The 57,671-nt window shown below is 67.2% G+C and carries 55 protein-coding genes and 1 tRNA gene (2 of these 56 running past the window's edge); 31 read left to right on the plus strand and 25 right to left on the minus strand.

Going from position 1 to position 57,671, the window contains the following annotated elements:
- The 3 genes from OVA31_RS22590 to OVA31_RS22600 form a co-directional block, all read left to right on the plus strand.
- Positions 1–92, plus strand: the 3' portion of a protein-coding gene (locus OVA31_RS22590) for a metal-sulfur cluster assembly factor (RefSeq protein ID WP_164307889.1). It extends 268 nt beyond the left edge of the window; only the last 92 of its 360 coding nucleotides appear in the window; its start codon lies off the left edge, out of view; it ends in the stop codon at positions 90–92.
- Between the two features lie 19 nt (positions 93–111).
- Positions 112–570 carry a DUF1992 domain-containing protein gene (locus OVA31_RS22595; RefSeq protein ID WP_267628766.1) on the plus strand — a complete coding sequence of 153 codons (459 nt, stop codon included), beginning with the start codon at positions 112–114 and terminating at the stop codon, positions 568–570.
- Positions 571–656: 86 nt separating this feature from the next.
- Positions 657–833, plus strand: a complete 177-nt coding sequence (locus OVA31_RS22600; protein WP_267628767.1) for a hypothetical protein — start codon at positions 657–659, stop codon at positions 831–833.
- Here OVA31_RS22600 and OVA31_RS22605 read toward each other — a convergent pair.
- Together OVA31_RS22605 and OVA31_RS22610 are read right to left on the minus strand one after the other, a co-directional pair.
- Entirely contained in the window at positions 811–1,935 is a 1,125-nt protein-coding gene (locus OVA31_RS22605; RefSeq protein ID WP_267628768.1) for a lycopene cyclase family protein, read from the minus strand. The genes OVA31_RS22600 and OVA31_RS22605 overlap by 23 nt on opposite strands.
- A gap of 66 nt (positions 1,936–2,001) precedes the next feature.
- Positions 2,002–2,769: an SDR family oxidoreductase gene (locus OVA31_RS22610; protein ID WP_267631663.1), complete on the minus strand. Its 768-nt coding sequence runs from the start codon at positions 2,767–2,769 to the stop codon at positions 2,002–2,004.
- A gap of 110 nt (positions 2,770–2,879) precedes the next feature.
- On the opposite strand from OVA31_RS22610, the gene OVA31_RS22615 reads away from it, so the two are divergent.
- Positions 2,880–4,508: an ABC-F family ATP-binding cassette domain-containing protein gene (locus OVA31_RS22615; protein WP_267628769.1), complete on the plus strand. Its 1,629-nt coding sequence runs from the start codon at positions 2,880–2,882 to the stop codon at positions 4,506–4,508.
- Between the two features lie 15 nt (positions 4,509–4,523).
- Here the strand turns inward: OVA31_RS22615 and OVA31_RS22620 are convergent, their stop codons facing one another.
- The 6 genes from OVA31_RS22620 to OVA31_RS22645 all read right to left on the minus strand — a co-directional run bounded on the left by OVA31_RS22620 (position 4,524) and on the right by OVA31_RS22645 (position 13,054).
- Positions 4,524–4,709, minus strand: a complete 186-nt coding sequence (locus tag OVA31_RS22620; RefSeq protein WP_267628770.1) for a hypothetical protein — start codon at positions 4,707–4,709, stop codon at positions 4,524–4,526.
- 56 nt (positions 4,710–4,765) lie between these two features.
- Positions 4,766–6,034, minus strand: a complete 1,269-nt coding sequence (locus tag OVA31_RS22625; protein WP_267628771.1) for an HNH endonuclease — start codon at positions 6,032–6,034, stop codon at positions 4,766–4,768.
- Positions 6,035–6,281: 247 nt separating this feature from the next.
- Complete coding sequence (locus OVA31_RS22630) at positions 6,282–7,832, minus strand: acyl-CoA synthetase (RefSeq protein WP_267628772.1); 1,551 nt, start codon at positions 7,830–7,832, stop codon at positions 6,282–6,284.
- A 113-nt stretch (positions 7,833–7,945) separates the two neighbouring features.
- Positions 7,946–9,511 carry a GMC oxidoreductase gene (locus OVA31_RS22635; RefSeq protein WP_420714228.1) on the minus strand — a complete coding sequence of 522 codons (1,566 nt, stop codon included), beginning with the start codon at positions 9,509–9,511 and terminating at the stop codon, positions 7,946–7,948.
- Between the two features lie 126 nt (positions 9,512–9,637).
- Positions 9,638–10,204 carry a TetR/AcrR family transcriptional regulator gene (locus OVA31_RS22640; RefSeq protein WP_164309620.1) on the minus strand — a complete coding sequence of 189 codons (567 nt, stop codon included), beginning with the start codon at positions 10,202–10,204 and terminating at the stop codon, positions 9,638–9,640.
- A 33-nt stretch (positions 10,205–10,237) separates the two neighbouring features.
- Positions 10,238–13,054, minus strand: a complete 2,817-nt coding sequence (locus tag OVA31_RS22645) for an aconitate hydratase (protein ID WP_267628774.1) — start codon at positions 13,052–13,054, stop codon at positions 10,238–10,240.
- Positions 13,055–13,519: 465 nt separating this feature from the next.
- Here OVA31_RS22645 and OVA31_RS22650 point away from each other — a divergent pair, with 465 nt between their 5' ends.
- The 8 genes from OVA31_RS22650 (at position 13,520) to OVA31_RS22685 (ending at position 22,077) form a co-directional block, all read left to right on the plus strand.
- Positions 13,520–14,173 carry a DUF6676 family protein gene (locus tag OVA31_RS22650; RefSeq protein ID WP_267628775.1) on the plus strand — a complete coding sequence of 218 codons (654 nt, stop codon included), beginning with the start codon at positions 13,520–13,522 and terminating at the stop codon, positions 14,171–14,173.
- Positions 14,174–14,443: 270 nt separating this feature from the next.
- Positions 14,444–16,105 carry an NlpC/P60 family protein gene (locus OVA31_RS22655; protein ID WP_267628776.1) on the plus strand — a complete coding sequence of 554 codons (1,662 nt, stop codon included), beginning with the start codon at positions 14,444–14,446 and terminating at the stop codon, positions 16,103–16,105.
- Between the two features lie 118 nt (positions 16,106–16,223).
- Positions 16,224–17,414, plus strand: a complete 1,191-nt coding sequence (locus OVA31_RS22660) for an AAA family ATPase (protein WP_420714103.1) — start codon at positions 16,224–16,226, stop codon at positions 17,412–17,414.
- Positions 17,401–18,339 carry a DUF58 domain-containing protein gene (locus tag OVA31_RS22665; protein WP_267628778.1) on the plus strand — a complete coding sequence of 313 codons (939 nt, stop codon included), beginning with the start codon at positions 17,401–17,403 and terminating at the stop codon, positions 18,337–18,339. The genes OVA31_RS22660 and OVA31_RS22665 overlap by 14 nt, the downstream gene beginning before the upstream one ends.
- Positions 18,340–18,346: 7 nt before the next feature.
- Positions 18,347–19,321, plus strand: coding sequence for a VWA domain-containing protein (locus tag OVA31_RS22670; RefSeq protein ID WP_267631664.1), 975 nt, complete (start codon positions 18,347–18,349; stop codon positions 19,319–19,321).
- A 50-nt stretch (positions 19,322–19,371) separates the two neighbouring features.
- Complete coding sequence (gene fabG1, locus OVA31_RS22675) at positions 19,372–20,103, plus strand: 3-oxoacyl-ACP reductase FabG1 (RefSeq protein ID WP_267628779.1); 732 nt, start codon at positions 19,372–19,374, stop codon at positions 20,101–20,103.
- 40 nt (positions 20,104–20,143) lie between these two features.
- Complete coding sequence (inhA, locus tag OVA31_RS22680; protein WP_267628780.1) at positions 20,144–20,977, plus strand: NADH-dependent enoyl-ACP reductase InhA; 834 nt, start codon at positions 20,144–20,146, stop codon at positions 20,975–20,977.
- Positions 20,977–22,077, plus strand: coding sequence for a ferrochelatase (locus OVA31_RS22685; protein ID WP_267628781.1), 1,101 nt, complete (start codon positions 20,977–20,979; stop codon positions 22,075–22,077). The genes inhA and OVA31_RS22685 overlap by 1 nt, the downstream gene beginning before the upstream one ends.
- 30 nt (positions 22,078–22,107) lie before the next feature.
- Here OVA31_RS22685 and OVA31_RS22690 read toward each other — a convergent pair whose 3' ends face one another.
- Entirely contained in the window at positions 22,108–22,920 is an 813-nt protein-coding gene (locus OVA31_RS22690; protein WP_267628782.1) for a hypothetical protein, read from the minus strand.
- A gap of 90 nt (positions 22,921–23,010) precedes the next feature.
- Between OVA31_RS22690 and OVA31_RS22695 the strand changes: the two genes are divergently transcribed.
- From OVA31_RS22695 to OVA31_RS22705, 3 genes are all read left to right on the plus strand, one after another.
- A complete protein-coding gene (locus tag OVA31_RS22695) occupies positions 23,011–23,841 on the plus strand; it encodes a DUF3097 domain-containing protein (protein ID WP_267628783.1) in 831 nt (276 codons plus the stop codon).
- Between the two features lie 62 nt (positions 23,842–23,903).
- On the plus strand, positions 23,904–24,332 hold the full coding sequence (locus OVA31_RS22700) for an NfeD family protein (RefSeq protein WP_267628784.1): 429 nt from the start codon (positions 23,904–23,906) through the stop codon (positions 24,330–24,332).
- A gap of 7 nt (positions 24,333–24,339) precedes the next feature.
- Positions 24,340–25,539, plus strand: coding sequence for an SPFH domain-containing protein (locus OVA31_RS22705; RefSeq protein WP_267628785.1), 1,200 nt, complete (start codon positions 24,340–24,342; stop codon positions 25,537–25,539).
- A gap of 30 nt (positions 25,540–25,569) precedes the next feature.
- Here the strand turns inward: OVA31_RS22705 and OVA31_RS22710 are convergent, their stop codons facing one another.
- The 3 genes from OVA31_RS22710 to OVA31_RS22720 form a co-directional block, all read right to left on the minus strand.
- Positions 25,570–26,163 (minus strand): hypothetical protein, encoded by a 594-nt coding sequence (locus tag OVA31_RS22710; RefSeq protein ID WP_267628786.1) that lies wholly within the window; start codon positions 26,161–26,163, stop codon positions 25,570–25,572.
- On the minus strand, positions 26,160–26,765 hold the full coding sequence (locus tag OVA31_RS22715; RefSeq protein WP_267628787.1) for a hypothetical protein: 606 nt from the start codon (positions 26,763–26,765) through the stop codon (positions 26,160–26,162). Before OVA31_RS22715 ends, OVA31_RS22710 begins: the two co-directional genes overlap by 4 nt.
- Before the next feature lie 112 nt (positions 26,766–26,877).
- On the minus strand, positions 26,878–27,648 hold the full coding sequence (locus OVA31_RS22720) for a TVP38/TMEM64 family protein (RefSeq protein ID WP_420714104.1): 771 nt from the start codon (positions 27,646–27,648) through the stop codon (positions 26,878–26,880).
- A gap of 127 nt (positions 27,649–27,775) precedes the next feature.
- Here OVA31_RS22720 and OVA31_RS22725 point away from each other — a divergent pair, with 127 nt between their 5' ends.
- The 3 genes from OVA31_RS22725 to meaB are packed head-to-tail and all read left to right on the plus strand — an operon-like array spanning position 27,776 to position 33,029.
- Positions 27,776–29,695: a methylmalonyl-CoA mutase family protein gene (locus tag OVA31_RS22725; RefSeq protein WP_267628788.1), complete on the plus strand. Its 1,920-nt coding sequence runs from the start codon at positions 27,776–27,778 to the stop codon at positions 29,693–29,695.
- A complete protein-coding gene (gene scpA, locus OVA31_RS22730; protein ID WP_267628789.1) occupies positions 29,692–31,995 on the plus strand; it encodes a methylmalonyl-CoA mutase in 2,304 nt (767 codons plus the stop codon). Before OVA31_RS22725 ends, scpA begins: the two co-directional genes overlap by 4 nt.
- Positions 31,995–33,029: a methylmalonyl Co-A mutase-associated GTPase MeaB gene (gene meaB / locus OVA31_RS22735; RefSeq protein WP_267628790.1), complete on the plus strand. Its 1,035-nt coding sequence runs from the start codon at positions 31,995–31,997 to the stop codon at positions 33,027–33,029. Before scpA ends, meaB begins: the two co-directional genes overlap by 1 nt.
- A gap of 21 nt (positions 33,030–33,050) precedes the next feature.
- On the opposite strand, the gene OVA31_RS22740 is transcribed toward meaB, so the two are convergent.
- The 4 genes from OVA31_RS22740 to OVA31_RS22755 all read right to left on the minus strand — a co-directional run bounded on the left by OVA31_RS22740 (position 33,051) and on the right by OVA31_RS22755 (position 36,445).
- Positions 33,051–33,890 carry a DUF5995 family protein gene (locus OVA31_RS22740; RefSeq protein ID WP_267628791.1) on the minus strand — a complete coding sequence of 280 codons (840 nt, stop codon included), beginning with the start codon at positions 33,888–33,890 and terminating at the stop codon, positions 33,051–33,053.
- Positions 33,891–33,984: 94 nt separating this feature from the next.
- On the minus strand, positions 33,985–34,980 hold the full coding sequence (locus OVA31_RS22745; RefSeq protein ID WP_267628792.1) for an ABC transporter substrate-binding protein: 996 nt from the start codon (positions 34,978–34,980) through the stop codon (positions 33,985–33,987).
- Positions 34,981–35,045: 65 nt separating this feature from the next.
- The gene (locus OVA31_RS22750; RefSeq protein ID WP_267628793.1) at positions 35,046–35,765 is read right to left on the minus strand and encodes an SDR family oxidoreductase; all 720 of its coding nucleotides are present in this window, start codon (positions 35,763–35,765) and stop codon (positions 35,046–35,048) included.
- The gene (locus tag OVA31_RS22755) at positions 35,762–36,445 is read right to left on the minus strand and encodes an isochorismatase family protein (RefSeq protein WP_267628794.1); all 684 of its coding nucleotides are present in this window, start codon (positions 36,443–36,445) and stop codon (positions 35,762–35,764) included. Before OVA31_RS22755 ends, OVA31_RS22750 begins: the two co-directional genes overlap by 4 nt.
- A gap of 24 nt (positions 36,446–36,469) precedes the next feature.
- Here OVA31_RS22755 and OVA31_RS22760 point away from each other — a divergent pair, with 24 nt between their 5' ends.
- Entirely contained in the window at positions 36,470–38,047 is a 1,578-nt protein-coding gene (locus tag OVA31_RS22760) for a (2,3-dihydroxybenzoyl)adenylate synthase (RefSeq protein WP_267628795.1), read from the plus strand.
- Between the two features lie 45 nt (positions 38,048–38,092).
- Here the strand turns inward: OVA31_RS22760 and entS are convergent, their stop codons facing one another.
- On the minus strand, positions 38,093–39,388 hold the full coding sequence (gene entS, locus OVA31_RS22765; protein WP_267628796.1) for an enterobactin transporter EntS: 1,296 nt from the start codon (positions 39,386–39,388) through the stop codon (positions 38,093–38,095).
- Positions 39,389–39,740: 352 nt separating this feature from the next.
- Here entS and OVA31_RS22770 point away from each other — a divergent pair, with 352 nt between their 5' ends.
- From OVA31_RS22770 to OVA31_RS22785, 4 genes are all read left to right on the plus strand, one after another.
- Positions 39,741–40,034: a phosphopantetheine-binding protein gene (locus tag OVA31_RS22770; protein ID WP_267628797.1), complete on the plus strand. Its 294-nt coding sequence runs from the start codon at positions 39,741–39,743 to the stop codon at positions 40,032–40,034.
- Entirely contained in the window at positions 40,031–41,539 is a 1,509-nt protein-coding gene (locus OVA31_RS22775) for a tryptophan 7-halogenase (RefSeq protein WP_267628798.1), read from the plus strand. Before OVA31_RS22770 ends, OVA31_RS22775 begins: the two co-directional genes overlap by 4 nt.
- A gap of 49 nt (positions 41,540–41,588) precedes the next feature.
- Positions 41,589–42,857, plus strand: a complete 1,269-nt coding sequence (locus OVA31_RS22780) for a cation:proton antiporter (RefSeq protein WP_267628799.1) — start codon at positions 41,589–41,591, stop codon at positions 42,855–42,857.
- A gap of 134 nt (positions 42,858–42,991) precedes the next feature.
- Positions 42,992–44,317, plus strand: coding sequence for a lysine N(6)-hydroxylase/L-ornithine N(5)-oxygenase family protein (locus tag OVA31_RS22785; protein WP_267628800.1), 1,326 nt, complete (start codon positions 42,992–42,994; stop codon positions 44,315–44,317).
- Here OVA31_RS22785 and OVA31_RS22790 read toward each other — a convergent pair.
- Together OVA31_RS22790 and OVA31_RS22795 are read right to left on the minus strand one after the other, a co-directional pair.
- On the minus strand, positions 44,314–45,267 hold the full coding sequence (locus OVA31_RS22790; protein ID WP_267628801.1) for an LLM class F420-dependent oxidoreductase: 954 nt from the start codon (positions 45,265–45,267) through the stop codon (positions 44,314–44,316). The two genes, OVA31_RS22785 and OVA31_RS22790, sit on opposite strands and share 4 nt — an antisense overlap.
- Before the next feature lie 39 nt (positions 45,268–45,306).
- Positions 45,307–46,365 (minus strand): nucleoside hydrolase, encoded by a 1,059-nt coding sequence (locus OVA31_RS22795; protein WP_267628802.1) that lies wholly within the window; start codon positions 46,363–46,365, stop codon positions 45,307–45,309.
- Positions 46,366–46,473: 108 nt separating this feature from the next.
- On the opposite strand from OVA31_RS22795, the gene OVA31_RS22800 reads away from it, so the two are divergent.
- Positions 46,474–47,409 (plus strand): mechanosensitive ion channel family protein, encoded by a 936-nt coding sequence (locus OVA31_RS22800; RefSeq protein ID WP_267628804.1) that lies wholly within the window; start codon positions 46,474–46,476, stop codon positions 47,407–47,409.
- Between the two features lie 22 nt (positions 47,410–47,431).
- Here OVA31_RS22800 and OVA31_RS22805 read toward each other — a convergent pair whose 3' ends face one another.
- From OVA31_RS22805 to OVA31_RS22815, 3 genes are all read right to left on the minus strand, one after another.
- Positions 47,432–48,577 carry a thiolase family protein gene (locus tag OVA31_RS22805; RefSeq protein ID WP_164309646.1) on the minus strand — a complete coding sequence of 382 codons (1,146 nt, stop codon included), beginning with the start codon at positions 48,575–48,577 and terminating at the stop codon, positions 47,432–47,434.
- 17 nt (positions 48,578–48,594) lie between these two features.
- The gene (locus OVA31_RS22810) at positions 48,595–49,008 is read right to left on the minus strand and encodes a Zn-ribbon domain-containing OB-fold protein (RefSeq protein WP_267631666.1); all 414 of its coding nucleotides are present in this window, start codon (positions 49,006–49,008) and stop codon (positions 48,595–48,597) included.
- A gap of 186 nt (positions 49,009–49,194) precedes the next feature.
- Positions 49,195–49,283 (minus strand) — tRNA-Leu (locus tag OVA31_RS22815).
- Positions 49,284–49,350: 67 nt separating this feature from the next.
- On the opposite strand from OVA31_RS22815, the gene OVA31_RS22820 reads away from it, so the two are divergent.
- Together OVA31_RS22820 and OVA31_RS22825 are read left to right on the plus strand one after the other, a co-directional pair.
- Entirely contained in the window at positions 49,351–50,697 is a 1,347-nt protein-coding gene (locus OVA31_RS22820; protein ID WP_267628805.1) for a M20/M25/M40 family metallo-hydrolase, read from the plus strand.
- A gap of 56 nt (positions 50,698–50,753) precedes the next feature.
- On the plus strand, positions 50,754–51,299 hold the full coding sequence (locus OVA31_RS22825) for a YbhB/YbcL family Raf kinase inhibitor-like protein (RefSeq protein WP_267631667.1): 546 nt from the start codon (positions 50,754–50,756) through the stop codon (positions 51,297–51,299).
- Positions 51,300–51,354: 55 nt separating this feature from the next.
- On the opposite strand, the gene OVA31_RS22830 is transcribed toward OVA31_RS22825, so the two are convergent.
- The 3 genes from OVA31_RS22830 to OVA31_RS22840 are packed head-to-tail and all read right to left on the minus strand — an operon-like array spanning position 51,355 to position 53,902.
- Positions 51,355–52,461, minus strand: a complete 1,107-nt coding sequence (locus tag OVA31_RS22830) for a quinone-dependent dihydroorotate dehydrogenase (RefSeq protein ID WP_267628807.1) — start codon at positions 52,459–52,461, stop codon at positions 51,355–51,357.
- Positions 52,455–52,787, minus strand: coding sequence for a DUF5703 family protein (locus OVA31_RS22835; RefSeq protein WP_267628809.1), 333 nt, complete (start codon positions 52,785–52,787; stop codon positions 52,455–52,457). Before OVA31_RS22835 ends, OVA31_RS22830 begins: the two co-directional genes overlap by 7 nt.
- Positions 52,788–52,789: 2 nt before the next feature.
- Positions 52,790–53,902: a YncE family protein gene (locus OVA31_RS22840; RefSeq protein WP_420714229.1), complete on the minus strand. Its 1,113-nt coding sequence runs from the start codon at positions 53,900–53,902 to the stop codon at positions 52,790–52,792.
- Positions 53,903–54,041: 139 nt separating this feature from the next.
- Here OVA31_RS22840 and OVA31_RS22845 point away from each other — a divergent pair, with 139 nt between their 5' ends.
- The 5 genes from OVA31_RS22845 to mshC form a co-directional block, all read left to right on the plus strand.
- The gene (locus tag OVA31_RS22845; RefSeq protein WP_164309651.1) at positions 54,042–54,884 is read left to right on the plus strand and encodes an undecaprenyl-diphosphate phosphatase; all 843 of its coding nucleotides are present in this window, start codon (positions 54,042–54,044) and stop codon (positions 54,882–54,884) included.
- A gap of 71 nt (positions 54,885–54,955) precedes the next feature.
- Complete coding sequence (locus OVA31_RS22850; protein WP_267628811.1) at positions 54,956–55,738, plus strand: MSMEG_4193 family putative phosphomutase; 783 nt, start codon at positions 54,956–54,958, stop codon at positions 55,736–55,738.
- A gap of 25 nt (positions 55,739–55,763) precedes the next feature.
- A complete protein-coding gene (locus OVA31_RS22855) occupies positions 55,764–56,456 on the plus strand; it encodes a DUF3090 domain-containing protein (RefSeq protein ID WP_267628812.1) in 693 nt (230 codons plus the stop codon).
- Between the two features lies 1 nt (position 56,457).
- Positions 56,458–57,366, plus strand: coding sequence for an SCO1664 family protein (locus tag OVA31_RS22860; protein ID WP_267628813.1), 909 nt, complete (start codon positions 56,458–56,460; stop codon positions 57,364–57,366).
- Between the two features lie 76 nt (positions 57,367–57,442).
- Positions 57,443–57,671 carry the start of a cysteine--1-D-myo-inosityl 2-amino-2-deoxy-alpha-D-glucopyranoside ligase gene (gene mshC, locus OVA31_RS22865; protein ID WP_267628814.1) on the plus strand. 1,013 nt of this gene lie beyond the right edge of the window, so the window shows 229 of its 1,242 coding nt (coding positions 1–229); it begins with the start codon at positions 57,443–57,445; its stop codon lies off the right edge, out of view.

Here is a 57,671-nt window from a genome sequence, read left to right on the forward strand (position 1 = left end):
AGATCAACTGGGTCTGGATCCCGCCGTGGGGACCGGACAAGATCACCGACGACGGGCGCGAGCAGCTGCGGGCCCTGGGCTTCACGGTCTAGATCGGGCGTCTCGCGTCTGATGCCGGCGACCGACGACGAGCGGTCCTCGACCGAGGGCGGGTTCCGGCGCGTCCGCCGATGGCAGCCGCCTCGATACGAGTCGCGGGTGGAGAAGATGATCCGCGAGGCCACCGAGCGCGGGGAGTTCGACAACCTGCCCGGCATGGGCAGGCCTCTCGACCTGAGTGACGCCGACGACCCGGATTGGTGGGTCAAGCGCAAGATCCGCGACGAGAATCTCGATTCGTCGGCGCTGCTGCCGATGCCGTTGCAGCTCCGTAAGGAAGCCCAGGGCTTCCCCGAGTCGCTGCGCGAAATCGCCGACGAGAACGCGGTGCGCGAGATCCTCACGGACTTCAACCGGCGGGTACGCGAGGCCCACCTGGGATCACGTGCCGGGCTGCCCACGCTGATCACCGCCCACACCGTCGACGTCGCCGAGCTCGTGCGGCAATGGCGAGCTCTGCGGGCCGGATAGGCCAGATGCGAGGCGGTTCGACAGCGCCGGAGACGTTGTTAGGCTGGAGATGCACGGACCAACGCGAGTTTCGAAAGAGGTGCGCGATGACCGTCAATGATGCGATCCCGTCGGCCGATGACGCCGACTTGATCGAACAGTCCATCGAGGTCGAACCCGATGGGGCAGAGGACGATTCCGACGAGTATCCGGTCACCAGCCGCGACACCGTCGAGGATGAGGCGGACGCGTTCGCGCCCGTCACCCGCGAGCAGCGTCGCTGACCGGTCGGCGGCCCGCCACTGCGCGCACGAGTGAGCGTCGTGTCGCGGGGTCGGCGTGCGCGAACATCACTGCCATTGCCGACAGCGTTCCGGTCAGGTCATCACGACCCGTCAGATAAGCACGCTGACGCTCGACGGACAGCCGTGCGAACGTCGCGAAGAAGCGACGAGTCTGCTCCGCCTCGAGCCCCAGCACAGCGCGCAGGCCGGCGGACCTGAGGCGGTAGACCGCGCGGGCCTGTATCGGCCACAGGGCAGTCTGTGGGTCCCGATCGGCGGCCACGGCATCCGCGACCACGTCGGCGGCCCTCAGCGAGGCGCCGATGCTGTAGCCCGTGGCGGGGTGCAACAGACCGCCACGAGAGCCGAACGGCTGCGGCCGGGTCTGCCACGGGGTCGGTGTGCCGTGCAGGGCGAAGGACACCGATTCCGTCTCCAACGCCGCCGCGACGACCGTGCGGCCCAGTCGCCGCTCGAGTCGGGAGCGCAGCTGCCCCATCGACAGCGGCGGGTCTCCCGCGAGGCAGGTCTCCTCCAGAAGGAACCGCTCGTCATCGAGGGGTACGGCATAGAGGAACGACGCGATGCCGAGTCCGTCGTCCGGTGTGACGGGGTTCCAGTCCATCAGGACGGCATCGGCATCGCGAAGGATCGATCGTGCCCGCTCGTGTGACACCACCACCCCCCACGCCGTCTGGCGCGGTCCGCGGCCGGTCGTGCCCCGGGCATCGACGACCCGTCCGGTTCGGATCGTCCCCGACCCGGTGATCACATGGTCATCCGCCACCGCTTGTGCCGTCCCGGTGACGATCCGCGCACCGTCGACGTCCAGGGCCCGACGCAGGCCCGGGTTGTCGAAGACGGCATAACCACGCTCGATGCGGACGGCGTCGGGCGCCCGGATCTCCACCGAATCAGTCTGGGCGGACACGGCATCGCGGGGGATCCATGCGGGAATCTCGTCGGCCCAGCACGCGTAGGTCGGCCGCCATGGCCTGCTCGGGTGGGGATCGACGAGCGTGACCTCGACGCCGCGTTGCAGCAGACGGTGAGTCAGCGCGCGACCTGCTGGTCCCGCGCCGACCACCACGACATCGGTCATCGCGGCCGTCATCACACGTGCGTCTGTGTCACAAGAAGCGTCTGTGTCACAGTCACAAGAACCGCGTCACATCGATCCGGTGGACAACATGCCGCCGTCCACGTTGAGCGTCTCGCCGGTGATCCACGCCGCCTCGTCGGAGGCCAGGAAAGCGGCCGCGCGGGCGATGTCCTCTGGCTCGCCGAGCCGGCCGAGGGGGTAGCCCTTGAGCGCGCGCGCCTCGTTCTCACCCGCGATCAGATCGGTCGCGAACCGGGTCTTCACGATCGCCGGCGCGATGGCGTTGACCCGGATGTTGTTCGACCCGAGTTCCCAGGCGAGTTCCGAGGTCAGCCGAATCAATGCGGCCTTGGATGCCCCGTATGCGGCGATCACACCGGTCGAGCGGATACCCGCGACCGACGAGATGTTCACCACCGCGCCGCCGTTGTCGCGCATCCCGGCCCGAAATGCCTCCTGGATGAAGCCGAGGGCCGCGACCACGTTGGTGTCGAAGATCTTCCGGAACGCGGCCAGGTCGGCGTCCATCAGGGGGCCGAAGATCGGATTGATCCCGGTGTTGTTGACCAAGATGTCGATGCCGCCCTGCGCGACCGCCGCGGCCACCGCTTCGGCGCGGTGAGTTTCGTCACCGGTGTTGCCGGGCGTCGCGGTGACCTTCGCGCCGGACACCGCGGTGCGGATCTGGTCGGCCGCCTCCTCCAGCGGCTCGGGCTTGCGGCCGGTGATGACCACCGCTGCGCCACGTCGCGCCAGTTCGGTGGCGATGGCGAGGCCGATTCCACGGCTCGCCCCGGTCACCAGTGCGGACTTGCCGGTCAGGTCAGAGGACATGTGTGTCGGTGTGGGTTCGCTCACGATCCTCACCGTAATGGTCGCCTCGGGTGACGGTGGAGCGGTCGGGCGGAAAAACAGATGGTCCTGCGCAGGTAGACTTGACCGCCGTGATCACCGCAACCGACCTCGAAGTCCGAGCGGGCGCTCGGACCTTGTTGTCGGCGCCCGGTCCTGCACTGCGTATTCAGCCCGGCGACCGGATCGGCCTCGTCGGCCGGAACGGCGCGGGCAAGACCACAACCCTGCGAATCCTCTCCGGCGAGACCGAACCATATGCCGGCACGGTGATGCGCAGCGGCGAACTCGGTTATCTGCCGCAGGACCCCAAAGAAGGCGATCTGGACGTCCTCGCCAAGGATCGGGTGCTGTCCGCACGCGGCCTCGACGCGATCCTCCATCAGATGGAGAAGCAGCAGGCGTTGATGGCCGAGGCAGCCGACGACCGGGTCCGTGACCGGGCGGTCGCCAAGTACGGCCAACTCGAAGAGCGGTTCTCCGCACTCGGCGGCTACGTGGCCGAATCGGAAGCCGCGCGCATCTGTCACAGCCTCGGTTTGCCCGATCGGGTCCTCGGCCAGGCCCTGCGGACCTTGTCCGGCGGGCAGCGACGTCGAATCGAGCTGGCGCGCATCCTCTTTGCGGCCTCCGACGGTGCCGGCAAGTCCGACACAACGCTCCTGCTCGATGAACCGACGAACCACCTCGACGCCGACTCCATCACCTGGTTGCGCGGATTCCTGCAGAACCATGAGGGCGGTCTCGTGGTGATCAGCCACGACGTGGAATTGCTGGCCGACGTGGTGAACCGGGTGTGGTTCCTCGATGCCGTCCGCGGCGAGGCCGACATCTACAACATGGGCTGGCAGCGCTACCTCGACGCCCGCGCCACCGACGAGCAGCGACGCAAGCGCGAACGCGCCAACGCCGAGAAGAAGGCGGGTGCACTGCGGGCGCAGGCAGCCAAACTGGGCGCAAAGGCGACCAAGGCCACCGCCGCGCAGAACATGCTGAAGCGTGCGGACCGGATGATCGACGCTCTTGACGAGGAGCGGGTGGCCGATCGGACCGCTCGAATCCGCTTCCCTGAGCCTGCGACCTGCGGCAAGACGCCTCTGATGGCGAGCGGCCTCACCAAGATGTACGGCTCTCTCGAGATCTTCACCGGAGTCGACCTGGCGATCGACAAGGGCAGTCGCGTCGTCGTGCTCGGACTCAACGGCGCAGGCAAGACCACGTTGCTGAAGCTTCTCGCAGGCGTCGAGTCACCCGATCTCGGTTCACTCGATCCCGGCTACGGCCTGAAGATCGGCTATTTCGCTCAGGAACACGACACTCTCGACGACATGGCCACGGTGTGGGAGAACATCCGCCACGCCGCGCCTGACGCGGGGGAGCAGGATCTGCGCGGTCTGCTGGGCGCATTCATGTTCAGCGGAGCTCAATTGGACCAGCCTGCGGGCACATTGTCGGGCGGCGAGAAGACCCGCCTGACGCTGGCGGGCCTGGTGTCGTCGGCGGCAAATGTCCTGCTGCTCGACGAGCCGACCAACAACCTTGACCCGATCTCGCGTGAGCAGGTCCTTGACGCGCTGCGCAGCTACACCGGCGCCGTGGTCCTCGTGACCCACGACCCGGGAGCTGCTGCCGCCCTCGATCCGCAGCGCGTGATCCTGCTGCCGGACGGCACCGAGGATCACTGGTCCGACGAGTATCAGGAACTCATCGAACTCGCCTGACCGCCCGGGCCCAGGTCATCGCGGGTAGGTGATGATCTCCTCTCCGGTGGTCGGGTTGTGCCAGGTGATGGTGCGGTCGGTGTGGATGGTGGGGAGCCATGGTCCGAGGTGTTTGCGGTGGTGGTCGGGTGTGCACAGCGGCGCGAGATTGAATGCCACGGTCCAGCCGCCGGCCTGTGGGTCGGCATGGTTGAACTTCACGAGATGGTCGAGCTGACAGTCGTGAGATGGCCTGGTGCAGTACGGGTATCGACATGTCAGATCCCACAACAGGATCTGACTTCGTAACCGTGGCGAGGGTGCGTAAGACAGGGCCCCGGTGGTGGATGCTGATGGCCGCCGTGCCCGGTGGGGTCGACCGGTGGTGCGGGGCCGCGGTCGCCGACGACGATCAGCCCCGACGGTCGGCGGTGCGCCTCCTCGGGAACGGCGATCAGCGTGGAGTTCTCGGCGAGGGTTGCCGCCAGTGCGGGGTCGATGGCGCCGTAGCCGCGTAGTCGGGGTACGGCGATGCTGGTGGGATCGGACACGAGTGTCCAGGTGGGCGGGTTCGGCGGTGGTTCGCTGCCTGATTCGGCCTCGGGCACGTCGGCGTCCGTCGAAACACCTTCGGTGCCATACCCGCTCGGATCGACCGGATCTGGCAGGTCCGGGTCAGGTGTGGGGGTGTTCGGGCAGTCGTCGCGTCCGCACCGGCAGGTCAGGGTTTTACCGGGTACGCCGGTGATCTCGGCGAAGGCCATCACTCGCTGCTGCCCGAGCCGACGCCGATCGCGGCGGCACAGGCGGGCGGCGATCAACGCGGCGATCCGCTGTGAGAGGTGCACTCCGTCCTCGGCAGGTACACACGCATCGACGTTCATGTGCCCCGACGAATCAGCCTTCACAGTCAGGTTCTGCCACGCCTCGCCAAACCCTTCACGAGCCTGGGCGGCGGCTTCGGGATCGAGGCTGATCACCGCCTCGGCCAACTGATCCCGCAACACCGTGTCCGTGGTGGGTCGCGCCCCCAACTCCAACGCCACATCCTCGAAATCCCAGGTGGGCTCGAGATCGGCGTCGGGGGTGGCGGTGTCGGGCGTATCCGAGTGGTCGGCCGGCGACTCGGGTACCGGGTCGATGACCACTCCCTCCGGTGCGGCCTGAACCGCATACACCATCCTCGACATGCGGTGGGTGCTGAAGTCGCCGGCCAGATAGGCCATCCGGATCTTGGGTAGTCGTTGCAGGGCGTCGCCGAGGTTGAACCAGGTGCCGGCTTTGGTTCGGGAGAATCCCAGCTGCAGGGAGATCTCGCCGACGGCGGCTTTGTCGGCGGCGCCCCGCACCGTCATCTGTTGCGTGGTGCTCAACGACACCACCATGTCGTCATGCACCGATTGGCCGAGCTGAAAGGCGCTCAGTAGTGCGCGGGCTTCGTGTTGGCGGCTCGCACGCAGATGTTCGCGTGCGGCAGCGCCGACGGCGGTCGAGGATGCCGACGCGATCGCCGTATCGGCGGCATCGGGATCAGTGCACGAGAACACGACAGCGGGGGCCTTCGCAGATCGAAACCGACAGGACACCAACAACATCTGCCCGTCATAGGAAACGACAACCCGCATCACCATCAACTGATAACAGCGTATCCGGACCCACCGACAGGAGCGGCTGGCAAGCGGCTACTCGGCAGGCGGAGGGATTCGCGGCTACTCGACCAGCGGAGAGTGGGCACGCTCGTTACCTGCCAGACCGGTTACGAGCGCGCCCGTCTGCGTGCGACCTCGGACCGGGTCAGCTCACCGTCTTCGGCCAATACCGCTTGCGCAGTTCTCCTTTCACGAGCTTCCCGGTCGGCGTCCGGGGAAGGTCATCGACGAAGTCGACGGTCCGCGGGGCCTTGTACGATGCGAGCGCCTCTTTGGTGAAGTCGATGAGCTCGGCGGCCAGTTCGGGCGACGGAGCAAAGGCCGGGTCGAGTTGGACGCAGGCCTTCGCCACCTCACCGAGGTCGTCGTCGGGGACTCCGATCACCGCCACGTCGTAGATCGCGGGGTGCCCGACCAGGACGTTCTCCGCCTCCTGCGGGTAGATGTTCACTCCGCCGGAGATGATCATGAAGGCCTTGCGGTCTGTCAGGTAGAGGTAGCCCTCGTCGTCGACGTAGCCCACATCGCCTGTCGTCGACCAGTTCCGATGCTCCGGGTGCTGTGCCTTGCGGGTCTTGTCGGGGTCGTTGTGATATTCGAACGCGACATCGTCACGCTCGAAGTACACCGTGCCGACCTCTCCGGTCGGCATCTCGGTGCCGTCCTCGTCGCAGATGTGGACGACGCCGAGCAGAGGCTTGCCCACGGACCCGGGATGGTCCAGGGCCTCCTGCGGGCCGATGAAGGTGGCGCCCGCCGCCTCGGTGGATGCGTAGTACTCGTGGATCACCGGGCCCCACCAGTCGATCATGGCTCGTTTGACCTCGACCGGGCACGGCGCCGCCGCATGGACCGCGATTCGCATGCTGCTGACGTCGTACTTCGCCCGGACGTCGTCGGGGAGCTTGAGCATCCTGATGAACATCGTCGGTACCCACTGACTGTGGGTGACGTGGAATTGTTCGATGGCTCCCAGCGCGGTCTCGGGCTCGAACCGGTCCAGAAAGACGACCGTCCCGCCGACCGAATTCGTGACGCCGCAATACCGCAGTGGCGCAGCGTGATACAGCGGAGCAGGGGAGAGGTACACCGTGTCGGCGTCGAATCCGTACATCGGTGCGAAGATCGCCGTGTAGGCATCCGGGATCTCGTCGACCTGACCTTGCGGCAAGGGGGTCTTGATGCCCTTGGGCCGGCCGGTGGTACCTGACGAGTAGAGCATGTCGGTGCCCCGAGGTTGGTCGGCACGCGGCGTGGCGGACGCCCCGGCGAGGATGGTGTCGTATGAGTCGAATCCGGGTATCTTTCCGCCCCAGGCGATTCGCCGACCCGAAGCGCTCAGGGCCGGGATCGCCTCGGCCTCGGCAACCGCGTCGGCGACCGAGGCGTCGGCGAAGACCGCCTGCGCGTTGCAGTCCGTGAGGATGTAGGCGGTCTCCGCGGCAGTGAGGTGGTGGTTGATAGCGGTGACATAGAGTCCGCTTCGAAGCGCAGCCCAGTAGACCTCGAACATGTGCAGGTCGTTCTGCGAGATCATGGCGATGGTGTCCCCTGGACGTAGGCCGATGGTGTCCAGATGGTTGGCGAGCCGAGTCGAGTTCTCGTCCAATTGCCGGTAGGTCAACTGCTCTCCGGTGGCGGCACGGATGATCGCGGGCTTGTCCGGTGTGGACTTCGCGAATACTCCAGGGAACAAGGGGCACTCCTCTGACTGACAGTGGGAACAGTCACCCCGACCGGGCTCTACCGAGCGATCGATCGGGGTGCTGTGGGTCACATTACCTTATGCCTGCGGCGTCGCGGCGGTCGCTAATGCGTTGCGAGGAACCTGTCCATCGTTCGTTCGGCCAGGGCCGTGATCGTCAGGGATGGGTTGACCAATCCGACGGCGCCGGGCACGAACGAACCGTCGACGACGTAGAGGTCGTCGTAGCCCTTGACCGCGCCGTTCATCGACGCGGCCTTTCCCATGACGACGCCGCCGAGGCCGTGATACGTGCTTGCCGAGCCGAACCCGATGAGTCGCGAGGAGAGCGGAATCCCGTTGGCGGGGTAGCCGTACCGTGTCTCGGTTCGGTAGTGGAACCGCTCGACGAACGCGTTGGCGCGCCGATCGAGTTCACTGGAACCTTCCGGGTACGGATAGGTGAGGACCGCTCTGCGGGTGGCGTGGTCGAAGTCGATGCTGCCGCGCTCATCGGTGTGCACCTGGACGAGGTTGGTGGTCAGCGCCTTGCCGAGCGGCGACGGCAGGGGTGTCGCCTGGTACACCATCGATGCGGGCCCACCCGGAAGGTCGTCGTCGTAGATCCGCGCGTAACCGGGGCCGCCCTGGACGGCACCGAAGTCTTCGCGGGGGTTGGACCGGGTGGTCAGAAAGTCGCCGTTGCCGCCGAATCCCTCACCGATGCGTGGTGAGAGCCGCGGCAGGATGCCGAGTGCCCGCGCGCGCACGAGGAGCTCGGTGGTGTGGAAGGAGCCGGCGGCCAAGAAGACGTGATCGGCCTCGGCCCGGACGGTCCGCACCGTCCGGCCACTCTCGTCGAGAACTCGTGCCGTCACGGCAAATCCCCTGCGGCGTGGTCGTTGCCGGATGTCGAAGACCTCGTGCATCGGCAGGATGCGCACGTTGCCGGTCTGTTCCGCGGCGGGCAGATATGTGTGGTCGAGGGATTTCTTGGCGCCGCTGTTGACGCCGTAGGTCAGGTCTCCGATCGAGACGCCGCGGGGTCGTGTACCGCGGAGCTCCGCGCGAACGAGATCCCAGTCGACCGCGAAATCGAAGAAATGGGGGTCGGCGCCATAACGGTCGACGACCTTCAACCACGATCGGGCGCCGACGTAGTCGGGATGGGTCAGGATGTCCGACGGCAACGGTGAGACGCCGAGCATTCGTTTCGCGCGTGGGTAATACGAGCGCTCGAGTTCCGGATAATCGGCCGCCGCAGGGAAGATGAGTTCGAAATCGCGACGCCTCGGGACCGGCGTGAACGAACCGAACACCAACGATCCGCCACCCACGCCCGCGCCGTACACCGCCTCGATCCCGTTGCCCATCACATGGTCGAGCACCCCGGGGTACGGCTCGGCCGGTATCGCGGTCGCGAGGTTCGCACCTGCGGGACTGCCGAACCAGGCGGCTCGCTTGTCCGGGCTGATGAAGGTGGCAAACGTGTCGCCGTCGCGTCGGATCGGCCAACGGCGCCCACGTTCGAACACGGTCGTCCGGATGCCGGCCCGGCCAAGACGCAGCGCCGCGACAGATCCACCGAACCCGGTACCGATGACGATGGCGGTGCTCTCCGTGGCCGGGTTGGCCATGCCTGCACCGCCGGCGGCCGCAAGTCCTCCGGCAGCGAGGGCTCCCGTTCCGATCGCGCCGCGGAGAAACGAGCGACGGGTGAGATGTCCCCGGGGCGGGTCATGCGGCGAGGGAGCCTTGGCGTCCACCCACTGACCGTATCGGTCGAAACCTGAAGACGACCTGAAACGCCAGGATCTCTAGTGCTCGGGTCGAACCGACTCCTCCACGAGGTCGAGAACCGCGGTGAGGTCACCCGTGGGCTGTCCCGTCGCGAGGCGGGTGATGAGGCCGTCGAGAACGAGGTCGAGGTACTTGACCAGCACCTCGGTCGGAACGTCGTCGCGCAGTCGACCGGCCTCGCGTCGGTGCTCGAGCCGTCTCAGCGTGGCCTGTTCGACATCTGCCGAATGAGACAACCAGGCGGCCCGGAAGGAAGCGTCGGTACGCAGCTTGCGGGCGATCTCCAGTCGAGTCCCCAGCCAGTCGAAATCCTGTGGCCGAGCGAGCATGTCGCGCATGACCTGGACCAGGCCCTGCTCGGCGGCCACGTCGGCCATCCGCTCGGCATCCTCCTGCGCGAGCGCGAGGAAGAGGGCTTCCTTGTCGCGGAAGTGATGGAAGATGGCGCCGCGTGACAATCCGGTCGACTCTTCGATGCGTTTGACGGTCGCCCCGTCGTATCCGTAGTCGGCGAAGCAATGCCGCGCGCCGTCGAGAATCTCTCGACGGCGCGCGGCGAGCCGGTCATCACTGACCTTGGGCACTTCTCGTGCTCCCTGAATTCCTGATCAACGCCGTCAGCTCTCGATCATGTTGCGCAGCACGAACTGCAGGATTCCTCCGTTGCGGTAGTAATCGGCCTCGCCGGGCGTGTCGATCCGCACCTTGGCGTCGAACTCGATGGCCGAGCCGTCCTCCTTGGTGGCGGTGACATGCACCGTCTGCGGCGTCTCACCGGAGTTGAGTTCCTCGATGCCGGTGATGTCGAAGGTCTCGGTGCCGTCCAGGCCGAGCGACTTGTGTGACTCGCCATCCGGGAACTGCAGCGGGATCACGCCCATGCCGATCAGGTTCGACCGGTGGATGCGCTCGAAGCTCTCGGTGATGACAGCCTTCACACCCAGCAGGCTGGTGCCCTTGGCGGCCCAGTCACGCGACGACCCGGTGCCGTACTCCTTGCCGCCGAGCACGACGAGCGGGGTGTCCTGCGCGGCGTAGTTCTGCGCGGCGTCGTAGATGAACGACTGCGGGGCGCCGTCCTGAGTGAAGTCGCGGGTGTATCCGCCGGACACGCCGTCGAGCAGCTGATTCTGCAGGCGGATGTTGCCGAAGGTCGACCGGATCATCACCTCGTGGTTGCCGCGACGGGCACCCAGCGAGTTGTAATCCTTGCGCGCAACACCATTCGCGTCGAGGTACTGCGCCGCAGGCGTACCGGGCTTGATCGTCGAGGCCGGTGAGATGTGGTCGGTCGTGACCGAGTCACCGAGCTTCGCGAGGACCCGTGCGCCCTTGATGTCGGAGACGGGCGACGGCTCGAGCTGCATGCCCTCGAAGTACGGAGGCTTACGGACATAGGTCGACTTGTCGTCCCACTCGAAGGTCTTGCCCGCAGGGGTGGGCAGACCCTGCCAGCGCTCGTCGCCCTTGAAGACGTCGGCGTAGTCGGAGGCGTACTGCTCGGACGAGATCGACTCCTCGATCGTCGTGGCGATCTCCTCGCCCGACGGCCAGATGTCCTTGAGGAACACGTCGTTGCCGTCGGTGTCCTGACCGAGCGGATCGGCCTCGAAGTCGAAGTCCATCGTCCCGGCGAGGGCGTAGGCGATCACGAGCGGCGGCGACGCGAGGTAGTTCATCTTGACGTCGGGGTTGATACGACCCTCGAAGTTGCGGTTACCCGACAGCACCGCGGTGGCGGTCAGATCATGGTCGTTGATCGCCTTGCTGATCTCCTCGGGCAGCGGGCCCGAGTTGCCGATGCAGGTGGTGCAGCCGTAGCCGACGAGGAAGAAGCCGAGCTTCTCGAGATAGGGCCACAGGCCGGCCTTCTCGTAGTAGCCGGTGACGACCTGCGAGCCCGGGGCCATCGAGGTCTTCACCCACGGTTTGGCGGTCAGGCCCTTCTCGACGGCCTTCTTGGCCAGCAGGCCTGCACCGAGCATGACCGACGGGTTCGAAGTGTTGGTGCAGCTGGTGATCGACGCGATGGTCACGATGCCGTGGTCGAGGATCATGTCGCCGCGCTCGGCCGACGAGACCTTGATGGGCTTGGACGGACGACCCTCGGCGCCCTTCGACGCGTTGTGGGCAGGCTCCTCGTCATCGGAGAAGGAGAGGGTGGCGGCCCCGGGGCTGACAGACGGCGCGTCGGAAGCCGGGAAGCTCTCCTCGTTCGCCTCGTCGACACCGTTGTGGGCGGGGGCGTTCCCCTCTTCGACGTAGTTGTGGATGTCCTTGCGGAAGGCGTTCTTCGCGTCCCACAGCTCGATTCGGTCCTGCGGACGCTTGGGGCCGGCGATCGACGGCACCACCTCGGCGAGGTCGAGCTCGAGGTACTCCGAGTAGACCGGTTCCTTGTCGCCGTCGTGCCACATGCCCTGTTCCTTGGCGTAGGCCTCGACCAGGGCGAGGGTCTCCTCGCTGCGACCGGTCAGCTTCAGGTACTTGACGGTCTCCTCGTCGATCGGGAACATCGCGCAGGTCGAGCCGAATTCGGGGCTCATGTTGCCGATGGTGGCGCGGTTGGCCAGCGGGACCTCGGCGACGCCCTTCCCGTAGAACTCGACGAACTTGCCGACCACACCGTGCTTGCGCAGCATCTCGGTGATGGTGAGGACCACGTCGGTGGCGGTCACGCCGGGCTTGGTGGCGCCGGTCAGCTTGAAGCCGACCACGCGGGGGATGAGCATGGAGACGGGCTGGCCGAGCATCGCGGCCTCGGCCTCGATACCGCCGACGCCCCAGCCCAGCACGCCCAGGCCGTTCTCCATCGTGGTGTGCGAGTCGGTGCCGATGCACGTGTCGGGGTAGGCCGCGCCGTCGCGAACCATGATCGAACGTGCCAGGTGCTCGATGTTGACCTGGTGGACGATGCCGGTGCCCGGCGGGACGACGCGGAAGTCGTCGAATGCGCCCTGACCCCAGCGGAGGAACTTGTAGCGCTCCTCGTTGCGCTGGTACTCGATCTCGACGTTGCGCTCGAACGCCTGCGCGTTGCCGAAGGCCTCGATGATCACGGAGTGGTCGATGACCATCTCGGCGGGCGCGAGGGGATTGACCTTGTCCGGGTCGCCGCCGAGTTCCTTCACCGCGTCGCGCATGGTGGTCAGGTCGACGATGCAGGGCACGCCGGTGAAGTCCTGCATGATCACACGGGCCGGGGTGAACTGGATCTCGATGCTCGGATCGGCGCTCGGATCCCAGTTCGCGATCGCCTCGATGTGCTCTTTGGTGATGTTGGCGCCGTCCTCGGTGCGCAGCAGGTTCTCGGCGAGCACCTTGAGCGCATAGGGGAGTTTGTCGGCGCCCTCCACGGCACTCAGCCGGTAGATCTCATACGAGTTGTCGCCCACCTCGAGGGTGCCCTTGGCGCCAAAGGAATCGATACTCACGTCTAATCCACTCTCCTCAAGTGCCGGCGGGCTGCGCCGGCGTGCTTCTCTGGTTCGCTCGTCCAACCGGGCGAACCGCTGGGGGTCGTCGGCGAGCGTGGCCGGCTCGTCGACTCTGACCGTGGCACCGACGGGCTGCGTCGGTGCGGGGTGCAACAAGTGTGTCCGTTGCGATCGCTGTCGCGTGTCCGGGACCGATCTGCGGGGGCCGATCACGGGGCGGCGACGACATCACCAACCTTAACAGTACGTCCGTACTGTTAACAAGCCGACTCCACCGCTCGCGCGCCGGATCCGGACCGCGAGTATCCGGCCCCTGCCATTCTGTCGTACCGTGCAGCAGGAGGTTTGGCGAGCAGCCACTGTCCGTGCGAATTTAATGCTCGCGAAACCTGGTCGCAGACGCTGTGACACGGCTCGTGACGGTTACCGGGTACCGGTGCGGATGGATGTGAGGATGGCCAGATGAGTCCGGGTGCGACGACTGAGAATGTGGTGGCCCTGCCGGCCGCCGGAGGAACCGCACCGCAGATCATCCCGAGCGACCTCGACATGAACGCGATCCTCGCCGACATCAAGGACGACCATGTCTCGGCGCCGGCGGATCAGGTCTCGGGCCTCCGGGAGGTCGTCGCGCATGCGGACTCCGAGGGCTACGACGTCAGCTTCGTCGTCTTGCCCGACGCGATGAAGTTCACCTACTACCGCGACATCGCGACCGAACTGCAATCCGAGGTGGGCGGGACCGTGATCGTCCTCGGGCCCAATTCGGTCGGCAGTTCCTCGCCCTACTTCAGTCGTGTGCACCAAGAAGAGGCGACCGACAACCTCACCCTCACGAATCCGCCGCTCGCCGCGCGCCAGATGTGGGACCAGATGAACGGTCCATCGCTGAACTGGACGGCGATCAGCCTGGTGCTCATCGTGATCATCATCATCGGCGCGGTGATCGCCCGCCTGCGGACGCGCCGGTCGCGTGATGCCACGGGCGAGGGCTCGGCCGCACTCTCCGGTGGTGGCGGTTCCGAGGGTGTCCGAACCGACGAGGATCCGGACCCGGCCGGCGAGACATCCACGCCGGGGCCGGGCACCACCGATCTCTCCCGCGACCTGCCCTAGCGTCGCTCGTTCTCCCGGGCCTCCACGGTCTGGGGCGGGGCCGTCAGCGCCCCCGCTACACCGCGGTTCGAACCGTTTTCGGCACGGCATGCTCGCGCGGCCTTTTCGTTGCGAATTCGATACCTCGACACAGCTCGGGTCTTTCGCCAGTTCACGGCATTTTCGCAGGTAATCACGCCAATGTAATTCGTTACGCCTGTTTTCCGATGTGTCCGATGTGACGTACGGTTCTGTTGTCACGTGTGGTGTCCAAGTGATGGAGGACAGCGCATGTGGTGCATGGTGCAGGTCGAGGAAGGGTCGGGATCGGACGGGCACCGACGTCGCAACGGTGCGGATGTGGCGGGGCATGCCGCAAACGGCAAGGGAGATCTGGTGAGGCGAGGGAATACCGGTGTGGCGCGTGGGGGACCACCGGCGCCGGGAGCGCAGCGAGTCGGCGGTCTGTCGCCGCTCGCACGCCTCTGTGTGCTCGTGGTCATCGTCGTCCTCGGCGCGATCGGAGCCGGAACGGCGCAGGCGGCCCCCGAACGCGGCAAGTCAGGAAAATCAGGCGTTTCGGCACTGATCAATCAGATCGCCAAGGCCAACCAGAACATCGCCGACCTCGACAATGCGATCGCAGTGCGGCAGGAGAACGTCAACCGTGCGCTGGTCGACTTCCAGAACTCGGTGGCCGCCCAGCACCTCGCCAACGTCGCGGCCACGTCGTCGAAGCGTTCCCTCGCCCAGGCGGGCCGCCGGGTCGCGCAAGCGCAGAAGGACTTTGATCGCTTCGCCCGCGATGTCTACCGCCAGGGCAGCTCGCAGAACTCGATGTCGAACTACGTCTCCTCGGACAACCCGCAGTCGGTGCTGGATCGGGTGACCGTCCTCGACCGTCTTGGCAAGCAGCAGCGCGACACGATCGAACGCCTTCAGGTCGCCCGGAACCAGCAGGCCAACCGCGTCGCCGCGGTGGAGGCCACCAAGCGGCAGGCAGCCTTCGCCACCAAGAGCGCCCAGACGCGCAAGGACGACGCCCTCGCCGCCGTCTCCGAAGCGCGCTCGGCAGCCGCCTCCGAACAGCAACGCCGGGGCACGCTGATCCAGAAGCGCGACAAGGTGCAAGCGTCTCTGGACAAGATCCGGGGGGTCGCGCCCAAGCGTGAGGTCGAGGGCCCCACGACGGACCAGCTCCTGCAGAACCTCTTCCCGGATTCGCCGAGTACCCCCGCGGCGCCGTCGGCTCCCGGCGCTCCCGCGGCGGGCGGCGGCGACAACCAGGCACTCGCGGTCGCGGCCGAGGCCGCCGCGAAGCTCGCCCTCGACGTCGGCCAGAAGGTGCTCGCCGGGGTGGTCGGCCGGCAGCAGGTTCCGCATTCGCAGTTGCTCGACGAACTCGGCGTCGGCGGTTCCGACATGACCGGCAGCGGGCCCGACTCGTTGAGTTCGGCGCTGGGTTCCGGCAGCCTCGGCAGTTTGTTCGGCAGTTCGTCCGGCGGCGGCATGGTCCGCCCGGGCCTGCGCGGACCGCAGGCCGTCGAGATCGTCGTCAATCGGGGCCTGTCACAGCTCAACGTCCCCTATGCGTGGGGTGGTGGCGACGCGAACGGACCGACGCGCGGCATCCGCGACGGCGGCGTCGCCGACAGCTACGGCGACTACAACAAGACCGGTTTCGATTGCTCCGGGTTGATGATCTACGCCTTCGCGGGTGTCGGGATCGACCTGCCGCACTACACCGGCTACCAGTACACCTCGGGTCCTCAGTTCCCGCTGTCGCAGATGAAGCGCGGTGACATGATCTTCTACGGTCCGAACGCGAGTCAGCACGTGGCGCTCTACCTCGGCGACAACAAGATGTTGGAGGCGCCGGAGTCCGGGTCGGTCGTCAAGGTGTCGCCGCTGCGCACCAGCGGGGCCATGCCCAACGTCGTGCGCCTGCTCTGAGCGTTCGCGCACCCGCGACCCTTCTTGGCCCCCGTTCAGGCAACGCGACTAGGCTGGCAGCGACACGACAGGCCGCCCTGTATTGCTGCTCAACACGTAGATGAACAAGGAGCACCGGTTGACCTCTTCGCATCCCCCTGCCGAACCCGCGGGCGGAGCCGGCCGAGACGGATCGGTCTCGCTGTCCGACGCTGACGTCAAGCTGCTGGAACGAGCGATCTACGAGGTGAAACGGGTCATCGTCGGACAGGACGAGCTCGTCGAGCGCATCCTGGTCGGCCTTCTGGCCCGTGGCCACATCTTGCTCGAAGGTGTGCCGGGCGTAGCCAAGACCCTCGCGGTCGAGACATTCGCCAACGTGGTCGGCGGCTCGTTCTCCCGCGTGCAGTTCACCCCTGACCTGGTCCCGACCGACCTCATCGGTACCCGTATCTACCGTCAGGGCCGCGAGGAGTTCGACACCGAACTCGGCCCGGTGGTGGCGAACTTCCTGCTCGCCGACGAGATCAACCGGGCGCCCGCCAAGGTGCAGTCGGCGCTGCTCGAGGTGATGGCCGAGCGGCACGTCTCGATCGGCGGCACCACGTACCCGATGCCCGACCCGTTCCTGGTGATGGCAACCCAGAACCCGATCGAGAACGAGGGCGTCTACCCACTGCCCGAGGCCCAGCGCGACCGCTTCCTGTTCAAGGTGCTCGTCGACTATCCGACGGTCGAAGAAGAGCGTGAGATCGTCTACCGGATGGGCAACGTCCCACCGACCGCGTCGCAGATCCTCGACCCGGAGACGATGATCCGCCTGCAGCGGACCGCCGCCGACGTCTTCGTCCACCATGCACTCGTCGACTACGTCGTGCGGGTCATCAATGCCACCCGTCGTCCGGGCGAGCTCGGGATGACCGACGTCGCCGCCTGGCTCTCCTACGGTGCATCGCCCCGCGCGACCCTCGGGATCGTCGCGGCCGCACGCGCTCTCGCCCTGGTGCGGGGACGCGACTACGTGATCCCGCAGGACGTCGTCGAGATCATCCCCGACGTCCTGCGGCACCGCCTGGTGCTCAGCTACGACGCGCTCGCCGATGAGGTGGACGCCGACCAGGTGATCACCCGGGTGCTACAGACGGTCGGGTTGCCACAGGTCGGCGCGCAACCCGTCGCACCCGCCGCGTACTCGGGTTCGCCTACGCAAACCGGCCCGCCGCCGGGGCAGGGTCAGCAGACTGTCAATCAACAAGCACCGCAACAGCATCCGGGCCAGACGAATGGCGCTGCGGTGAATCAGGCGCCGCCGCGGTATGCCGGCCAATAGCGAGCTGCCGTCGCTCGGCGCCGGTCTCCTGTCCGAACCGCAGCTCACCGCCGCGTTGCGGACGCTGGAGCTGACTGTGCGCCGCAAGCTCGACGGCGTCCTGCAAGGGGAACATCTCGGCCTGATCCCGGGCCCGGGATCCGAACCGGGGGAGGCCCGGGCGTATCAGCCCGGCGACGACATCCGGCGGATGGAATGGTCGGTCACCGCGCGCACCACCCAGCCCCACGTCCGGCAGATGATCGCCGACCGCGAGCTGGAGACGTGGCTCGTCGTCGACGTGTCGGCAAGCCTCGATTTCGGCACCGTCAACTGCACGAAACGCGATCTGGCGGTGGCGGCCGCGGCCGCCCTCGTGCACCTCACCTCCGGCGGCGGCAATCGCCACGGAGCCATCGTCGTGACCGGCGATCAGCTCGTGCGGGTGCCCGCCCGCAGCGGTCGTGCGCATGCCCAGAACCTGCTGAAGGCCATCGCGACCACCACTCGCGCGTCGACCGGGGTGCGGGGTGACCTGCACGCCGGGATCGAGGCGTTGCGCCGCCCTCAGCGGCGTCGCGGCCTCGCCGTGGTGATCAGTGATTTCCTCGGTCCGATCGACTGGGAACGTTCACTGCGCGCGATCGGCGCGCACCACGAGCTGCTGGCGGTTGAGGTGCTCGATCCGCGCGATCTCGACCTGCCCGACATCGGTGAGGTGACCCTCGCGGATGCCGAATCCGGCGAGGTCCGCGACATCACGATCACCCCGGCGGTCCGCCGGGATTTCGCGGCCGCGGCGCGCGCCCACCAGCAGAAGGTGCATCGCACCATCCGTAGCTGCGGAGGACCCGTGCTGAGTCTGTCCACAGATCGGGACTGGATCACCGACACCGTCAAGTTCGTTGCCCAGCGTCGTCGCGGCCTCGCCGCCGGGGTCGGGTGACGCCGGCGTGTCGTTCCTGGCGAGCCCATGGTGGCTCCTGCTTCTCCTGGTCGTGGCCGCACTCGGCGCCGCCTATGTCTATGTGCAGCGGCTGCGTCGCAAGCGGGCACTGACATTCGCGAACCTCGACCTGCTCAACCGGGTGGCGCCCCAACAGCGCAATCGCTGGCAGCACGTACCGATCGCGCTGCTGCTCGTGGCGCTGATCCTGCTCGTCGTCGGGGTAGCCGCACCGCAGGCCGATCGTCGCGTGCCCCGCAACAAGGCCACGGTCATCCTCGTGATGGACGTGTCCCGATCGATGAACGCGACCGATGTGTCGCCGTCGCGCATCAAGGCCGCCCAGGACGCGGCGCGGAAGTTCGCGGACGAGCTGACCGACGGCATCAACCTCGGCCTGATCTCCTACGCGGGCACCGCGTCGACCCTGGTGTCACCGACGCCGGACCACAATGCGACCAAGGAAGCCGTCGACAAACTCCGGCTCGACGACAAGACGGCGACCGGCGAGGGGATCTTCGCGGCCATCCAGCAGATCAAGACCCTCAACGCGGTCCTCGGCGGGGATGCGGCGGCGCCTCCTGCGCGGGTCGTGCTGCTCTCCGACGGCAAGGAAACGGTCCCCGACGACCCGGACGATCCGCGCGGCGCGTTCACGGCCGCCCGCAAGGCCAAGGAGGAGAAGATCCCGGTGTCGAGCATCTCCTTCGGGACGATGAGCGGGACTGTCGATCTCGAGGGCGACCAGGTGCCGGTCCCCGTCGACGACGAGTCGTTGCGCAAGATCGCCAATCTCAGTGGCGGACAGTTCTTCACGGCGTCGAGCCTGGATGAGCTCAACAAGGTCTACGAGACCCTCCAACAGCAGATCGGCTACGAGAAACGCCGAGGCGACAATTCTCGTCCGTGGCTGATCGCCGGTACCTTGTTAGCGCTGCTCTCGGCGTTCGCGGCGCTGGCCATCAACCGGCGACTGCCCTGACAGCGACCGCAATGACATCAGAACAGTGACGAACGGATAGGTTGGCCACCATGGCAGACAGCAACGAAGCTCAGCAGGCCTCCCGGTCGGTCCTGGTGACCGGCGGTAACCGCGGGATCGGTCTCGCGGTCGCGCGCCGCCTGGCCGCGGACGGCCACAAGGTGGCGGTGACTCATCGCGGTTCGGGTGCACCCGACGGTCTGTTCGGTGTGCAGTGCGACGTCACGGACAACGAATCGGTGGAGCGCGCCTTCGACGAGGTCGCCGAGCACCAGGGTCCGGTCGAGGTGCTGGTGGCCAACGCGGGTATCACCGAGAACATGCTGCTGATGCGGCTGAGCGAGGAATCCTTCGAGAAGGTGATCGACGCCAATCTCACCGGCGCCTTCCGCTGTGCCAAGCGGGCCACCAAGGGTATGCAGCGCGCCAAGTGGGGACGCATGATCTTCCTGGGCTCGGTCGTCGCGATGTCGGGCATTCCCGGACAGGTCAATTACGCAGCGTCCAAGGCGGGCCTCATCGGTATGGCTCGATCGATCGCCCGCGAGGTCGGCTCGCGCAACATCACCGCGAATGTCGTGGCACCGGGTTTCATCGAGACCGACATGACCGCTGCGATGGAGGACCGCTACGTGGACATGGCCAAGCAGGCGATCCCACTCGGCCGCGTCGGCCAGCCGGAGGACGTCGCCGCGACCATCAGTTTCCTCGCGTCCGACCAGGGCAACTACATCACCGGAGCGGTGATCCCGGTCGACGGCGGCATGGGCATGGGCAACTGACCTTCTCACCTCGGACCACCAGACACCTCAGGAGCGAACCGTGACAGGAATTCTCGACGGCAAGACCATTCTCATCACCGGCATCATCACCGATGCCTCGATCGCCTTTCATGCGGCGGCGATGGCACAGGAGCAGGGCGCCAAGGTGATCATCACCGGCATCCCGGAGCGACTGAGGCTGATCGACCGGATCGCCAGGCGCCTGCCTCAGGAGGTGCCGCCGGCGATCGGGCTCGACATCACCAGCGAGGACGACCTGAACGCCTTGGCCGACAAGGTCAGGGAACTCGCGCCCGAAGGCATCGATGGCGTGATGCATTCGATCGCCTTCGCGCCCCGCACCCTGATGGGACCGGAGGCCGTGCCGTTCCTCGAAGGTCCGGGCCCGGACGCGGCCAAGGCCTTCGAGATCTCCGCGTGGAGCTACGCCTCGCTCGCCCGCGCGGTCCTGCCCGCCATGAACGAGGGTGGCTCGATCGTGGGTATGGACTTCGATCCCCGCACGGCGTTGCCGTACTACAACTGGATGGGCGTCGCCAAGGCCGCGCTCGAATCGGTCAACCGCTACGTGGCCCGCGAGGTCGGTACCGCCAAGAGGATCCGATCGAATCTCGTCGCGGCGGGCCCGATCAAGACGCTCGCGGCCAAGGCGATCGCGGGCACCGCCACCGATGACGCCAAACAGCTGACCATGCTCAACACCTACTGGGACGGCGCGTCGCCGATCGGATGGGATGTCGACGACCCGACCGTGGTCGCGAAGTCGGTGTGCGCCTTGCTCTCCGACTGGTTGCCGGGCACCACCGGTTCGATCGTGTACGTCGACGGCGGTGCGAGCCACAACACCTGGTTCCCGGAGAACTTCGCCGGCTAGTGGACGCGTCTGCGTATTCATCGCCAGTCGGTGCGCCCGCCCCGACGCGCTTCGACGCGGTCCTGTTCCTGAGCTTCGGCGGACCGGACGGACCCGACGATGTGATGCCGTTCCTGGAGAACGTCACTCGTGGCCGGGGCGTTCCGCGTGAGCGCCTCGAGGCGGTCGCGGAACACTACCTCCACTTCGGCGGCGTCTCACCGATCAATCGCCTCAATCTGGAGATGATCGACGCGCTGCGGTCGGCACTCACCGACCGCGGTCTGGAACTGCCGGTCTATTTCGGCAATCGCAACTGGCATCCGATGATCGAGGACACCCTCGCGCGGATGTATCGCGACGGGCATCGACGGATATTGGTGTTCCCGACCTCGGCCTGGGCCGGGTATTCGGGCTGCCGTCAGTATCACGAGGACATCGCCCGGGCCGTCGATGCGCTGGCCGCGTCGGAGCCGGCCAGCGCGCAGGATCCGGTGATGCTGCGGAAACTGCCGCAGTACTGGGACGAACCGGCGGTCGTCGCCGCCGGTGCCGACGCGGTTCGTCGGGCGCGGGCGCAGTTGCCGTCCGCCGATGTCGAGCCGCGTCTGGTGTTGACCGCGCATTCGGTCCCGGTGTCGGCGGATCGGGCTGCCGGCCCGGCCGCCGAGGGAGGTGGCCGGTATTCGGCGCAGGTGTATGCGGCATCGTCGGCGGTTGCCGAGGCCGTCGGCTGTCACGATTTCGATCAGGTCTGGCAGTCGCGTTCGGGCCCACCCCAGGTTCCGTGGCTCGAACCCGACATCTGCGATCACCTGGAAACCCTTGCCGAACAAGGTATTCGACAGGTGATCGTGTTCCCGGTCGGATTCATCTCCGATCATCTCGAGGTGATCTGGGACCTCGACAACGAGGCCGCGGAGGTGGCCGGGCGACTCGGTCTCGACTACGTGCGGGCCGACACGGTCGGAACCGACCCCCGGTTTGTCGAGATGATCGTCGATCTCGTCGAGCGGTATGTCGACGGCCGGGGTGATCAGACCGCGATGGGCTGTGGTGACAACGGGCGGATGTGCCGGCCGGACTGCTGTGTCCCGGTCGCGCGCCCTGCTCCTGCCTGACTGCCGTTGCGGGGTCCTCCGGCGGCGGCGTCAGCGATCGGCAGGCAGGTGCTCGACGATGACCCGATTGACCGCGGCCGCTCGGGCCGCTCGGGTGAGACCCGACAGCCGTCGGAGGCGCGAGTCCCCGGTCTCGACATGGCGCGCGGTCACGCCGAACGTGGGGGCGTGCGCCCCCGCCACAGTGATGATCGCCTCGACCTGGGCGGCGGAGTCGATCACACGGGTGGCCCGGATGTCGTCGTGCGGCGGCAAGATCACCTGATGTCGCGCGGTGAGGGCCATGAGGGTGGTGCGCAACTCGGCGCCGCCGGACCGGCCACCCGCGCTTCCGAGTCCACCGATGATCGTCGCCGTCTCCCGGATCGCCTCGCGCAGATCATATTCCACCTGCCCCAACGGCTCGGGCTGCACGATCGGCACCTCGCTGCGAAAACGATGGACGGTCCAGTGGCAGGTGTCCCCGTCGAGCGTCGGGGTCAGCCCGATGGTCGACGACGACGTGACATCACCGTGGATCAGCAGGATCTCGCCGGCCTCGAGAGCCGCGGTGGTGGCGGGATCCGGCGGAAGGCCCTGCGGGGCACCTGATGTCGGCAGCTTCACCTCAATCTGCCGGGCCCGACGGAGGACCGTCAGCAGGCCGAGTCGTGCGTCTCGGTCGCCTGCGACGTCGACGATCGCCTCGGGGTCGACGACGAGGTGTCGGCCGGCGAACTCGGACATGGTGTCGATCACGTCATCGGGCGCACAACGGCCGCCGAGCCAGGCCGCGGCCCATGCGCCCAGAGCAGAGCCCGGCCAGGCGGGTGGGCCGGAGACGAAGAGGTCGGTGCTGGTCATAGGTTTTCCACGATAGGCGAGCGGTCGGATTCCGGGAAACCCGGCGTGGCTCGAATGGTTCGCGCGGTCGACGTCCTACCGTGGCTCTCCGTGACAGATGACCGTTATGGACGTGATGTGTTGGCGAGTCCGCGGAAGGCCAAACCGCGTGCTCCCGAGGTGGCCGCCGAGCGGGACCTCGTCGTCGAGGATGCGGCCAGCGGTTTCTGCGGCGCGGTCGTCGGACTGGAGAAGAGTTACTCGGGCGACCTGGTCCGGTTGGAGGACCGGCGTGGTGCGACTCGCGTGTTCCTCATGCACCCGGCGGCGTTTCTGATCGATGGCAAACCGGTGACCCTGGTCCGCCCGCGGACCCGAGGCCCGCAGGCCCGCACCACGACCGCGTCCGGGTCCCGCGTCGCTCCCGCGGCGCGTGCCCGAACCGCGCGGGCGAGCCGGATCTTCGTCGAAGGGGTGCACGACGCGACCCTTGTCGAACGTGTCTGGGGCGCCGATCTGCGGGCCGAGGGCGTGGTGGTGGAGAGTCTCGACGGGCTGGACAACCTGGCCGCGACACTCGACGCATTCGGGCCCGCGGCCCACCGCCGGGCCGGCGTCCTCGTCGACCACCTGGTCGCCGGGTCCAAGGAGATGCGACTGACAGGATCCGTGGGGGAGCACGTCCTGGTCTGCGGACACCCGTACATCGACGTGTGGGAAGCGGTGAAGCCCGCGTCCGTCGGGATCAAGGCGTGGCCGCAGATTCCCCGCGGAACCGATTGGAAGACCGGCGTCTGTCGCGAGTTGCGTTGGGGTACACCGCAGGATGGGTGGCGGCGGGTCCTGGCCGGGGCACGTGACTTCCGCGACCTCGAGGTGGATCTCCTGAGGTCGGTGGAGGAACTGATCGATTTCGTCACGGCGGCCGCCGACGACGCCTGACACCGTGGCGCCCCGCCGTTTCGGCCGGCGGCCCGTTTCGTGATCTCTGGCACACTGGAGTCATGACCGCACTGTTGTGGTTGGTTGCCGCGATTCTCCTGGTGATCGCCGAGATGTTCGTCGGCGACCTGGTGCTGCTCATGCTCGGTGGTGGGGCGCTGGCCGCGGCAGGCGTGGACCTCGTGTTCGACCCTCCGCTCTGGGTCGACGCGGTCACCTTCGCGGTCGTCTCCGTGCTGTTGTTGGCGGTCGTCCGACCGGTCGCGCGACGGCACATGCTCAGCCGGCCGCCGGTCCTCACCAACACCGAGGCCCTCGAGGGCCGACACGCGCTGGTCACGGCGCGTGTGGACGAGCACGACGGCCGCGTGAAGATCGGCGGTGACGTGTGGTCGGCGCGTTCACTCAATCCGGGCGAGGTCATCGAACCGGGCATCGAGGTGACCGTGGTGCAGATCGATGGTGCCACCGCGGTCGTGTGGAAGGGATGACGTGATCATGGAGTACGCCGGATTGATCGTGCTGGCCCTCGTGGTGTTGCTGGTCGTGGTGATGCTGGTGAAATCCGTGGCCATCATCCCGCAAGCGGAGGCAGCCGTCATCGAGAGGCTCGGCCGCTACACCCGCACGGTGTCTGGCCAGCTGACGCTGTTGCTGCCGTTCGTCGACCGGATCCGTGCCCGCGTCGACATCCGCGAGCGCGTGGTGTCGTTCCCACCGCAACCGGTGATCACCAAGGACAATCTCACGTTGTCCATCGATACCGTCGTCTACTTTCAGGTGACCAATCCGCGATCGGCGGTCTATGAGATCAACGACTACATCGTCGGCGTCGAACAGCTGACCATCACGACTCTGCGGAACGTCGTCGGTGGGATGACTCTCGAGGAGACGTTGACGTCGCGAGATTCCATCAACGGTCAGCTGCGCGGCGTCCTCGACGAGGCCACCGGACGCTGGGGCCTGCGGGTTGCGCGGGTCGAGCTGAAGAGCATCATGCCGCCGCCGTCGATCCAGGAATCGATGGAGAAGCAGATGAAGGCCGACCGCGAGAAGCGGGCGACCATCCTCGCCGCGGAAGGCCAACGCGAGTCGTCGATCAAGACCGCGGAGGGCAACAAGCAGAGTCAGATCCTGGCGGCCGAGGGTGCCAAGCAAGCGGCGATCCTGGGGGCCGAGGGCGAGCGGCAGTCACGGATAATGCGGGCCCAAGGTGACCGCGCCGCGGCATACCTGAACGCTCAGGGTGAGGCCAAGGCGATCGAGAAGACATTCGCGGCGATCAAGGCGAGTAAACCGACCCCCGAACTGCTGGCTTATCAGTATCTCCAACAGCTCCCGGAGATGGCCAAGGGCGAGGGGAGCAAGGTGTGGGTCATCCCGTCCGATTTCGGTTCGGCACTCCAGGGTTTCGCGAAGTCCTTCGGCGTGCAGGGCGACGACGGGGTGTTCCGTTACGAACCGCCGAGCAACGACGAGCCGAGCGCCATCGACGAGTCCGAGACCGAGGATTGGTTCTCGCTGGCCTCGGATCCCAAGGTGGCACAGGCGGTCGCCGAGGCCGAGGCGGTCGCCCGGAAACCGGTCTCCCCGGAGGTGACGTCGCGGGTCGCCCGCGAACTGTCCTACGGGGTGCCGACGGATCCGCCGGTCGGAGACGCTGCGGAGGAGATGCGGTCACCGTCCCCTTCCGAGTGAGAGGTCTCTTCCCGATGTGCGGCAGGCGTCTCAATGGACGACGAGGTAGCAGACCCCGGACATCGATGCGGCCCACAGAACGGACGCGAACGTTCCCATGATGAACTGCTCGCTGGCGTGCGGCGCGCGGAGTTCGGGAAAGCGGGCGAGGCTCTTGACAGCGAGGATCACGGCGAGCCCCTCTGGCCATCCGGCGAGGAGGGTGGCCGCGACCGTCGCTCGTTCCAGATAGCCGATGACCCGGCCGCCTCGCAGCGGTCCGGACTCGGACCCATCGTCGTCGGGATGCGTTGGGGGGTCGGTGTTCTCGCCGGACTTGCGATGTGGGCTCACTCCGCCGGTCCACAGGACGACGCGCACCACGAAGCCACCGCCGCCGACCGCGGCGGCCATCGCGGCGCAGGTGGCGATCACCAGGCCCGCACCCCGCGCCGGTCCGGTGGTCGTCGCGATGATCGCTGCTGTGCCGGCGAGCGCGATCATCGCGCCTGCGGTGACGCCGTCGAGCAGCATCGCCGCCCGAGGCCGTCGGGCGACGCTGCCGACGTCGTGGCCACGGAGAACTGCGGGCACGATCGGGATCAGCGCGGCCGCGACGAACACGGCGATGGCGGCAGCGGTCACGCGGTCCCGCCTGAACTGTCGGTCATGTCTGCCCTCCTGAGGAGTTCGGTCAGCAAGATGTGGGCGTCCTCGTCCATGTCCCAGCGGGCGCTTCGCAGGCGCTGGGACATGGCCTGCGGCGTGATGCCGAGCCGGGCCGCCCCGTCGGCCTGGGTCACGCCGGTGTGCATCACCCGGACGGCTTCGGCGCCGGGTTCGCTGCGTGCGGCGACGACGTCGGCCAGCAGGCGCCCGGCGGTCTGGGCATGACGGGACCAGGTGTCGTCCGTACCCCGGATCGACAGCGGGACCCGCTGGGTCTTGGCGGAGTCCACGGCCTCTCGCGCATATTCGAACGCGGGCCCGCGGCCCGCACGTGTCGAGGAGGGGAGCGGCAGGGCCACGGGTCCCACACCGATCCCGACGCTCCAGTGACCGTCGGCGGTCAAGGTCACCGCGAGCCGCGCGACCACAGCGGCGTCGTCGGCGACGGCCTGGACCTCGTCCCCGGCGGTCCGCTCGAACGGTCGGACGAGATCGGCGTCCGACATGACGTCGAGGAGGCCGTCCACTCGATCGATGTCACGTCGACTGGCTCGTTGATCGACTGTGAGGACAAACATCGAATCACCTCCGAACATCAAGGCTATCTGCTTGATAGTCCAAGATCAAGCCCTTTGGCTTTATAGAAGCCATAGGAGTTGACGTGGGAGCCATTGCCTTGATCCGGCGAGATCAAGGGCTCTTGCTTGTCTCGATCGCTTCTCGGGAGCTGCTGACCGGCAGCCGGGCGTCGAGGATCAGGCCGATGATGCCGACGGCGAAGAAGCACGCGCTGAGCAGCAGCAGGAGTGGGTCGCGCCGCCCGGTCATGGCGTCACCGAGAAAGACCACCGCCGCGGTACCGGGGGCCATGCCGATCACCGTCGCCACGAGGTACGGGACGAACCGCACCGACGAGAGCGCCGAGCAGTAGTTCGCCACCGAGAACGGACAGGCCGCGATGAGACGCAGCGAACCGACCGCGAGCCAACCCCGCCGGCTCAGCCGGTACTCGACGGCACGGACCACCGGCTTCTTCAGGTAAGGCCGCACACGATCGCGTCCGATCGTACGGACGAACCAGAAGGCGACGATCGCGGCCACCGTCGAGGCGATCATTGCTCCGGTGAATCCGACGACCGGACCGAAGAAGATGCCGGACATCACGGTGAAGGTCGAGCGCGGGAACGGCGCGATCGTCACCACCGCATACGCGGCGAAGAAAACCCAGACGAACGACGGACCCAGACTCTCGCCCCAGGTCCGCACGCTCGCCACCGACGGCATCGGGATCAGATAGGAGCCCACCAGGACGACGGCGACGACCGCGGTCAGCAGCAGTGCCCGGCGGATCACCCGGGCATCGACACCGCGCCGCACGGGACCGGATGTGCCCGTCGCCCCGGGCTCGGTGATCGGCGACCCCGACGTGTCGTCGGGGACCGTGGGGGACTCGGTGGGCACCGCGCAATACTACGCGGGCGTGACCCGTGGGATGTGTCACGATCGGCCCTCGATGTGAGAGCCGAGCGAGCGTTCGGCTAAAGTCGGGTACGCGCTCGACCCGAGCTACACGGAGGTGTCACGCCCCATGCCGCAGACCACTGCGTCGAAATCCGATCGGTCCGACCGGTCGCTCGACGAGGCCTATCAGGCCTGGTCGGAAGCCGCTGCCGCCGTCTTGGCGAAGTCCCGGCGGTCCACTGTCGAGGAATTGCCTGCCTCGGCCGAAGAGCTCTTGTCCACCACCACTCTCGATGGACTCCGGATCCGTCCGCTGTACACACGCAGGGATGAGCACGCGGAATCCGGCCTGCCCGGCGGGTTCCCGTTCGTTCGGGGTGCCGACCCCGATCGCGACGTCACCATGGGCTGGCGGGTGACCGAGCGATTCGGTGACGATTCGACATCGGCGGCCGACGTCAATCAGTCCGCACTCGATGCCCTGTCCAAGGGCACGAGCGGACTGTGGTTGAACGTCGGCGCAGGCATCTCACCCGACGACCTGGCCGCGGTCCTCGACGGCGTCTATGTCGATCTGATCCCGGTGACCCTGGACGCGGGCGCCGAAGGCATCGCCGCCGCGCGGGCCCTGCTGTCGGTCTGTGCGGCAGCGGCAGCGAAGCCCGAGTCCATCGCGCCCACAACCTCGACCATCACCTCTCTTGGTCTGTCACCGTTGACCGCTGCCTTCTCGGGTCGCGCGAGCGTGGATACCGCGGAGGCGACCTCGCTGGCCGCAGATGTGCCGGCAGGCGTCCGGACATTCCGCGTCGACGGTACGGATTTCGCCACCGCGGGGGCCGACAACGGACTCGAGCTCGCACTGCAGATCGCGGCCGCCGTCACGCATCTACGTGACCTCACCCAGGCCGGTCTGTCGTCGGTGGACGCGCTGCGCCAGATCACCTTTGCAGTGTCCGCAGGAGACGATCAGTTCGCGACCATCGCCAAGTTCCGTGCGCTGCGCAAGGTCTGGGCACGGGTGGCCGAGGTGGTCGGCGCCCCCGAGGCCGGGGCCGCGATCACCCACGGCGTCACCGATCTGGCCATGCAGAGTCAGCGTGACCCCTGGGTCAACATGCTGCGCACCACAATCGCCTCGTTCGGGGCGGGTGTCGGTGGTGCCGATCAGGTCACGACCCTCGGATTCGACTCCGCGATCCCGGTCGGCAGCCGCACCTCGAGTGCGTCGTTCTCCCGTCGTATCGCTCGCAACACGCAGCTGCTGCTGCTCGAGGAATCCAACATCGGCCGAGTGCTCGATCCGGCCGGCGGCTCCTGGTTCGTCGAGTCACTCACCGACGACCTCGCGTCGAATGCCTGGACGGTCTTCGGTCAGATCGAATCGGCCGGCGGGTACCGCTCGGCCCTTGACTCCGGCTGGATCGCCGACCGGGTGAGCGCCTCCCTGGCGAATCGCGACGAGTCGGTTGCCCATCGCCGGACCTCGGTGACCGGCGTCAACGAATTCCCGAATCTCGACGAGAAGGCCTTGGGCTCAGACGTGGCCGACGCGACCGACGTACCGCTCGGGGCGCCGCGACTCGCGCGGGTCGGGCGTTCGTTCGAGGAACTGCGCGATCGGTCCGACGCCGTCCTCGCCGACACCGGCCGGCGACCCACCGTTCTGCTGCTACCGCTCGGATCCGTCGCGGAGCACAACGGCCGGACCACGTTCACCGCGAACCTTCTTGCCGCCGGTGGTATCTCGGTGGTGAACCCAGGACCCCTGACCGCCGACAGTATCGCCGCGGCGGTGGGAGACGCGAACACATCGATCGCGGTGATCTGCGGCAGCAAGCAGCGGTATGCCGACGACGGCGCCGCCGCGCTGCAGGCCGCCCGCGCCGCCGGTCTGCGCACTGTGCTGCTGGCCGGGCCCGAGAAGGAGTGGCCCGACGGAGACGACCGGCCGGACGGATCGCTGCGGGTCGGTATCGATGCGGTGGCGATCCTGCGCGACCTTCTCGACCAGCTGACCCATGAACCAGCGGGAGCGACATCATGACCCAGACCGAACCGAGCCCGACCAGTTCGACTGCGGACGCCTTCGGGGCGATCCCCAGTTTCGCCGACGTCGACCTGGACACGGGGGTCGCCGCCGGATCAACCTCTGGCGGATCGCCGACCGCCGACGCCGCCATCGACCGGCTGGCGAAGGCCCAGGGTCAGACCGCCGACGAGATCACCTGGAGCACACCGGAACAGATCGACGTCCGGCCGATCTACACCCGCGCGGACCGCGACGCCGTCGCCACCGACGGCGACCACCCGTATCCGCTGGATTCCATCCCCGGCGAGGCGCCGTTCGTCCGCGGGCCGTACCCGACGATGTACGTCAACCAGCCGTGGACCATCCGGCAGTACGCGGGGTTCTCGACCGCCGCCGAGTCGAACGCCTTCTATCGCCGCAACCTCGCGGCGGGACAGAAGGGTCTGTCGGTGGCCTTCGACCTCGCCACCCACCGCGGCTATGACTCCGATCACCCGCGGGTGGCCGGCGACGTCGGGATGGCCGGTGTCGCCATCGACTCGATCCTCGACATGCGGCAACTCTTCGACGGCATCGACCTCGGGTCGGTCTCGGTGTCGATGACCATGAACGGTGCGGTGCTGCCGATTCTGGCGCTGTACGTGGTGGCCGCGGAGGAGCAGGGGGTGCCGCCGGAGAAGCTCGCCGGGACCATCCAGAACGACATCCTCAAAGAGTTCATGGTCCGCAACACCTACATCTATCCGCCGAAACCATCGATGCGGATCATCTCCAACATCTTCGAGTACACCAGCCAGAAGATGCCCAAGTTCAACTCGATCTCGATCTCCGGCTACCACATCCAGGAGGCCGGGGCGACGGCCGACCTGGAATTGGCGTACACCCTGGCCGACGGTGTCGAGTACATCCGGGCCGGGCTGGACGCGGGTCTCGACATCGACAAGTTCGCACCCCGCCTCTCGTTCTTCTGGGGCATCGGCATGAACTTCTTCATGGAGGTCGCCAAGCTGCGCGCCGCGCGACTGCTCTGGAGTGAGCTCGTCGCACAGTTCGAGCCGACGAACGCGAAATCGCTGTCCTTGCGCACACATTCGCAGACCTCGGGGTGGTCCCTGACCGCTCAGGACGTCTTCAACAACGTCGCACGCACCTGTGTCGAGGCGATGGCGGCCACGCAGGGCCACACGCAGTCGCTGCACACCAACGCCCTCGACGAGGCGATCGCGCTCCCGACGGACTTCTCGGCCCGCATCGCCCGCAACACGCAACTGTTGCTTCAGCAGGAGTCCGGCACCACGCGCCCGATCGATCCGTGGGCCGGCTCGAATTACGTCGAATGGCTGACGCATCAGCTCGCGGAGAAGGCGCGTGCGCACATCGCCGAGGTCGAAGAGGCCGGCGGCATGACACAGGCGATCAACGAGGGACTGCCGAAGCTGCGGATCGAGGAGGCTGCCGCCCGCACCCAGGCCCGGATCGACTCCGGCCAGCAGCCTCTCGTGGGCGTGAACAAGTACCGGGTCGACGTCGACGAGGAGATCGAGGTCCTCAAGGTCGAGAACTCCAAGGTGCGCGCCGAGCAGCTGGAGAAGCTGAAGCGGTTGCGCGCCGAGCGCGACGAGTCGGCCGTGCAGGCGGCGCTCGCCGACCTGACCCGCGCAGCGGGCTCGGACGACGGTGGCCTCGATAACAATCTGATGGCCCTGGCCATCGAGGCGGCTCGTCATCAGGCCACGGTCGGCGAGATCTCGGACGCGATGGAAAAGGTCTATGGTCGCCATCAGGCAGAGATCAAGACCATCAGCGGGGTGTACCGACATGAGGCGGGCGAGGTGAGCAACGTCGACGCGGCGACCGAGATCGTCCGGCAGTTCGGTGAGGCCGAGGGCCGTCGTCCGCGGGTGCTGGTCGCGAAGATGGGGCAGGACGGCCACGACCGGGGGCAGAAGGTGATCGCCACCGCCTTCGCCGATCTGGGATTCGACGTCGACGTGGGCCCGCTGTTCGCCACCCCGGAGGAGGTCGCCGCGCAGGCCGCGGACAACGACGTGCACGTCGTCGGCGTCTCCTCGCTGGCCGCGGGTCACCTGACGCTGGTGCCCGCGCTGCGACAGGCACTCGAAGATGTCGGCCGTCCCGACATCATGATCGTGGTCGGCGGCGTCATCCCTCCGGACGACTTCGCCGAGCTGCACGAGGCCGGCGCCGCGGCGATCTTCCCGCCCGGAACCGTGATCGCCGATTCCGCAGTGGAATTGGTGACGAAACTGGCCGCCGGCCTGGGGCATGAGCTGGCCGGCGTCGCCGGCGAGTGATGGGCGATCAACCCGCAGGTCCGGCCACGGCGGCGCGGAGATCGATCGATGTCGACGCCCTCGCGGCGGCGGTTCGGGCCGATCGGCGTTCCGACCTCGCCCGGGCCATCACGCTCGTGGAGTCGGCCCGGCCGGATCATCGCGCGGCCGCCCAGAAATTGCTGCTGCGCCTGACCCCGCACGCGGGGAACTCGTTCCGGGTCGGGATCACCGGGGTGCCCGGGGTGGGGAAGTCGACCACCATCGAGGCACTCGGGATGTACCTGATCGAGCAGGGGCACAAGGTAGCAGTGCTCGCGGTGGATCCGTCGTCGACGCGCACCGGCGGCTCCATCCTGGGCGACAAGACCCGGATGGGGCGCCTCTCGATGTCCAAGGATGCCTACATCCGCCCGTCGCCGACCTCCGGAACCCTCGGCGGGGTGGCCAAGGCGACCCGCGAGAGCATCGTGCTGCTCGAGGCAGCCGGATTCGACGTGGTCCTCGTGGAGACGGTCGGGGTCGGCCAGTCCGAGGTGACGGTCGCGAACATGGTCGACACCTTCACGTTCCTGACGCTCGCCCGTACCGGGGATTCGTTGCAGGGCATCAAGAAAGGCGTCCTGGAACTCGCCGACGTGGTGGTGGTCAACAAGGCCGACGGTAAGCACCTCACCGAGGCCAAGGGGGCGGCCCGCGAACTCAAGAACGCGCTGCGGTTGATCTATCCGCACGACGCCCTGTGGGTGCCACCCGTGCAGACGATGAGCGCGATCGAGAACGTCGGCGTCGCCGAGTACTGGGACGCCGTACTCCGCCACAAGCAGACCCTCACCGACGCCGGGCAGTTCGCGGCCCGGCGCAATCAGCAGCAGATCGACTGGACGTGGGCGATGGTGCGCGACATCGTCCTGTCGCGCCTCGGCGAGAGTCCAGAGGTCAAGGGGATCCGCACCGAGGTCGAACAGCAGATTCGGTCGGGCGACCTGACGCCCGCGCTCGCCGCGCAGCGGATCGTCGACGCATTCGACGGCCGTCCGACGTCGTCGTCGTGAGCGGCGCGCCGCCGATCCGGATCAGTCGAGCTCCATGACGATCCGGGACGGCGACGACGCGACCTCGTCGAGCACCCTGATGTTGTGTGCCACATCGCGACTCTCGCGACTCGCCACCTCCACCACCGCGCGGTCGAGCACGCCGATCAGACCGGGCGGATCGAAGACGAGGGCGGACTGACGGGCCACCTGCAGGTCGCGGGCCGTGATGGTCGCGCGCCGGAGGAAACCCGGTTCCAGTGCCAGCACGGTGGCGAAGCGCCAGGCGCTGTCGCGGAATCCCTTGATCGCCCCGTTCAGCAGAAAGATCTGGTGTCGCGCAAAGGTGGCGTAGATGTCCGCCAGGGCAAGGGAGAGGTCGTTCAGGTCCTCCACCACACCGTTCAGCTGACCGGCCAGGACCGCATTGACGGTGTCGAAATCCCTCCGGAGTGACGTCAGATGCCCGCGGCCGGTCGACTCCACAGCGGCGATGCCGAGATCGAGGACGATATGGCTGTTGATGCCGGACAGCATGTGCTGCAGGATGATCGGATCAGATCGGTCGGCGCCCGCGAACGTGGCTCGCCACGATCGGGTGGGTTTCGGGAACTGGTCGGGATGGAAATGGCCGTTCACGGCGTCGAGATACCGGGACGCGAACACAGCGTCGAATCGCTCCATCCGCGGACCATCGTCGAAGACGCCGTCGTCGATGGCGACGCCCACGGCAAGGGTGATGCGTTTGTAGAGGGCCGCAAAGTATCCCAACCGGTTCGATTCGCGGCCCGACCACGCGATGATCGTGTCGATCGCCGCCACCACCTCGTCGATGGTGTGGGCCGGTGGTAGCGGCGGCGGTGGAATCGGTCGGCGCGGCATACGTCGATTCTGAACGCCCGTTCCCCTCGACGACATGGTGGACCGACAATTCATCTCCTGGGATGACGGCGTCGCGGCGCCGGCCGAGCTGATGTCAGAGTCGTTGCGCCACCGGGTTCAGCAGATCGATCACATACCCGACCGACGGGGCGCTGGGCACACCGAAGGCAGGTGCGTTGTCGTTGGTCAGATAGACGACGGTGTCGTTCTCCACGGCTGTCAGGCCGTTCCAGCCCGAGACCTTCTGATAGGCCGAATCGTCGCCGAGGGTCCAGGCGACCAAGAGATCCGAGTCGAGCAGATCGATGCGTTCCGAGGAGATCCGCGATCGGGTCACGGTGCCGGTGTGCTCGGCAGCCAGCTTCGGATTCAGTGTGAACCCCAGCTGCGCGAGGAGGCCGGCGGCGGGATCCTCCACCGAATTGATCGCGCCGACATCGCCGGTCGGCTGGAACTGGGCGAAGGTGAACGTCTTGCCGGCGGCGTTCGGGTGGTCCGACCTGAACCTCGTGATCTTGTCGTTCGTCCCGTCGACGAGATCATCTGCGGCCGCATTCTTGCCGAACATCGTGCCCGTGGCCTGGGTGATGTCCTCCCAGGTGTCCACGGTGGCGCCCTTCTTCATCACCGGGATGGTCGGGGCCAGCGCGCTCAGCCGGTCGTAGTTCTTCTGGCCACCGGTGTACCCGGCGAGGATGAGATCGGGTTTGTATGCCGCCACCTTCGAGATGTCGAGGGCTGCCATCGATCCGACGATCTCGACCTCGGAATCGTGTTCCGGGGTCCACGCGAATCGATTGTTCGGTCCCGAATAGCCCTGCTCGGCGAACTGCGCCGTGATCGGGATGTCCAGGGCGGCAAGGGTGTCGGTCCAGTTGGAAGCCAGGCTGATCACGCGCTGCGGGCGGTGCTCGATCGACGTGGTGCCGTACTGGTGGTCGATCGTGACCGGGGTGTAGGCGACGCTGCTGTCGGTGCTGCTGTCGGTGCTGCTGTCGTCGGCGGGCGCCGAACACGCCGCGACGAGCGAGACGAGGGCGGCGGTCACCACGACCACCAGGGCTTGTAATGCGAAACGCAGTTTCTTCATGGGCTACCGATCAGTCTGGGAATCGTCGAGGGAAGAGGAAGTCGTTGTCGTGGCACGCACTTGCATCACATGTCCAATGTCGCGCCACCGTCGACACGCAGGTCGTGCATGGTGACATGCTGGGCCGCGTCCGAGGCCAGAAAGACGACGGCAGCAGCGATGTCGGCGGGCTCGGCGATGCGCTGCAACGGTATGCCGAGCCGATATCGATCGGGGTCACCCGCCAGCACCGCGTCCCGATCGGTCGGGGACGACCACATGCCGCGGAGCATCGGGGTGTCGGTGGAGCCCGGTGAGACGATGTTGACGCGAAGCCCACTGGAGGCGCTTGCCAATCCGACGCTGCGCGCATAGGAGGTCGCAGCGGCCTTGGACGCCGCATACGGTGCCATCTCGGCGCGGGGCGTCGCAGCCGCATTGCTGGAGATGACCACGGCGCACCCACGACCGCGCTGCGTCATCGCCGAGACCGCCGCGTCGAGGACATGTCTCACACCGCCGGCGTTCACAGCCATGCAGCGGTCCCAGTCGTCGGTCATGACACCTGCAGCGGTGACCACGAGGTCCACCGGTCCTGCTGCCTCTTCGTATGCGCGCCAGGCCGTTTCGACGGCAGACCGATCGGTGACGTCGACCGGACGGATGCCCGGACCGCAGACGTCCCACCCGTCCACCTCGGCGCCGGCGGCCCGGAGGGCACCGACGACGGCGCGACCGATGCCACCGTCCGCGCCCGTGACAACCGCCCGGCGGCCCGCGATGCCGGCGACGCTTGCGTCGATCACCGCGCCGATCCGGTTGTCAGTGATTCGGTGGGTGCGGCGTCGGCGGCCGCCGTCGCCTGCACGGCCTCGACGACCTCGTCGGTGGTCACCACGAGCCCGGCGCGCTTGCCGATGTACTCGGCCGCCATCTCGTGCTCCTCGCGGGTGAAATCGCCCATGGCATCGACGACGAAGAACGGTGCGACGTCGCTCATGAAGGCCTCCGTGGCGCTGATCATGCATCCCATGTGGGCGTACACGCCCACGACGATCAGCTGGTCGCGTCCGTGATGGCCGAGCAGTTGGCGGAGGTCGGTGCGCTGGAAGCCGGAATAGCGCCACTTGGTGACCTCGATGTCGCCGAGGCGTGGGTCGAGTTCCGGGATGATCTCCTCGTCGCGACCCGCGTCGAGCCCGGCGCCCCAGAAGTCGGCGAGGATGCCACGTCGCGAGGGATGCTGGTCACCCGGCTGGGCCGTGTAGACGACCGGGACCCCGGCACGTTGGCACGCCTCACGGATCCGGACCATGTTCGGCAGCGCCGTCGCCATCGGTTCCTGCTCCACCTCGTAGGCATCGATGAAGTACCGCTGCATGTCATGGATCAACAGCGCGGTGCGCGGGGCCTCGAGTGTCCAGTTCACGCGACGGGGGAACGGTCCACGGGGAATCTGGTAGGGGTTGATTGAAGGAATCGCCACTCCATTAGGGTAGCCTCACCTTCTATGGATGTTTCGCCATGGCCCCCCGAACTCGCCGATCATTACCGTGCCCAGGGCTTTTGGCGCGGAGAGACCTTCGACGACATGCTGCGCTCGCTCGGTGGCGACCCGGCGACCGGGCCGCGGATCGCGGTGGTGGACGCAGACCGTCGACTCACCTATACCGACCTCGACGATCGGGTCGGTCGACTCGCGGCCGGTCTGACGGCGTTGGGCATCCGCCCGGATGATCGCATCCTGCTGCAGATCCCGAACCAGGTTGCGTTCGTCGAAGCCGTGTTCGCCGTGTTCCGGGCGCGTGCCGTCCCGGTGTTCGGGTTGCCCGCACACCGCGAGGCGGAACTGGTCGGGATCGCACGCTCCGCGGGGGCGGTGGCGATCATCTCGCCGCGTGCCCACGAGGGCTTCGACCATCGAGCGCTCGCCGAGACCGTTGCGGCGCAAGTGGATTCCGTCCAACACCTCGTCGATGTCGACGATCTCGAATCGCTCTTCGACGAGCCGATCGATCACGGTCGCGCCGATCCGTCCGACCTCGCATTCCTGCAGCTGTCGGGTGGCAGCACCGGCATCCCGAAACTGATCCCGCGCACCCACGACGACTATCTCTACAGCGTGCGGCGCAGCAACGAGATCTGCGGGGTCACCGCGGACACGGTCTACCTGGCGACACTCCCGGTCGCCCACAACTTCCCGATGAGTTCGCCGGGCATCCTCGGGGCCCTGAGTGCCGGCGGGACGGTTGCGCTGGCCGCGTCCCCGACACCGTCGGTCGCCTGGGAGCTGGTGGAGCGCGAACGGGTGACGATGACCGGACTCGTGCCGCCTCTCGCGCGGCTGTGGACCGAGACGGCGGAACGGGGCACCGCGTTCGACATCTCGTCGCTGGACACCATCCAGGTGGGCGGCGCCCGCTGTCCGGACGAGCTGGCCCGCCGGATCGGCCCCGCCCTCGGCGTCACCCTTCAGCAGGTGTTCGGGATGGCTGAGGGGCTGGTCTGCTACACGCGCCTCGACGACCCGATCGACGAGATCTGCACGACTCAGGGGCGACCGATGTCCGATGCCGATCAGCTGCGCGTCGTCGACGAGGACGGCGAACCGGTGGACGTCGGACCCGGGTTCCTGGAGACCCAGGGCCCGTACACGATTCGAGGGTACTGGGCCGGTGCGGGCAAGGATTCGTTCGCGCCCGACGGCTGGTATCGCACCGGTGACGTCGTCGAACTGAATGAGCACGGCAACCTGGTGGTCCGCGGCCGTGGCGGCGACCGGGTCAACCGTGGCGGCGAGAAGGTGTCGGCCGAGCAGCTCGAAGAACAGTTGCTCGCGCATCCGGGTGTGTGGGACGCGATCGTCGTCGCCGTCCCGGATCAGTACCTCGGCGAACGCACCTGTGCCTACGTCATTGCGACCGATCCGGCCGAACCGCCGAATCTCGCCGTGATCCGTCGGTTTGTCCGCGACGCGGGCCTCGCCGAATGGAAACTGCCCGACACCGTCACGGTGGTGGAGGAGTTCCCGGAGACCGGGGTGGGCAAGGTGAGCCGCAAGAAGCTGCGTGCCATCCTCGCCGGGTAGCGGCGACCGGGCCGCGTTCCGCGGATCGACCGGGGTGGCGCGGGCTCAGCTCACCGCGTGCTCGGGTGCGGGTTCTCGGCGCACGCCGACCAGCGACCGCAGGGTCAGCGCCGCGATCAGCGACAGTACGACCATCACGATCCCGTAGTAGACGATGGCCTCCGACGCCACCCAGATGGTGCCGAAGGCACCGGCGACCAGCGCGCCGACGGTGACGCCGCCGACCTCCTGCGCCATCCAGATCCCGTTCACCCGACCCAGCAGCGGTCCGGGCGTGTGGTGCTGGATGATGGAGTACCGCAACACTTCCTGGATGGCCTCGATGAAGCCGATCACCAGGAGCAGCGCGAGGGCGAGCCACGCCACCGGGGCCAGTCCGAAGAAGATCTGCACCACGAACGCGGCTGTCAGCGCGGTCACGAGGATTCGGCCGGGGCGTTGTACCGACGCCAGCCAGCCGCTGGTGAGCGCGGCGATCATCGCCCCGGTCGCGACCGCGGCGTAGAGCAGGCCGGTGGCACGTGCGTCACCGTCGAAACGCTCGGCGACCAACGCAGGGAGCAACGCGACCACGCCCGCGCCCACCATGGCCAGGACGCCCACGATCATCACCCCGGACACCACCCGCTGCTCGAGGATGAAGCGGACGAACGACGGGGGTGTGGTCGCCGACGGCTCGCCGTCCTCCGGCGCGGGCTTCGGTGGCGCGCCGACGACGGGCGCGGTCGGGGGCATCGACGGCAGACCGATCAAGATCAGCACCGTGGTGGTCGCGAGGCAGGCGGCGACCACATAGGCCCACTCGACGCCCGCGCCGGCGATGATGAATCCGGCGATCCCCGGTGAGACCGCCGTCCCGACACGTACGGTCAGCGCGCTGAGTGCGCCGACCGCGACGAGTTTGTCGCGCGCGATGATGGTCGGGACCGCCGCCATCAGCGCCGACGACGAGAGGGCGCCGATCAGGCCGTCGAAGCCCGCCAGCCCGTACAACACCGCAACCGACGGGGTTGCGGCGACGGCCCCGAATGCGTTGACAGCCAGTCCCGCGAACGCCAGCGCCGCCGCACCGCGGCCGATCAGGATGAGCCGTTTGCGGTCGAATCGGTCGGCCAGGGACCCGCCGACGATCATGCCCACGAAGGTGGTGATGCCGGTGACCGCCGTGGCCGCACCGACCTGGGCCGACGATCCGGTCAGGTCGAACATCTGCACCGGCACCGAGACCAGCAGCAGGCCGATACCGATGAGTGAGATGAGCCGCGCCACGAAGATCCGCCGGAACGGCTTGCTCTCCCGCAGTGGTGAGATGTCGATCAGGAGGGACCGCGGGCCGTTCATGCGTGGCACTCCGATCGGCGGGTTCGGTTGGCCTGCATCCGAATTCCTTCCTGGCTGGCGAGCATGTCGGGAAAGGGCGGAAAACGTCGTGCTCGGCGTCGGTGACGGACGCCACTCGCCGGGGTCCATGTTCGACGGCGGAAACGTAGCTTAGCCTACCCAAGCTTGGAAACGTTGAATCAGTCCGTTCATCCCGCTCGAAAGAGATAGGCGCTCGCCGACCGCTCCCGAAGGAAGGTTAGCCTAAGCAATGTCATCGTTCCTCTGCAGCGTTCGGCAACCGCCGTGCGAGATCTGCGAGGACCCGCAGTAGAGGCCATCCCACCGATGGCGGAAATGAGGAGATCACCGCATGACGACGAATGGCTCGACACTCACCAGGGAAGGGATCATCCGCGACATCGCCGAGATCCTGCAGATACCCGTCGAGGAGATCGGCGACGACACCAACGTCCTCGACGTCGGTCTCGATTCGGTCCGGCTCATGTCACTGATCGAACGCTGGCGGGCCGCCGGAGCGGTCAAGGCCGACCTGGTGGCATTGGCAGCGGATCCGATCGTCGGCGCGTGGGTTCGGGAGCTCGCAGCGGATCCGGAGCCAGACGCGGCTTCGGCGACCGGAGCCACCGAGGGGGTAGAGAGATGACCTCCGCCCCGATCGAGACTGTGGACGTCGTCGTCGTCGGCGGGGGTCCGGGTGGTTCGACCGTGTCCACGCTGCTGGCCAGGAGTGGACACCGCGTCGTGCAACTCGAGAAGGAGTCGTTCCCGCGCTACCAGATCGGGGAGTCGTTGTTACCCTCCACGATCCACGGTGTCTGCCGACTTCTCGGTGTCGACGACAAGATCAAGCAGGCCGGCTTCATGCACAAGCGTGGCGGAAGCTTTCGCTGGGGCACGAACCCGGTGCCGTGGAACTTCCTCTTCGCCATCTCTCCCGAATTCGCCGGCGAGGGCTCGTATGCGTACCAGGTCGAACGCATGAAGTTCGACCAGATCCTGCTCGAGCACGCCGCCGAGTCGGGTGTCGACGTGCGACAGCAGTGCCGGGTCAACGGCACCGAGCGGGACGAGACCGGACGGGTGGTCGGCGTCCGGTACGTCGACGCCGAGCGCGGTGAGCACCATGTGCGTGCGAAGTACGTCGTCGACGCCTCCGGAAACACCACCCGACTCTCCAAGTACGCAGGCGGAGAGCGGGTCTACTCCGATTTCTTCCAGAACGTCGCGATCTTCGGCTACTTCGCGAACGGCAAGCGGTTGCCCGCGCCCGATTCGGGGAACATCCTGTGCGCGGCCTTCGACGAGGGCTGGATGTGGTACATCCCGCTGTCGGACGACCTGACCAGCGTCGGCGCCGTCATCGCGAAATCCGCAGCGGACCAGCTCAATGCGCAGGAGGAGACACTTCGGGGTTACATCGACCGCTGCGCCCTGGTCAAGGACATGCTCTCCGACGCCACCCGCGTGACCGAGGGGACCTACGGCGAAATCCGGATGCGCCAGGACTATTCGTATGCCAACACGCAGTTCTGGGGCAACGGGATGGTGCTCGTCGGTGACGCGGCCTGCTTCATCGATCCGGTGTTCTCGACCGGCGTACACCTGGCCACGTACGCGGGGGTCCTTGCGGCACGGTCGATCAACAGCGTGCTCGGCGGTGCGATGTCCGAGGAACGCGCGTTCGGGGAGTTCGAGGGACGTTACCGCCGCGAGTACGCGGTGTTCTACGAGTTCCTGTCGGCCTTCTACGACATGGAGCAGTCCGAGGACTCCTACTTCTGGAAGGCACGCAGGGTCACCAACCTCGACCGTTCCGACCTGGCGTCGTTCGTGTCCCTGGTGGCCGGTGGATTCTCCGGGGAGAACGTGCTCACCGACCCGGACCAGGTCGTCGCCAAGTTCAGCGCATCGACCAGGGCGTTGACCGAGGCGACCGAGAGGACCGGCGGGATGGACACCGACTCGGGACAGCGGATGGGCCACATGTTCAGTGCGCCGGTCGTCCGGGACGTGATGGAGGAGATGAACGCCTTCCAGGCGCGCGGAGCCGCGGGGGACGCCTCCGTCGAACCGCCGCTGCTCGACGGAGGGCTGGTCCCGTCCGCCGACGGGCTCGCCTGGGTCGAGCCCGCAACGGTCGACGCGTGATCGACTCCGGGCCGGATCGGCGGCCGGTCGAGGGAGGCCGTCGAGTCGAATGATGCTGACCCAGCTGGCGATCATCCTCGCTGTCGCGCTGTCGGCGGGGATGATCGCCCGACGGATGGGCCTGCCGGCCATGGTCGGCGAACTGCTGGCGGGTGTCGTGCTCGGCCCGTCGCTCCTCGGCTTCGCTCTGCCCGGTGCCCAGGAGTGGCTCTTCCCCGATGACGGTGCGCCGTCGGCACTCGTTGCGGGGATCGGGCAGTTCGGCATCCTGCTGCTGGTGGGACTGGCGGCCACTGAGCTCGACGCCGGGCTGTTGCGGAAGCGGGTCAAGGTCGTGTCGTCGGTGAGCGCATGGTCGTTCGCCATCCCACTCATGCTCGGCATCGGGGTGGGGATCGTCGTCCCGGAACACTTCCGGGGTGCCGACACGTCCGTCGCCGAGTTCGCGCTGCTGCTGGGCGCGGCCATGTCCCTGAGCGCCATACCGGTGATCGCGAAGATCCTCACCGACCTCGATCTGCTGCGCCGGGAGATCGGGCAGATCACCCTTGCTGCAGGCACACTGAGCGACGTCGGAGCGTGGATGCTCGTCGCGGTGGTCTCCGCGATGGCGACGGTCGGTCTGCGGGGATGGCAGCTGCCGCTCACGATTGTCTGTCTGCTGGCGCTCATCGTCGCGACCTCCGTGCTGCGGCCGGTGGTCCATCGCATCCTCGATCGTCTCGAATCCTCTTCCCAGCGTGAGTATGTCAACACCGTCGTGGTGATCCTGATCATCGGCGGCGCGGCACTGACCAGTGCTCTGCACCTCGAGGCCGTGCTCGGCGCGTTCTTCGCCGGTGTGCTGGTGGGCAGGCGAGGGGGCGCTGTGCTCGAGCCCCTGCAGAGCGTCACCGCGACGGTGCTGGCACCCGTGTTCCTCGCGACAGCCGGACTGCACCTGGATCTCACCGAATTGGGTGAGCCGGGGGCCGTGCTGCTCGCGATCGTGATCCTCGGGATGGCCACGGCCGGCAAGATGCTGGGCGCCTACATCGGCGCCAGGGTCGTGCGGGTGGGTCACTGGGACGCGCTGGCCCTGGGCTCCGGGCTCAATGCACGCGGCGTGGTCGGGATCGTCGTGGCGACCGTTGGACTTCAACTCGGGGTGTTCGACGACACGGTCTACATGGTCGTCATCCTGGTCGCGCTCGTGACCTCGATCATGGCCGGACCGATGCTCGTCCACACAATCCGTAGGAGCGGTCTCCCCTCGGATCGGCCGACGGCGACTCCGGCGGAGGAGGGGGATTCATCCGAATCCCCCGAATTAGGATAGTCTTACCTTCTGTCCGCGTGTGGCGTACGTGTCACACGGTGTCGGGACGATCGGCCAGGCCGGGACACGTGTCGCCGCACGACGCAGTGTCACAGAACGGCGCACTGTCACAGAACGACGCAGAGGAGTAGCTCTTGTCCAGTGACCATTCCCCGTTGGTCGATGTGGTCGGCATCGGGTTCGGGCCGTCGAATCTGGCCCTGGCCATCGCGATCGAGGAACACAATCTCTCCGCCGGGTCGCACGAGCAGGTGACCGCACGCTTCTTCGAGAAGAAGGACGCCTTCGGGTGGCATTCGGGCATGCTCCTGCCGGGCACGACGATGCAGGTCGCCTTCTTGAAGGATCTGGTGACGCAGCGCAACGTCCGCAGCGCGTACACCTTTCTCAACTATCTCGCCGAGCGCGGACGCCTGACCCACTTCATCAACCGGCAGGACTTCTTCCCGCTGCGGGCCGAGTTCCACGATTACCTCGGCTGGGCGGCAGATCGGGTCGGCATCCCGGTCGAATACTCGGCCGAGATCACGTCTGTTCGATGGTCCGACGATCACTTCGAGGTCGTCTCGCCCACGCACGGCATGATCCGGGCCCGGAACGTGGTACTCGGCGGCGGTATCCGCGCGAAACTGCCCGCCGGGGTCACCGCGGGACCCCGCGTCTTCCACAATCATCGGATGCTGGCGCATTTTGCCGAACTGCCGAGCCGGCCCAACGGTCGTTTCGTGGTCGTCGGGGCCGGCCAGAGCGCGGCCGAGGTGGCGGCGTACCTGCATGACGAGACCGGCGCGGAAGTCCACGGGGTCTTTGCCAAATACGGCTACACGCCCGCAGATGACAGTCCGTATGCGAACCGGATCTTCGATCCCGAGGCCGTCGACGAGTACTTCGCCGCCGACGCGGCATGGCGCGACCGCCTGATGCAGTACCACCGCAGCACGAACTACTCGGCAGTCGACCCGATCCTGATCGAAGATCTCTACCGACGCGAATACACCGAGCGGGTCAGCGGCGAGCGACGGATGTTCGTCCACGGGGCATCGGAGGTGGTCGAGCTCACCGAGACCGCAGACACCGCCCGGGTCCGCATCGCCCACCGGCTCACCGGGACCGAGACCGTCCTCGACTGTGATGCCGTAGTCTTCGCCACCGGTTTCGAGCCGACATCGCTGACGGAGATGGTGGGCGATCTGGCCGCTCGCTGCCGAGAGGACCGGCACGGTCGTCCCGTTCTCGATCGCCACTACCGCGTCGAGACCACCGACGACATCACCGGGCAGATCTTCGTGCAGGGGAACTCCGAGCACACGCACGGGCTCACCTCGACACTGCTCTCCAATGTGGCCATCCGGTCCGGTGAGATCGTTCGGGCGATCGTCGACGACCGCGGGCTGGTCGGGGCGATGCCCGGCCAGGCGTCCCGCGGCACCGTGTACGAGACGACGCCCGGGCCGAACTAGCCGCCGATCAGCGGGGCGAGGGTCGAGCCCAACAACGAGACCCGCCCCGGCACATGGCCGTTGGCAGGAGCGTTGACGGTGATGCCGTCCACACCGGTCGCGAGGAGCTCTGAGAACCGCGCACCCACCTCGTCCGGGTCGCCCACGATGGTGTTTGCCCGACGCACTTCGGCTGCAGGATTGCGCTCGAGATACGACTCGAATTCGGCGACGGCCTCGTCGTGCGTCGGCGCGATACACGCCGACGTCTGCAGGCTCACGGTGATCTCGGAGCGGTTGCGGCCCAAGCGGTCACAGTGCCCGGCCAGGGCGTCCAGCTTGCGGCCGATATCCTCGACCGCGCAGATGAGATTCGATTCGTCGGCGTACTGGGCAACCATGCGCAGTGTCTTACGCTCGCCGCCGCCGCCGATCATGACCGGGATCTTCGACAGTGGCGCAGGCACATTGAGCGCATCACGGACTCGATACCAGGTGCCGTCGAGGCTCGGCTTGTTCCCTTCGAGCATGCCGAGGACGATCTGCAGCGATTCCTCGAGTTTCTCGAATCGATCGGTGAAGGTGCCGAACTCGTAGCCCAGTGCGTCGTGCTCAAGCTCGAACCAGCCGGCGCCGATACCCAACTGGGCACGCCCGCCCGAGACCACATCCAATGCCGTGACGGTCTTGGCGAGGAGTGTCGGGTTGCGATAGGTGTTGCCCGTCACGAGTGCCGACAGCCTGACCCTCGACGTGTGCTGGGCGAGGGCCGAGAGCAGGGTGTAGCACTCGATCATCGGTTCGTCGGGAGTGCCGAGGATGGGGAGCTGGTAGAAGTGATCCATCACCAGCACGGTGTCGAATCCGGAGTCCTCGGCCTCGACGGCCTGCGCGACGACGGTGGGGAAGAGGCGATCCGCGGTGACGCCGGGATAGGTGAAGTTGGGGATCTGGTAGCCGAGTCTGGTCACGTCTCGAAGCTACGCCTGGAATACCCGGCACGCAGGCGTTCACATTCGCGCGGCAATCCCGCTGCCCGAATTGTCCGATGGTGCATATGATCTCGCATAGGAGCCGATCGTGTCGATCAGGTCGTCGAACACTGCGTCGACATCGGTCGCGGTGGCGATCCGCGCATTGGGTTCCCCGGTCATCGACCGTTCGTCTGCGACGGTCATCCCGCGCGTGTGACGCCCGATCAGCTCGACGTCGACGCGCGCGGGGATCGTCGTCACGATGTCGGGCGCCAGTGCGACCATGGCCGCGAACGGGTCGTGGAGATGGGCGATGTAGCCCTCGTCGTGGATGTGATGGAACTCGAGGTAGAAGCGCATCGCGTCCATCAGATGCCGGATCAGCACATTGTCTGAGACCGACCGCAGGCCTGGCTCGTCGGTGGGATCGGGGCACTCGACGGGGCTACTGCCTGCCGTCGCGGCGAGCCGGACGAGGTGATCTGGCGTCATCGCCACCGACTCGGTGAGGTCGAGTGGGCAGACGATGGGTGGTTCCGTACCGTCGCGCCCGAATGCGGCGAACACCTCGGCGGCGGCTTCGGGATCCACCGCGACATTCCACTCCGAGGTCGGCGTGGTGTTCCCGTGCACGTGGAACGCGCCGCCCATGATCACGAGTCGGGCCAGGCGGGTGGGGAGCGCGGGGTCGCGCCGGATCGCGGTCGCCAGGGACGTCAACGGTCCGGTCACCAGTCCGATCAGCTCGCCCGGGTGTGCCGTCGCCGCCTCGATCCAGGCATCTGCGGCGTCGAGACGACTGGCCGGTTGGGTGGCGGGTGGGAGCTCGGCGTACCCGATGCCGAGGGGGCCGTGGGTGTCCTCGGTGGTCATCAGTTCGGCCGTGAGTGGTTCTGGCGAGCCGGTGTGCACCGGGATGTCGGTGCGTCCGCACAACTCGAGCCACGCCAGATTGTTGGCGGTGACCACGTCGACGGGCACATTGCCCGCCGTCGACACGATGCCGACCAGGTCGACATCGCGGCGGCCGAGGAGATAGAGGAGGGCGAGCGAGTCGTCTATGCCGGTGTCGCAGTCGAGGATGAGGCGGGTCACCGTTCCATTGTGGACCGCACCGTGAGATTCGACGCACTCTGTACCCGACGCTCCGGTTGACAGCGGTCCGGACTGGACATGACCGATCACATCCGTACGGTCGTCACCATGACAGCTCAAACCCTCGCCTTCGAATGGACGGAGACAAATCGCGAGTGGATCATCGAGACCCCGATCCGCATCGTGACGTACATCGTGGTCGCGCTGATCGTGCGGTACTTGCTGCACCGCGCGATCGATCGGGCCACCAGGCGACCCAAGACCGATTCCGGAAACCCGGATCAGAAGAAGCCCGCGTTGCTGCGTCACCTGCGGGAACGGACTCCCGCCGCCGCGCGTAACCCCGCGGTCGCCGAGCGCAGGGCCCAGCGGGCGAAGACGATCGGCTCCGTCCTCAAGTCGACGGTGTCGATCATTCTGCTGGTGTGGGTCGTGCTGTCGATCCTGAGCGTTCTCGGGGTCAACATCGCGCCGTTCATCGCGTCGGCCGGTGTCGTCGGCCTGGCCATCGGTTTCGGTGCGCAGAACCTGGTCAAGGACTTCGTGTCCGGTGTGTTCATGCTGCTCGAGGATCAGTACGGGGTCGGTGACATCGTCGACCTCGGTGAGGCCATCGGCGAGGTCGAGTCGGTGGGCCTGCGCATCACCACGGTGCGCGACCTCGACGGCACGCTCTGGTACGTCCGCAACGGTGAGATCGCCCGGGTCGGCAACATGAGCCAGGAGTACGCGGTCGCTCGGGTCGAGGTGCCGGTCGCCCTGACCGCCGATCTCGACCGTGCCCAGGAGGTCGCGCTCGAGGCTGCCAACGAGGTACTGGCCGACGAGTCGGTGGCCGCCGACGTGCTGGGCGTCCCCGAGATGCTCGGCATCCAGGAGGTCGCACCCGACATGGTGGTTCTGCGGATGACGCTGAAGACCAAGCCGAACGCACAGTGGTCTCTGCAGCGCCGTATCCGTCGCGCAATCTTGCGCAGTTACGACGCGAACGACATCGACCTGCCGTATCGCAACGGGATGGCTGCGATGACGACAGGTCGATGAAGGACTGTCCGCGTCGGAGTCCTCAGAGCGAGACGATCGTGGCCGAGGCGGTGCCCGGCGCGCCGTAGACCTGGGCCAGCCCGACCCGGGGTGACCCGGGCACCTGTCGGTCGCCTGCTTCGCCGCGCAGCTGACGCACGAGTTCGTGCATCTGACGGAGCCCGGACGCGCCGATCGGCTCGCCGTTGGCGATCAGCCCGCCGTCGGTGTTCACCGGGATCGAGCCCGTGATCTCGGTCGCGCCGTCGGCGAGCAGCTGCTCCTGCTCCCCGTCCTTGCACAGACCGGTCTCGGCCATGTGGATGATCTCGGCACCGGCGTCGGTGTCCTGCAACTGGGCGATGTCGACGTCCTCAGGCCCGATACCGGCCCGCTCGTAGGCCGCGCGTGCCGCGTAGACGGTCGGCGACACGTCCTCCTCGATCGGTGCGGAGGTGGCGTGCACCTCGTAGGCGCCGTAACGACGTGTACGGATCTCACTGGCACGCAAGAACACCGGTTTGTCGGTGAACTTGTGCGCGATGTCCCCGCGGCACATGATCACCGCCGCCGCGCCCTCGTCGGGCGAGCAGAACATGTACTGCGTCAGCGGGTAGTTGACCATCGCCGAATTCAGGATCTGGTCCGCGGGGATCGGGGTGCGTCGGAACGCGTTCGGATTCCGCTCGCCGTTGCGGAAGTTCTTGGCCGCGACCTCGGCGAGGGTGGCCTGCGAGATGTTGTGGTCGTGAATGTAGCGGTTGGCCTTCATCCCGAAGAACTTGGTGGTGAGGAACTGCCCGTTCTGCGCGTACCACTGGGGCAGAGCCAGCTTGGCCGGGTTGTCGGTGAACGCCCCGCGCGGGTGCTTGTCCATGCCGACCGCGATCCCGATGTCATAGGTGCCGAGGCGGATGGTGTCGGCGGTCTGCTGGATGGCGCTGGCCGACGTGGCGCACGCGTTGAACACGTTGGTGAAGGTGATTCCGGTCAGTCCGACCAGGCGGGTGACGGCATCCGGATTCGAGATCTCGTAGCTTCCGCCGAAGCCGAATTGGATGTCTTTCCACTCGACACCGGCATCGCCGAGCGCGAGCTGGATGGCCTCGGCGCCCATCTGCATGGCGGTCTTGTCGAAGCGACCGAAGGGATGGAGGCCGACGCCGATGATGGCTACGTCGTTGGTCATTGGGTTCCTCTCTGGGGTCAGGCCGGGGCGAAGGCGAAGGTGTAGATCTCGTCACCGTCGGCGTCGGTGGCGAGCGGGATCATCGTCAGTTCGACGGCCTGTCCGAACTGCAACTTGGCCGGGTCGTTCTCGGTGAGCCGGCCCTCCACGCGCACCACGTCGTCGAGCTGCACCAGACCGACGCCGAACGGGACGAAGTCGTCGCCGGTGGCACCGATGTAGGGATCGCCGGGAGGAAATCCCTGGACGGTCCAGGCGACCAGGGTCCCGGTCCGGGGGAGAAGGACATCCGAGGTGTCACCCGAACTGCATTTGGGGCAGTTGTCCTGGGCGGGGAAGGTGGTGAACTCGCACACGGCGCACCTCGTGCCGATCAGCTGCGCGTCCTTGTCGGGCCAGGTGGAGATCTCTGGCGCCAGCGCCTTGGGCATGGTCTTTTCCTCCGGCATCGTCGGACAATGGATTCTTCGTGATCGTACTCGACGTTTCCGAATATGAAAATGCCATTCTCATACGGTAGGCGCAGCGCAGCACCGGTACTGCGGCTGACGGGAAAAAGAAGACCCCGGCCGTGGCCGGGGTGAATCGCGATGGGATGACCTGGATCATCCCGAAGGTGGTGTCCGAGGGGGGACTTGAACCCCCACGCCCGTTAATAGGGCACTAGCACCTCAAGCTAGCGCGTCTGCCATTCCGCCACTCGGACCTCTCTTAGCGCGGGCATAACCCTAACCGAGGTTGCCCGTCTATCCCAAATCCCGTAGGAGTGAGGGGTGACTTCCCAGCCTGTGGTCGATCGTGCGGTCGACGAAGTGGTCGACATCGTGAGCCGTCTCATCCGGTTCGACACGACGAACACCGGCGAGGCGGACACCACCAAAGGCGAAGAGGAATGCGCCAAATGGGTGGCGCAACTCCTCGAGGAAGTCGGGTACACCACCCAGTACGTCGAGTCCGGACGACCGGGCCGGGGCAACATCTTCGCTCGACTCCCGGGGCCGGTCGACTCCGACCGCGGGGCACTACTCGTGCACGGTCATCTCGACGTGGTCCCCGCGGAACCCGCGGACTGGAGCGTGCACCCCTTCTCCGGGACCGTCTCGGACGGATACATCTGGGGTCGCGGCGCGGTCGACATGAAGGACATGGTCGGCATGGCGCTGGCGCTCGCGCGTCAGTTCAAACGTGACGGCACCGTCCCGCCGCGGGAGATCGTCTTCGCCTTCCTCGCCGACGAGGAGGCGGGCGGCACCTGGGGCTCCCACTGGCTGGTCGAGAACCGGCCCGACCTCTTCGAGGGGATCACCGAGGCGGTTGGCGAGGTCGGCGGATTCTCCCTCACCGTCGATCGGCCCGACGGTACGCAGCGGCGCCTCTATCTGGTCGAGACCGCCGAGAAGGGTCTGTCGTGGATGCGGCTGACGGCCGACGCCACGGCCGGACACGGCTCCTTCCTGCACTCCGACAACGCGGTCACCGAAGTCGCGGAAGCAGTTGCCCGCCTTGGCAGGCACACATTTCCGTTGGTCATGACCGAATCGGTGAGCCAGTTCCTGGCCACGGTCTCCGACGAGACCGGACTGGATCTGAGCCCCGACGCCCCCGACCTCGACACGACCTTGTTCAAGCTCGGCAATCTGGCCCGCATCATCGGCGCCACGCTGCGCGACACCGCGAACCCGACAATGCTCAAGGCCGGCTACAAGGCCAACGTGATCCCGCAGAAGGCCGAGGCGGTTGTCGACTGCCGCGTGCTGCCCGGGCGTCAGGAGGCGTTCGAGAAGGAGGTCGACGATCTCATCGGCCCCACTGTGACCCGCGAGTGGATCACCCATCTCGATTCGTACGAGACGACCTTCGACGGCCATCTGGTCGATGCGATGAACGACGCGATCCTCGCCCATGACCCACAGGGCATGACTGTCCCGTACATGCTCTCCGGCGGCACCGACGCGAAGGCGTTCGCCAAGCTCGGCATCCGCTGCTTCGGCTTCGCCCCACTGCAACTCCCGCGGGAGTTGGATTTCGCCGCACTGTTCCATGGTGTGGACGAGCGTGTACCCGTCGACGCGGTGGTGTTCGGGACCAAGGTGTTCGAGCACTTTCTGCTACACAGTTGATGTACTGGAGTCCGTTGCGCGTTCGACCTGTTCCGCGCTGACCCGAGAAAGGTGTTCTGATGTCGTTCAACCCGTACGACCCGCTACCGACACTGCCCGGTTTCACCCTGACGTCGGAAAGCATCGCCGACGGCGGTCCGCTGCGCAACGAGCAGGTGAGCGGGATCATGGGGGCAGGCGGCGAAGATCTGTCGCCGCAACTGACATGGTCCGGATTCCCCTCGGAGACCAAGAGTTTCGCGGTCACCGTGTACGACCCCGACGCACCGACAGCGTCGGGTTTCTGGCACTGGGCGGTCGCCGACATCCCGGTCTCGGCGACCACGCTGCCTGCGGGGGCCGGTGACGACACCGGCAGCGGGCTGCCTTCGGGTGCGGTGACGCTCGCCAACGACGCGGCACAGAAGCGGTTCATCGGCGCCGCCCCGCCGCCCGGCCACGGTCCTCACCGTTACTTCGTGGTGGTGCACGCCGTCGATGTCGAGTCGCTCGGTCTGCCCGACGGCGCGACCCCTGCGTACCTCGGCTTCAACCTGTTCTCGCATGCGATCGCGCGGGCCACCATCGTCGGCACCTACGAACAGGCCTCCGAGGACATCTGAGTCGCCGACATCCTGAGTCGCCGACATCGTGGCCATGACACGCGACCACCGCGTGTCATGGCCACGAATCTGCGCTGCCGACCGCGTCGGCCAGACTCGCGAAGCCGCCGGCGCGCACCCGTTCGGCGATGCCGTCGTGGATCTCCTTGACCCACAACGGCCCGCCGTAGATGAATCCGGTGTAGCCCTGCAGGAGATCGGCGCCGGCGAGGATGCGCTCCCAGGCCTGATCCGCCGTCTCGATACCGCCGACGCTGACGAGCGCGACCTGTCCGCCGACCCGTGCATGGAGTCGGCGCAGCACGGCCAGCGACCGGTCGGCGAGCGGGGCCCCGGACAGGCCGCCCGCACCGAGGGCGGCGACGTCGTCGGCAGGGGTCTGCAGACCGCTGCGCTCGATAGTCGTGTTGGTCGCCACGATCCCGGCGAGCCCGAGTTCGACGGCGAGGTCGGCCACGGCATCGATGTCCGGGTCGGCGAGGTCGGGGGCGATCTTCACCAAGACCGGTACGGTGACCTCCTCCTGTACCGCCGTCAGGATCGGCCGCAACGAGTCGACCGCCTGGAGATCCCGGAGTCCCGGCGTGTTGGGCGAGCTCACGTTGACCACGACGAAGTCGGCGAGCGGGCCCAGTGCGCGCGCGCTGACCCGATAGTCGTCGACCGCGTCCTCGACCGGGACGACCTTCGTCTTGCCGATGTTGGCCCCGATCGGGACGCTCACCGGACCCGGTCGCAATGCGGCCAGATGCCGGGCGGCCTCGCCGGATCCGGGATTGTTGAACCCCATCCGGTTGACGAGCGCGCGGTCGGCGGGGAGGCGGAACAGTCGCGGGGTGGGGTTGCCGGGTTGCGCCTGTCCGGTGATGGTCCCGATCTCCGCATAGCCGAATCCGAACTGGCCCCAGGCGTTCACCGCCGAGGCACTCTTGTCGAATCCGGCCGCCAGCCCGAGAGGAGCGGGGAAGTCGACGCCGAACACGCGCTGACGTAGCACGGGATCGTGGGTGGCCAGGACCTGCGCGGCGAGCCCGCGCAGGATCGGGGCCCGACCGACGAGGCCGATGGCGCGGAAGGCGATCGCGTGGATGCGCTCCGGGGAGAGCCGGAACATCAACCGCAACAGGATCGGGTAGATCGCGCCGTTGATCCGGTTCAGCACGCGGTGGCACCTTCGTCGGGGTAGCCCGCATGGTCGAGGCCGGCATCAGAGCGACGGGGACCTGGCGGTTTCTTGCGGCGCAGCAATACTTTTCGCGTCCCGTCGGAGTAGAGCCGGACCCGCTTCAGCTCCCAGCCGCCGAACTCGGCCTCGATCGACAGCCGCAGCGCTGCGGTGATCCTGGTCACGTCGGGTGGCAGTGTCAACAGCACGCACTCGTGGGTATCCGAACTGACCTCCCAACCGCGAGGGTGGCGCGACCCGAACCGGGACGACGCGCGGCCGCGGCGGGGGGAGAGGCTGCCGGTGCTCTGGCTAGTCGACATGATCACCGACCCGACGGACCGACGCCCGCGACGCCTGGCGGCCGGTAGGCGGGCGGAACGACCTGCAGGCCACCCCGGTCCGACAAGACGTACACGGTGCCGGACGTGTTGTCGACGGCGATGCTGTCCGGTTGGGCGACCGCCGGGAATCGTTGCTTCGCCACGGGTTCGCCACCGGACAGGTCATAGGCCACCACCTCGTTGTTCGCCGTCGTCGACACCCACATCAGGTTGTGGGTGTCGTCGTAGTCTACGGCGTATGGGCCCGCGGACACGGGATACCGGAATCGCATGACCAGCGGAGATCCGAAGAATCCGATGATCTCGTCGTCGCGCGTGTTGGCGACCAGCACACGCCCGTACCGGTCGACGGTGGAGTTGGTGGCCCCGTTGCCCGCCCGCAGCGCAGGGCCGAGGTCGCCGTCGGAGATGGTGACCGGGGTGACCGAGGACTGTGCACGATCGAGGACGACGACCTGTTCGTCGGAGAGGTCGGCACCCGATGGCGACACGGTGATGTCATCGACCCGAATGAACTTGTCGATGACCCGGACCGGCTGCAGATCGCGATCGAAGACCAGCAGTCGACCGTCGGCGGTACCGAGCAGCACCTGTCCAGATGCGGTGCGTGCCACCGCGGTCGGGTCGGCGGCGGAGATCGGGGTGGTGGTCACCGCGCCGTCGGCGGCGATGCGTGCGATGACGTCCGAACCGACGCCTAGGAACGAACCATCGCCACCACCGACGATGCGGGTCAGGGGCGGTGTCGTCGATCGTTGCGGAACGTCGGAGATCCGGTCGGTGGCGTAACGCAGGACAGTGGTCCCGGCCGGATCGAGCACCGCGACGGTGCTGGAGTCGATCGCCAGTCCACGGCTGTGCGCGGGAGTCGGCACCACGGCACCTGCCGGCGCGGCGGCCGGGCCGGGCGGGGCCTGCTCGGCGGTCGCCGGTGTGACGGTCGGCACGTTCGGGGTGGACGAGGTGTCGCCGGAGGATCCGCACCCCGACACGACCACGACGGCAGCGATCGCGACGATCCCGGCGGCGATCGGCGCAGGCCTGCGCACCGCGGTGAACAGGTGGCTCGGGCGCGGTGATCTCGGCACGTGCATCTCACCATCTTGCGTCACGACGCCGATCCGGGACGCGCGGGGTCGCGGGATGACACGTGCCGGATCTGCGGCGGATGCCGGGAAACGCCGGTGTGGGCGATGCGGTGCCGCATCGGGTTTCCACGTAGCATCAGCCGCCGTGACAGACACCATGACGTGGATCCAGGCGATCGTGCTCGGCGCGCTGCAGGGTCTCACCGAGTTCCTGCCGATCTCGTCGTCGGGCCACCTGCGGATCGCATCCGAGATCATGTTCGGAGGGGATGCCGGCGCTTCCTTCACCGCGGTCACCCAGCTCGGGACCGAAGCGGCCGTGCTCGTCTACTTCGCGCGCGACATCGTGCGGATCGTGGCGGCATGGTTCCGCGGCCTGACGAATCAGGAGGAGCGTGGCCTCGACTACCGCATCGGCTGGTACGTGATCTTCGCGACCATCCCGATCGGTGTGCTGGGATTCCTGTTCAAGGACCAGATCCGGACCACCGGGCGCAACCTCTGGCTGGTCGCGACCGTGTTGATCGTGTTCGCAGGCGTCATCTGGCTCGCCGAGCGCTATGGGCGCAAGGAACGGTCGATGGAACAGTTGACGCTGCGCGACGGCGTCGTGATGGGACTGGCCCAGTGTCTTGCCTTGGTGCCCGGGGTCTCGCGATCGGGGGCGACCGCCAGTGCCGGACTGTTCCTCGGGCTTGAGAGAGAAGCGGCATTTCGTTTCTCGTTCCTGCTCGCCATTCCCGCGGTGACCGCGTCGGGGTTGTTCAGCCTTCCCGACGCGTTCGACCCCAGCGGCGAGGGGATGGAGGCATCCGGACCGCAGCTGCTGGTCGCCACGCTCATCGCCTTCGTCATCGGTTATGCGTCGATCGCCTGGCTGCTGCGCTTCGTCAGCGCCCATTCGATGAACTGGTTCGGCGCGTACCGCGTGATTCTCGGGCTCACCGTGATGGGCCTGCTCGCCGGGGGCGTGATCAGCGCCACGTGACCCGACCCGGCATGACGTCGGCGGACCGTCGCGCCGCGATCCGTGTGGGCGGCTACGCCTATGGTTGAGATATGACCGTGATTCTGGTGCGACACGGACGTTCCACGGCCAACACCTCGGGGGTGCTCGCTGGGAGGACGCCCGGGGTCTGCCTCGACGACAAGGGGCGTGAACAGGCCGCCGCCCTGATCGACCGGCTCGGTGTGTGCATGGATGAGATAGCCGCGGTGGCGAGATCCCCGTTGGATCGCTGTGCGCAGACCGTGGCGCCGCTGATGTCGGTGCTTGCCGCCGACACCGATCGTGACGTCCCCGAACTGGTGGTGGATGCCCTCGCGGAGGTCGACTACGGGGAGTGGACGAACAGGCCGATCAAGGAGTTGCTCTCGGAGCCGCTCTGGAAGACGGTGCAGCAGCATCCGTCGGCCGCGGTGTTTCCGGGTGGCGAGGGCCTCGCAGCTGTCCAGGCGCGGGCCGTCGCCGCGATCCGCGACCTCGACCGGGTGCACGGGGGCGAGGACGGCAGCGGCGTCTGGGTTGCCTGCTCGCACGGCGACGTGATCAAGGCGGTGATCGCCGACGCGATGGGCATGCATCTCGATTCTTTCCAGCGGATCGTCGTCGAACCCGCGTCGATCAGCGTCATCCGATACGGTCCCACCCGCCCTTATGTGCACACGGTCAACAGCACGGCGGTCCTCTCGGTCCCACCACCACACCGCGAGAAGGCGGCGTCGAGTAACGGATCCGCCGAGGACACCGCAGGTGAGGACGCCGTAGTCGGAGGTGCTACCGGCGTCGACGGCCGCGATCGTGGCGACAAGGCTGCGGCCACCCCCCTCGCACGCGGATAATGGACGAACAAGCCAAGGAGGTGTGATGTCTCGCGCGATACACGTGTTCCGAACCCCGGACCGGTTCGTTGCCGGTACGGTCGGCCAGCCGGGCGACCGAACGTTCTACCTCCAGGCCGTGCACGAGACGAGAATCGTCAGCGTCATGCTGGAGAAGCAGCAGGTGGCCATCCTGGCCGACCGCATCGGTGCGTTGCTCGACGAGATCCACCGGCGATTCGGGACGGCCATCCCCCCGGAGAGCGACCACGTCGGCGACCTCAGTCCACTGGCGATGCCGGTGGACGCGGAATTCCGTGTCGGCACGATGGGTCTGGGCTGGGATGCCGAGTCCGAGGCCGTCGTGGTGGAGCTGCTGGCGATCACCGAGGGCGAGTTCGACGAGAGCGTCGTCCTCGATGACACCGACGAAGGGCCTGACGCCGTACGGGTATTCCTCACCACCGAGGCGGCCCGCGAGTTCGCCGCGCGATCGTCACGCGTGATCTCGGCCGGACGGCAGCCCTGCCCGCTCTGCCACGAACCACTCGATCCCGACGGTCACCTGTGTGTGCGGACCAACGGGTACAAGCGCGACGCCGAACTCAGCAAATCGCTCGACTTCGTCGATCCAGAGGTGTTTCGGAACCTGACGATCCAGGATGAGGGCGGCTACCTGGACGTCGACCCGACCGACCCCGACGAAGACACCGATCCCGGTTCGAACCCGCAGGACTGATGTGACCGTCGGAGAACCGTTCGGGCCCGGGCCCGAGACGTCGGGTGCGCGCGACCGTCGAGACGAGCGGGATGCCGCGGAGGTCGATGCGCTCCGCACCGGCGAGCTGGTCATCATCGGACGCATCCCGTCGGCGAGCAACGCGACGCTGGTCTGCGACGCCGTGCTCGGGGACACCGAGGTGCGCTGTGTCTACAAGCCGGTCCGGGGCGAGGTGCCGCTGTGGGATTTTCCCGATGGCACGCTCGCGGGACGCGAGGTGTCGTCGTACCTGGTGTCGGAGGCACTCGGCTGGTCGGTCATCCCGACGACCATCCATCGTGACGGGCCCCTCGGGCCGGGGATGGTGCAGCGGTGGGTGGTGACCGCGGAGAACGACGAGCCGCCGTCGAGGGTGGGAACGGCCACCGACCTCCCGACTCCGCGGGTCGATCTGGTCGACCTGTGTCCCGCCGACACCGTGCCGACCGGCTACCGGGCGATCCTGCGCGCGCTCGACGGGCTCGGGGAACCCGTCGTCCTCGTGCACGCCGACGACCCGCGGCTCCAGCGGATGGCCGTGCTCGACATCGTGCTGAACAACGCCGACCGCAAGGGCGGCCATGTCCTGGAAGGCCTCGACGGCGGGGTGTACGGCGTCGATCACGGGATCTGCCTGCACACCGACGACAAACTGCGGACCGTCTTGTGGGGATGGGCGGGCGAGCCGATCCCGGCACATCTCCTGGCCGATCTCGCCGGCCTCGTCGACCACCTGACCTCGGCCGACCACCCTCTCACCACAGAGCTGGCCGGGCACATCACCGATGACGAGATCCTAGCGATGGCCGTACGTGCCGGCGAGCTCGTCGAGCATGAGACGATGCCGCTCCCACCGGGTCACCGGCCGATTCCGTGGCCGCCTTTCTGACCGCTGCCGATGGCTCGCCCGGTCGGGCATCCGATCCCGACGGGGCGCGTTGCGAGCCGGGCCATACAGTGGACCCATGCAGTCTTGGCCTGACCCCGCCCTTCCGGCCGTGCCGGGCACCGGGCCGGCACTCCGCCTCTATGACACCTCCGACGCACAGGTTCGTCCGGTCAGTCCGGGCGAGACCGCGACCATGTACGTCTGCGGGATCACCCCCTACGACGCGACCCATCTGGGGCATGCCGCCACCTACGTGACCTTCGACCTGGTGAACCGCGTGCTGCGTGACCTCGGACACGACGTGC

Origin of the sequence: Gordonia sp. SL306, assembly GCF_026625785.1 — a bacterium.
Lineage (GTDB): Bacteria > Actinomycetota > Actinomycetes > Mycobacteriales > Mycobacteriaceae > Gordonia.

Excerpts from the sequence above, each read along its gene's own strand:
- OVA31_RS22775 (WP_267628798.1), top strand. The coding sequence starts at position 40,031 with ATGACCTCCGCCCCGATCGAGACTGTGGACGTCGTCGTCGTCGGCGGG.
- OVA31_RS22745 (WP_267628792.1), bottom strand. The coding sequence starts at position 34,980 with ATGAAGAAACTGCGTTTCGCATTACAAGCCCTGGTGGTCGTGGTGACC.
- OVA31_RS22770 (WP_267628797.1), top strand. The coding sequence starts at position 39,741 with ATGACGACGAATGGCTCGACACTCACCAGGGAAGGGATCATCCGCGAC.
- OVA31_RS22610 (WP_267631663.1), bottom strand. The coding sequence starts at position 2,769 with ATGTCCTCTGACCTGACCGGCAAGTCCGCACTGGTGACCGGGGCGAGC.
- entS (WP_267628796.1), bottom strand. The coding sequence starts at position 39,388 with ATGAACGGCCCGCGGTCCCTCCTGATCGACATCTCACCACTGCGGGAG.
- OVA31_RS22600 (WP_267628767.1), top strand. The coding sequence starts at position 657 with ATGACCGTCAATGATGCGATCCCGTCGGCCGATGACGCCGACTTGATC.
- OVA31_RS22650 (WP_267628775.1), top strand. The coding sequence starts at position 13,520 with ATGAGTCCGGGTGCGACGACTGAGAATGTGGTGGCCCTGCCGGCCGCC.
- OVA31_RS22595 (WP_267628766.1), top strand. The coding sequence starts at position 112 with ATGCCGGCGACCGACGACGAGCGGTCCTCGACCGAGGGCGGGTTCCGG.
- OVA31_RS22655 (WP_267628776.1), top strand. The coding sequence starts at position 14,444 with ATGTGGTGCATGGTGCAGGTCGAGGAAGGGTCGGGATCGGACGGGCAC.
- OVA31_RS22855 (WP_267628812.1), top strand. The coding sequence starts at position 55,764 with ATGTCTCGCGCGATACACGTGTTCCGAACCCCGGACCGGTTCGTTGCC.
- OVA31_RS22700 (WP_267628784.1), top strand. The coding sequence starts at position 23,904 with ATGACCGCACTGTTGTGGTTGGTTGCCGCGATTCTCCTGGTGATCGCC.
- OVA31_RS22840 (WP_420714229.1), bottom strand. The coding sequence starts at position 53,902 with ATGCACGTGCCGAGATCACCGCGCCCGAGCCACCTGTTCACCGCGGTG.
- OVA31_RS22740 (WP_267628791.1), bottom strand. The coding sequence starts at position 33,890 with ATGCCGCGCCGACCGATTCCACCGCCGCCGCTACCACCGGCCCACACC.
- scpA (WP_267628789.1), top strand. The coding sequence starts at position 29,692 with ATGACCCAGACCGAACCGAGCCCGACCAGTTCGACTGCGGACGCCTTC.
- OVA31_RS22725 (WP_267628788.1), top strand. The coding sequence starts at position 27,776 with ATGCCGCAGACCACTGCGTCGAAATCCGATCGGTCCGACCGGTCGCTC.
- OVA31_RS22715 (WP_267628787.1), bottom strand. The coding sequence starts at position 26,765 with ATGTTTGTCCTCACAGTCGATCAACGAGCCAGTCGACGTGACATCGAT.
- fabG1 (WP_267628779.1), top strand. The coding sequence starts at position 19,372 with ATGGCAGACAGCAACGAAGCTCAGCAGGCCTCCCGGTCGGTCCTGGTG.
- OVA31_RS22690 (WP_267628782.1), bottom strand. The coding sequence starts at position 22,920 with ATGACCAGCACCGACCTCTTCGTCTCCGGCCCACCCGCCTGGCCGGGC.
- OVA31_RS22800 (WP_267628804.1), top strand. The coding sequence starts at position 46,474 with ATGACAGCTCAAACCCTCGCCTTCGAATGGACGGAGACAAATCGCGAG.
- OVA31_RS22760 (WP_267628795.1), top strand. The coding sequence starts at position 36,470 with ATGGATGTTTCGCCATGGCCCCCCGAACTCGCCGATCATTACCGTGCC.
- OVA31_RS22805 (WP_164309646.1), bottom strand. The coding sequence starts at position 48,577 with ATGACCAACGACGTAGCCATCATCGGCGTCGGCCTCCATCCCTTCGGT.
- meaB (WP_267628790.1), top strand. The coding sequence starts at position 31,995 with ATGGGCGATCAACCCGCAGGTCCGGCCACGGCGGCGCGGAGATCGATC.
- OVA31_RS22605 (WP_267628768.1), bottom strand. The coding sequence starts at position 1,935 with ATGACCGATGTCGTGGTGGTCGGCGCGGGACCAGCAGGTCGCGCGCTG.
- OVA31_RS22850 (WP_267628811.1), top strand. The coding sequence starts at position 54,956 with ATGACCGTGATTCTGGTGCGACACGGACGTTCCACGGCCAACACCTCG.
- OVA31_RS22810 (WP_267631666.1), bottom strand. The coding sequence starts at position 49,008 with ATGCCCAAGGCGCTGGCGCCAGAGATCTCCACCTGGCCCGACAAGGAC.
- OVA31_RS22665 (WP_267628778.1), top strand. The coding sequence starts at position 17,401 with ATGCCGGCCAATAGCGAGCTGCCGTCGCTCGGCGCCGGTCTCCTGTCC.
- OVA31_RS22835 (WP_267628809.1), bottom strand. The coding sequence starts at position 52,787 with ATGTCGACTAGCCAGAGCACCGGCAGCCTCTCCCCCCGCCGCGGCCGC.
- OVA31_RS22780 (WP_267628799.1), top strand. The coding sequence starts at position 41,589 with ATGATGCTGACCCAGCTGGCGATCATCCTCGCTGTCGCGCTGTCGGCG.
- OVA31_RS22705 (WP_267628785.1), top strand. The coding sequence starts at position 24,340 with ATGGAGTACGCCGGATTGATCGTGCTGGCCCTCGTGGTGTTGCTGGTC.